This window comes from Variovorax guangxiensis (genome assembly GCF_003952165.1).
Classification (GTDB): domain Bacteria; phylum Pseudomonadota; class Gammaproteobacteria; order Burkholderiales; family Burkholderiaceae_C; genus Variovorax; species Variovorax guangxiensis.
On sequence record NZ_RXFT01000011.1, the window covers coordinates 161,035 to 217,016 of the forward strand.

A 55,982-nucleotide genomic window follows, 5' to 3' on the forward strand; every position below is an offset into this window, starting at 1 on the left:
TGGGGCTGGTGTCGCTCAGCGGCGGGCAGCGCCCTGCGATGCGCATCCAGGCCAACACCCAGGCGCTGGCGGCCAACGGCATCGGGCTGGACACGCTGCGCACCGCGATCTCGGCGGCCAACTCCAACGGCGCCAAGGGCAGCTTCGACGGACCGAAGCGCGCCTACACGATCAATTCGAACGACCAGCTGATGACGGTCGACGACTACAAGAACCTGATCGTCTCGTACAAGAACGGCGCGCCGATCCGCATGGTCGATGTGGCGCAGGTGGTCAGCAGCGCCGAGAACAACCAGCTCGCCGCCTGGGCCGGCAACAAGGCCGACGGCACCAGCAAGCTGTCGCCCGCGATCATCATGAACGTGCAGCGCCAGCCCGGCGCGAACGTGATCGCCACCGTCGACGCCATCAAGAAGCAGCTGCCCGAGCTGCAGGCCGGCCTGCCCGCCGGGCTGAAGATCGAGGTGCTCAGCGACCGCACCGCCGGCATCCGCGCCTCGGTGCAGCACGTCGAGATGGAACTGGTGCTGGCCGTGGTGCTCGTGGTGCTGGTGATCTTCGCCTTCCTGGGCAGCCTGCGCGCCACCGTCATCGCCAGCATCGCGGTGCCGATCTCGCTGATCGGCACCTTCGGGCTGATGTACCTGCTGGGCTACAGCCTGAACAACCTGAGCCTGATGGCGCTGACCATCGCCACCGGCTTCGTGGTGGACGACGCGATCGTGATGATCGAGAACATCGCGCGGTACATCGAGGAGGGCGAGAAGCCGCTGCAGGCCGCGTTCAAGGGCGCCACGCAGATCGGCTTCACCATCATCTCGCTGACGGTGTCGCTCATTGCGGTGCTGATCCCGCTGCTCTTCATGGGCGACGTGGTCGGCCGCCTGTTCCGCGAGTTCGCGGTGACGCTGGCCATCACCATCCTGATTTCCGCGGTCGTCTCCCTCACGCTGGTGCCGATGATGTCGGCGCGCTGGCTCAAGCACGAAGAAAAGAAGCAGGTTTCGGACAAGGGCTTCGGCGCGCGCGCCCAGCGCTTCTTCAGCGGCGTGATGGTGCGCTACGACCGCTCGCTGCACTGGGTGATCGACCACCAGGCGCTCACGCTGCTGGTCGCGCTGCTCACCATGGTGCTGACCGTGGTGCTGTACCTCACTATCCCCAAGGGCCTGTTCCCCACCCAGGACACCGGCCAGCTCCAGGCCCGCGTGCAGGCCGCGCAGGACGTGTCGTTCGACCGCATGTCGCAGCTGCAGCTGCAGGCGGCGCAGGCCATCCTCGAAGACCCGGCGGTCGAGAACCTCAGTTCTTTTGTCGGCGTCGATGCCGCCAACAACACCATGCTGCACACCGGCAGCATGCTCATCAACCTCGCGAAGGACCGCGACAGCCAGCAGGTCGTGATGGACCGCCTGCGCGAGCGCGTGCGGCAGGTGGCGGGCGTCACGCTCTACCTGCAGCCCACGCAGGACCTCACCATCGACGCCGAGACCGGCCCCACCGAGTACCGCATGTCGCTCGAGGGCGTGGACAGCGCCGCCATCACCGACTGGATGAAGAAGCTCGTTGCGAAGCTGCAGGAATCGGACAAGGTGCGCAACGTGAGCAGCGACGCCGGCGCCCAGGGTCTGGCGGCTTTCGTGAACGTGAACCGCGACACGGCTGCGCGGCTGTCGATCACCGCGAGCACCGTGGACGACGCGCTCTACAGCGCCTTCGGCCAGCGCATCGTCTCGACCATCTTCACCGAGACCAACCAGTACCGCGTGATCCTCGAGGCCCAGCCCGGCATGGTGAACACGCCGCAGACGCTGGGGCAGCTGAGCCTGATCGCCGGTTCGGGCACCGCGACGCCGCTGTCGGCCATTGCGCAGATCAGCGAGCAGCAGGCGCCGCTGCAGATCACTCACGTGGCGCAGTATCCGGCGAGCACGCTGAACTTCGACACCGCGCCCGGTGTTTCGCTCGGGGCTTCGGTCGATGCGATTCGCGCGGCGGCGAAGGAAATCGGGCTGCCGAGCAGCGTGACGATGACCTTCCTCGGGGCTTCAGGGGCTTACGAGAAATCGTTGTCTAACCAGCTGTGGCTGATTCTTGCCGCCGTGGTGTGCGTGTACATCGTGCTGGGGGTGCTGTACGAGAGTTACGTGCATCCGCTGACAATCCTGTCCACGCTGCCTTCGGCCGGGGTTGGGGCGCTGCTGGCGCTGATGATCACGGGCAATGACCTGGGGGTGATCGGGATCATCGGGATCATCCTGCTGATCGGCATCGTGAAGAAGAACGCGATCATGATGATCGACTTTGCGATCGATGCGGAGCGGACCCAGGGGAAGTCTCCTCGGGAGGCGATTCACCAGGCTGCCTTGCTGCGGTTCCGGCCTATCTTGATGACTACGTTGGCGGCTTTGTTTGCTGCTGTGCCGTTGATGTTCAGTTTCGGTGATGGGGCTGAGTTGCGGCGGCCGCTGGGGTTGGCGATTTTTGGGGGGTTGATCGTCAGTCAGCTGCTGACCCTGTTCACTACGCCTGTTATTTATCTGGCGTTTGATCGACTGGGTGGGGGGAGTGCTCGTAGGGTTGAGATTGAGGAGGAGGCGGTTTGACTTTGCTTGCCTCTGGTAGTTTTGCTTCCCGAGGCCGGGTCTCGCCCCGGCGGGCGACCTACTTTCTTTTGCTTCGCCAAAAGAAAGTAGGCAAAGAAAAGGCGACCCTGCTGTCTGTGTCCCTTCGCTTCGCTACGGGCAACCTGCGGTGCTCGGCGCAGGAGGGGGTCCGCAGAACTCGCTTCGCTCAAACAGCTGCGGCCCTTATCCCTCCTGCGCCTGCGCTCCTCGGCACAGCCAGAAGGGAGCGATCCGCGCCATCGCTTCGCTCGGCTTTTGAACAGCCTGGACTGGCCTTCGCTTCGCTCGGCCAGGTATCGAGTTCCAGTGGCCTCGCCGAACCCAATGCGCCATTCCAAGCCCAGCAGGCGCAAAGCGCCTGCTGGGCACCCGCAGCCGAGCGCAGCGATGGCCCGCGTGTCCCCAATCCCCTCTGGCTGCGCCGAGGAGCGCAGCGTTTCGCGGATCAGGGCTCGCCCTTGTCTGAGCGAAGCGAGTTTGGGCGAGACCCCGCGAAACGCGAGCACCGCAGGTTGCCCCGTAGCGCAGCGAAGGGGTCGCAGACAGTGGGGTCGCCTTTCTTTTGCCTACTTTTCTTTGGCGAAGCAAAGAAAAGTAGGTCGGCCGCCGGGCCGAGACCCGGCCCCGGGAAAGAAACCCTCAGCACGCTCCCACAAGGAGCAGCGAGATGAATCTATCCCTGCCCTTCGTCCGCCGCCCCATAGGCACAGTGCTACTGACCATAGGCGTAGCCCTGGCCGGCATAGCAGCCTTCTTCGTCCTCCCAGTCTCCCCCCTCCCGCAGGTCGACTACCCCGTCATCTCGGTAAGAGCCTCGATCCCCGGAGCGAGCCCGGAGACGATGGCCACCAGCGTAGCCACCCCGCTGGAGCGCCACCTCGGAACAATCGCAGGCGTCAACGAAATGACGTCGACGAGCTCGGTCGGCTCGACCCGCGTCACGCTGCAGTTCGACCTCAGCCGCAACATCGACGGCGCGGCCCGCGAGGTGCAGGCCGCCATCAACGCGAGCCGCATCGACCTGCCCGCCACGCTGCGCAGCAACCCGACCTACCGCAAGGCCAACCCGGCGGCGTCGCCGGTGATCATCCTGGCGCTCACGTCCAAGACCAAGACACCAGGCCAGATCTATGACGCCGTGTCGAACATCGTCAGCCAGCGCCTGTCGCAGGTGGACGGCGTGGGCGACGTGGAGATCGGCGGGGGCTCGCTGCCCGCCGTACGCATCGAGCTGCTGCCGTTCGCTCTCAACCGCTACGGCATCAGCACCGAGGACGTGCGCGCCGCCATCCAGGCGTCGAACGCCAACCGGCCCAAGGGCATGGTGCAGGGCGACGGGCGCAAGCTGCAGATCTACACGCAGACGCCGGCGCTGCGCGCGAGCGACTACGCGTCGATGGTGATCGCCTGGCGCAACGGCGCGGCGGTGCGGCTGCAGGACGTGGCGGAGGTGGTCGACGGTGTGGAGGACACGCGCACGCTGGGTCTCTTCAACGGCGAGCCGGCGATCATCGTGCTGATCACCCGGCAGCCCTCGGCCAACATCATCGAGACGGTGGACAGTGTGCGGGCGCTGTTGCCCGAGCTGCAGGCCCAGCTGCCGCCCGACGTGACGCTGCAGGTGGCGTCGGACAGCACCAACTCCATCCGCGGCTCGCTGCGCGAGGTGGAGCTCACGCTGGTCATTTCCGTCATCCTGGTGGTGCTGGTGGTGAGCCTGTTCCTGCGCAGCGTGCGGGCGACGATCGTGCCTGCGGTGGCGACGGTGGCGGCGCTGCTGGGCACCTTCGGGGTGATGTACCTGCTGGGCTTCAGCCTCAACAACCTGAGCCTGATGGCGCTCACGGTGGCCACCGGCTTCGTGGTGGACGACGCCATCGTGGTGCTCGAGAACACCAGCCGGCACATCGAGTCGGGCATGACGCGCATGAAGGCGGCGTTGCTGGGCGCGAAGGAGGTGGGCTTCACCGTGCTGTCGATCAGCGTGTCGCTGGTGGCGGTGTTCATCCCGCTGCTGTTCATGGGCGGGCAGGTGGGGCGGCTGTTCCGCGAGTTCGCGGTGACGCTGTCGGCGGCGGTGCTGATCTCGCTGGTGATCTCGCTGACCACCACGCCGATGATGTGCGCCTGGATGCTCAAGCCCGGCGGCGAGCACGACAAAAACAAGCCGCAGGGCAGGCTGGGCCGTATCGCCGCGCGCAGCTACGACTGGATGCTCAAGCGCTACGAGAGCAGCCTCGACTGGGCTCTGGACAGCAAGGCGCTGGTGATGCTGATCCTGGTGGCGGTGGTCGGGCTGAACGTGTACCTGTTCAGCGCGGCGCCCAAGGGCTTCTTCCCGCAGCAGGACAGCGGCCAGCTCAACGGCGGCCTGCGGGCCGACCAGAGCATCTCTTCGCAGGCGCTCGGCGAGAAGCTGCGACAGGTGGTCGACATCATCCGCAAGGACGAGGCGGTCGACACCGTGGTGGGCTTCACCGGCGCGGGCCGGGCAGGGGGCGGCTTCATGTTCGTCAACCTGAAGCCGGCGAACCAGCGCAAGGACAGCGGCCTCGCGGTCATCGCGCGGCTGCGCCCGCAGCTCAACCAGGTGACAGGCCTGCGCGTGTTCCTGGGCACGGTGCAGGACGTGCGCTCGGGCGGCCGGGCAAGCAACTCGACCTACCAGTACACGCTCAAGAGCGACAACGTCGCAGACCTGCGCACCTGGGCCGTGAAGCTGGCCGACGAGCTCAAGCTGCAGCCGGTGCTGACCGACATCGACACCGACCAGGACCAGAACGGCGTGGAAACGGTGGCCAAGGTCGACCCCGACAGCGCGCGGCGCCTGGGCCTGACATCCACGGCCATCGACAACGCGCTCTACAACGCCTTCGGCCAGCGGCAGGTGGCGACCATCTACACCGAGCTGAACCAGTACCACGTGGTGATGGAATGGGCGCAGCGCTACACGCGCAGCCCGAACTCGCTGAGCGACGTTTACGTGCCGGCCACCAGGACGTCGGTGGTGGGCGGGCAGACCGTGACCACGCAGGTGGCGGCGAGCAGCACGTCGACGGGGTCTTCGTCTTCTTCCTCGTCGAGTTCGTCGTCTTCTTCCTCGTCCTCGTCCGCCGCAACCGCGGCCACCGTGCCGGTGTCGGCCAACGCGGCGCTGCGCAACGCATCGACGGGCAACGTGCTGAGCAACACGGCCACCGCGCTCGTGCCGCTGTCGGCGGTCGCGAAGTTCGAGGAGCAGTCGGTGGCCACCTCGGTGAGCCACGAAGACGGCGAGCTGGCCACGACCATCTCGTTCAACCTCGCCGAGGGCGCCAACCTGGGTGACGCGCGCGAGGCCATCGCCAAGGCCGAGGCCAACATCGCCATGCCCACCAACGTGCGCGGCGCGTTTGCGGGCACGGCGGCGAGCGCGCAGCAGTCGCAGGGCCAGCAGGCGATTCTGATCCTGGCGGCGCTGATCGTGATCTACATCGTGCTGGGCATCCTGTACGAGAGCCTGGTGCATCCGATCACGGTGCTGTCGACGCTGCCTTCGGCGGGCGTGGGCGCGGTGCTGGCGCTGCTGATGTTCCGCATGGAGTTTTCCATCATCGCGCTGATCGGCGTGTTCCTGCTGATCGGCATCGTGAAGAAGAACGCCATCCTGATCATCGACTTCGCGCTCGAGGCCGAGCGCTCGCGCGGGCTCACGCCGCTGGAGGCGGTGCGCGAGGCGTGCCTGCTGCGCTTCCGTCCGATCCTGATGACGACCATGGCGGCCGCGCTCGGCGCGCTGCCGCTGGCCATCGGCTTCGGCGAGGGGGCCGAACTGCGCCGTCCGCTGGGCGTGGCCATCATCGGCGGGCTGATCGCGAGCCAGTTGCTGACCCTGCTGACGACGCCGGTGGTCTACCTGCTGCTCGACAAGCTGCGCCGCCGCAGCGCCAACGAACACGCGCTCAGCCGTGTGACGCCCGCCTGAGCGAGAAACGACAACGACATGAACGCACTGTTTTCTTCCACCTCCCGCTTTTCGTTTTCGGCGCTCGCACTGGCCGCCATGCTCGCGGGCTGCGCGGTCGGCCCGCGCTACGAGCAGCCGGCCACCGCCGCGTCGGCCAACTGGAAGGAGCAGAAGGCCGCCGAAGGCTGGCTGCCCGCGGCGCCGGCCGACGCGCTCGACCGCGGCAAATGGTGGAAGCTCTTCGGCGACGCCACGCTCGACGACCTGGCCGGCCGCGTGCAGGTGTCGAACCAGAACATCGCCGCCGCGGTGGCCAACTACACGCAGGCCCAGGCGCTGGTGCGCGGCGAGCGCGCGGCGCTGTTCCCGTCGGTGTCGCTCGATGGCAGCGGCAGGCGCTCGGGCACGGTGGGTGGCAGCAGCACGTCGAGCCCGTCGAACAGCTTCTCGGCATCGTTGGGCGCGAGCTGGACGCCCGACGTCTGGGGCCGGCTGCGCGAGGCGGTGAGCAGCGCGCAGGCCAACGCACAGGCCAGCGAGGCCGACCTGGCCGCGGCGCGGCTCTCGGCCATCGGCGACCTGGCGACCAACTATTTCTCGCTGCGCGAGGCCGATGCGGAGATCGTGCTGCTCGACGAGACCATCCAGGGCTACCAGCGCGCCTTCGACATCACCAGCAATCGCTATGCCGCCGGCATTGCCGCGCAGACCGACGTGCTGCAGGCGCAGACGCAGCTGGTGAATGCCAAGGCCGAGCGCGTGGGCCTGCAGCGCACGCGCGCCACCTACGAGCACGCCATCGCGGCGCTGATCGGCGTGGCGCCGGCCGACTTCAGCCTGCCCGCCGCGCAATGGACGCCCACGGTGCCCGGCGTGCCGCTGGGCGTGCCCTCGACGCTGCTGCAGCGCCGTCCCGACATCGCGGCGGCCGAGCGCTCGGTGGCGGCGGCCAATGCGCAGATCGGCATTGCGCGCGCGGCGTACTTCCCGAACATCAGCCTCACGGCGTCGGTCGGCAGCAGCAACGTCAGCCGCGTGAAGGACCTGTTCAGCTCGTCCAACACGCTGTGGGGGCTGGGGCTGTCGGTTGCGCAGGTGGTGTTCGACGCAGGCGCGATCGCGGCCAATGTCGATTCGGCGAAGGCGGGCTACGAATCCAGCGTGGCGCGATATCGCCAGACCGTGCTCACGGCCTTCCAGGCGGTGGAAGACCAGCTCACCGCGAGTGCGACGCTCGCGCAGCAGGAGGGCCTGCGCCGCGAGGCCTCGGCGGCGGCGGACAAGACCGAGCAGCAGCTGCTCAACCGCTACCGCGCGGGGCAGGTCAGCTACACCGACGTGGTCACGGCACAGGCCGCCGCACTCAGCGCGCGACGCACGCTGGTGCAGCTGCAGGTCAACCGCCAGACCACGGCCATCGCGTTGATCCAGGCGATGGGCGGTGGCTGGCAGGCCGGGTGGATGGACGGCGCCGCGCAGGCGCAGCCCGCCACATCGCCTGCCACGCGGTAAGCGCGGCGAGCGCTGATACCACCTGATCGGCGCGGGCGGTCGTCAATGCGCCGGGCGGTCCATGGTGTGACCCAGGTAGTCCTTGTCGGTCACGAGAACCCACAGCGCCAGCACCAGGATCACCGCGGCCACGAGCACCGCGTTGACCATCGCCGTCTCGGTGCCGCGGAAGCCGAGCACCCAGGGCGATACCGCGAGCCAGGCCGCCAGCGCGACCTCGGTCCATTCTTCCCACTGCCGTGGCACGAAGGTCGCACCCAGGGCCACCGCGCCGAGCACGATGCCGGTCGCCACCATCGTCCACATGGCGGCCGTCATGCCCGAAAAGCCCAGGACCCAGGGCGAGACGATCAGCCAGGCGCCGGCGGCGGCGTTGACGGGGTCTTGCCAATGCTTCACTTGCTTCATGGTCATTACCTCCTGTCGCGACAAGGCGCCGCGACAGTTTTTTGACCCATGGCGCGGCGGAGGGGTTCCTGCTGGAGCTGCGTCGCGCCTAGAGTGGCAACTCCAATGTTTCCCACTTGCGCGGCACGGTCACCTGGCGGCGGAGGTCGTCGGTCGGCGTCGCCTGGGAGCCCCGGACGGGAAGACGCCATGGTTGCCAGCATCCGGATCGCGTTTCTATAATTGAGCACGTACTCAATCAATAAAAGAATCCGACGCGAGCCATGGCCAGACCCAGAAGCGAAGACAAGCGCAACGCGATCCTCGACGCAGCCATTGCCGAGTTCGCCAGCCGGGGCGCGTGGAGCACGCCCACCTCGGCCATTTCGCGCGCGGCAGGCGTGGCCGAGGGCACGCTCTTCACCTACTTCGCGAACAAGGAAGCGCTGGTCAACGATCTCTACCGCCAGCTGAAGACCGAGCTCGCCGAGGTCATGCTCGCCGACTGGCCCGAGGAGGCGGACCCCAAGACAAAGTACCGCCACATCTGGGACCGCTACGTGTACTGGGGCGTCGACAACCCGGAAAAATTCAAGGTGATGTCGCAGCTCAAGGTGTCGGACCAGGTGAGCGATGAAAGCAAGGCGGCGGGCATGGCGCCATTCCTGCGGCTGGAGGTGCTGGCGACGGAGTGCATCCGCAACGGGCTGATACGCGACCAGCCGCTGCCCTTCCTCGGCGCGATGCTGGGCGCGATGGCCGAGACCACGATGGTCTTCGTCGCGCAGACCAAGAGCAGGAAAGGGCGCGCCGGCTACTGCGAAGCCGGCTTCGAGACCTTCTGGCGCGGCATCGTCGCCGGCGCCTGAGTCCCCCGCAGATCCCCACGAGAGAGAACCACACCATGCCCAAGCTCAAGCGCCGCCATTTCGTTCTTGGCACCGTGGGGGCCGTCGGCGCCCTCGTCGTCGGCTGGTCGGCCACGCCGGCCGCGTCGCGGCTCGTGCCGGCCGAGCCCTTGTCGGCCGCCCCAGGGCAGGTCGCGCTCAACGGCTGGGTCAAGGTGGGCAGCGACAACACGGTCACGCTGATGATGTCGCAGTCGGAAATGGGGCAGGGCACGCACACCGGGCTGTCGATGCTTCTCGCCGAAGAAATGGGCGCCTCGCTCGAGCAGATCCGGCTGGAGACGGCCGGCCCCGACGCCATCTACAACAACCAGGCAGCGATCCTCGACGCGCTGCCTTTCCGGCCCGGCGATGAGGGCGCGGTGAAGCGCTCGACGCAGCACGTGGTCGGCAAGCTGCTGCGCTCGATTCCGGGGCTCTCGGGCACGGGCGGCTCATCGAGCATCACCGACCAGTGGATGCCGCTGCGCGAGGCCGGCGCATCGGCGCGCACCATGCTGCTGGGCGCCGCCGCCGCGCTGTGGCAGGTGCCCGTGGCCGAATGCAGCGCCGAAGCCGGGCGCGTTCTGCATGTCAGCGGCAAGAGCGCCACTTTCGGCGAACTGGCCCCGAAGGCCGCGCAGCAGCCGCTGCCGGCGCAGGTGGCTCTGAAGAAGCCTGCCGATTTCAAGCTCATCGGCCAGCCCGCGCGGCGCGTGGACGGCGCGGCCAAGCTCGACGGCTCCGCCACCTTCGGCCTCGACGTGCTTCCTCCGGGCCTGCTGTACGCGAGCATCGCGATGTGCCCGACCACCGGCGGCCGCGTCGCGAGCTTCGACGCCACGGCGGCGCAGAAGCTGCCGGGCGTGCGCAAGGTGATGGCGCTGGAGCCGGTCGGTGCCACGCTCATCGGCACCGGCGCCACGCCGGGCGGCGTGGCCGTGATCGCCGACACGCCGTACCACGCGATGCGCGCCGTGAAGGCGCTCGCCATCGAATGGGACCACGGCCCGGCCGCCAGCCTTTCGAGCGTCGAGATGATCGAGCGGCTCTCGCAGACGCTGCGCACCAGGCCCGGCAACGCGCAACTGAACGACGGCGACGTGGCCGCCGCGTTCCGGTCATCCGCCAAGACCATCGAGGCCGAGTACCGCGTGCCCTTCCTGGCCCACGCGACCATGGAGCCGATGAACTGCACGGTGCAGTTCAAGGACGGCAAGGCGACCGTCTGGGCGCCGACGCAGGCGCCGGGCTTCACGCGCAACGCGGCGGCCAAGGCACTCGGCATCGACGCCGCCAAGGTCGAGCTGCACGTGACCTATCTCGGCGGCGGCTTCGGCCGGCGCTACAGCACCGACTTCGTCACCCAGGCCGCCACGCTGGCGCGCGAGACCGGCGGCGCGCCGGTGCAGCTCTTCTGGTCGCGCGAGGAGGACATGGCGCACGACTTCTACCGGCCGGCCTACGTCGCGCGATGCAAGGCGGGCTTCGATGCGGCTGGCGCGCTGGTTGCCTGGCAGACCACGACGGCCGGCTCGAGCATGGGCGCGCCCTCGTTCATGGACACCACCACCGATGGCGCGTGGAATACGGCCTACGCATTTCCCAATGCGCGTGTCGCCCACGAGCCGGTGGAATCGGCCATGCCCACGGGCGTGTGGCGCTCGGTCGCGCATTCGCAGAACGCCTTCTTCGTCGAGAGCTTCATCGACGAATGCGCCGCCGCAGCGGGCAAGGACCCGGTGGCGTTCCGCGCCGCGCTGCTCGCGAAGGACGAGCGCCACCTGCGCGTGCTCAGGCGCGTGGCCGAGCTGTCGAACTGGGGCCAGCCACCGGAGCCGGGGCCCGACGGCGCGAAGAGGGCGCGCGGGCTGGCGATCCACCGTTCCTTCGGCAGCATCGTCGCGCAGGTGGCGGAGGTGTCGGTCTCGGCGGACCGGCAGGTGCGGGTGCACCGTGTTGTCTGCGTCATCGACTGCGGCGTGGCCGTCAATCCGAACCTGATCCGCCAGCAGATGGAAGGCGCCATCGTCTACGGCCTCTCCGCCGCGCTGCGCGGCGAGATCACGGTCGAGAAGGGGCAGGTGCAGCAGAGCAACTTCCACGACTACGTGCCGCTGCGCATGAACGAGTGCCCGGCCATCGAGGTCGAGATCGCCGCCAGCGGCGAGGCGCCCGGTGGCGTTGGCGAGCCCGGCACCCCGCCCATTGCGCCGGCGGTGGCGAATGCCGTGTTCGCGCTCACCGGGCAGCGGCTGCGCAGCCTGCCGCTGAAGCTCGCCTGAGCGGCAGGACACCGGACAAACAAGCAAGGAAAACGCGATGACCACCACGCTCACCGTCAACGGCAAGGCCGTCACCGTCAATGCCGAACCCGATACCCCCCTGCTGTGGGTGCTGCGCGGCGAGATGCGGCTCGTCGGCACCAAGTTCGGCTGCGGCAAGGCGCTTTGCGGCGCCTGCACCGTGCACCTCGACGGCGAGGCGGTGCGCTCCTGCGTCACCCCGCTGGAGGCGGTGGGCAGCCGGGAAGTGACCACCATCGAGGGACTGAACGGCAAGGAGGCCGACGCCCTGCGGCAGGCCTGGGCCGAAGTCGACGTGGTGCAGTGCGGCTACTGCCAGAGCGGTCAGCTGATGTCGGCCTGCGCGCTGCTGAAAAAGACGCCAAAGCCTGGCGATGACGACATTTCTTCCGCAATGAGCGGAAACATTTGTCGCTGCGGTACCTATCCGCGCATCCGCGCCGCCATTCACATCGCCGCGCAGACAGCCTCACGCTGAGAAGAACTGGCCAGGTTTCGGGCGGCGCAACCGGGCGGGGGCGGGTTAACGCTCGTGGTCAGAAAGCTGTTTACAAAAATTAAGAATTTTTCCGTAATCATCGAAAAAGCCCAGAAATAAAATTTTTACGGAAACAGGGGATATGAAGCTTTTGTACGCCGCCGTACCATCCGCGCGGCCCGCTTCCGGCCGCCCCCAGTTCCCGACTTTCGATGACCCCCCCAGATCCTTCACGGACGCGAGCGTTGTCCGTGGCCGAAACCCTGCGTGACCGCATCTTCGATGGCGAGATCGCGCCCGGTTCCCATTTGATGGAAATTACGCTGGCCAACGAGCTCGGCGTGTCGCGCACGCCTGTTCGCGGCGCCATGGCACGGCTGGCGGACGAGGGGCTGCTGGTCTACCTGCCCAACAAGGGCTTCCAGGTGCGCCGCTTCAACGCCAAGGACGTGCACGACGCCTTCAGCGTGCGCGCCACGCTGGAAGGCATGTGCTGCCGGCTGATCGGCGAGGTCGGGCTCGACGGCGCGGCCCTGTCGAAGCTGACCGCCATGCTCGACGAGCAGCACGAGCTGCTGCATCACACCGGCGAATGGTCCGAAGGCCGCGCCGCCCGCTGGCAGGACCTGGACCTGGCCTTCCACCAGAAACTGCTGGCGCTGGCGGACAACCGCTGGCTCGCCGAGGCGGTGCAGCGCGCCAGCCAGCTGCCGATCATCTTCGACAGCAAGCTGCGTCCCCACAACCGCGACGCCTCGATGCTGCTGCACAGGCACGAGCAGGCCCTGCAGGCGTTCGCGGACCACTGCCGCATCGTCGAGGCGCTGGGCCGGCAGGAAGCCGCCGCCGCCGAGGCCGCCATGCGCGAGCACATCAACTCCAACCGCGATCTGCTGGTGCTCTACCTGAGCCAGAAGAACCCGACCCGCACCCGGTCCCTGGTCTGAAGCAGACTCAGGCCGGCCCCTGGCCGCCGCGCATGGCCGGCGCCGTGAGGTAGGCCCCCGACTCGAAGAGCTGCGCCTCGGCCTGGTCGATGCGCCGGATCACCGGTTTGCCGGCACGGCTGGCCAGCAGCTCGACCAGCGCCTCAGTCACCGCCACCCCGGCCGCGACCGAGGGGAAGAAGGAGGGACTGTTGATCGTGAAGAGCAGCGTCTCCTCCGCCAGCAGCGACAGCGGCGAGGCCACGCTGTCGGTGATGGCGACGATGCGGCAGCCCGCCGCCTTGGCCGCCCGCGTCACCTGCAGCGCCTCGCGCGAATAGGGCGCGAAGCTCGCCACCACCAGCGCGTCGCCCTTGGCGAAGGCGCGCTGCTGCATCTCCAGCGAGCCGCCCTGGCCGTCGACCAGGTGCACGCTGGCGCGGAAGAGCCGGTACACGTACACGAACGAAAAGGCGATCGGAAAGCAGGCCCTGAAGCCGGCGGCGTGCACGGCGGGTGCCTTCTCGATCAGCGCGCAGGCCTTCTGCAGCGCGTAGCCGCTTTGCTGGTGGGTGGCCTCGAGGTTGCGGCGCTGCACTTCGAACATCTCGCCGGTCAGCGTCTGGTCGCTGGCGCGGCCGACGAGCTGCTTGGCGCGGCCGCCGTAGGTCTCGGAGCCCAGGCCCATCCCGGCGGCGAAGGCTTCCTTGAGCTGTGGCCAGCCTTCGTAGCCCATGTGTTGCGCGAAACGCACGAGCGTCGCGGGCGTGCTCTGCGAGCGCATGCCGACGCTGCGCATCGAGCTGGTGACCACCGCGTTCGGGTGGTCGAGTACGTAGCGCGCCACCTGTTGCAGCGCGGGGCTCAGTTCGTTGAAACGCTGGCGGATCTGCTCTTTGGCGTCCATGACGGTGTGTCTCCTTGGCTGAGTTGGAACAAATGTACCGGAGCAGGGAAAACACAGCAGTTGACGGAACAAATGTTCCAAACAATAATTCGCCGGAAACGTTAGTTCCAAACACCGAGCCATGACGCACGTCTTTCACCGCCACCTCCGCCAGACCCCGCCCGTTGCCGTGGGCTCCCACGGCATGTTCATTCGCGACGCCGAGGGCCGCGAGTACCTCGACGCCTCCGGCGGCGCCGCCGTGTCCTCGCTGGGCCACGCGCATCCCGAGGTCATGGCCGCGATGCACGCGCAGATCGACAAGCTGGCCTACGCCCACACCAGCTTCTTCACGAGCGAGGTGGCCGAGCAACTGGCGGACGAGCTGATCGGCTCCGCCCCCGAGGGCATGAGCCACGTCTACCTGGTGAGCGGCGGTTCCGAGGCGGTGGAGTCGGCGCTGAAGATGGCGCGGCAGTACTTCGTGGAAATCGGCCAGCCGCAGCGCACCCACTTCATCGCGCGCCGACAGAGCTACCACGGCAACACGCTGGGCGCGCTGGCCGTGGGCGGCAATGCATGGCGCCGCGAACCCTTCGCGCCCATCCTGGTGCCGGCCACGCATGTCTCGCCCTGCTATCCGTATCGCGAGCAGCGCGCCGACGAGAGCGCCGAGCAGTACGGCCTGCGCCTGGCGGCCGAGCTGGAAGCGGCCATCCTCGCGCAGGGCGCCGACCGCGTGATCGCCTTCGTCGCCGAAACGGTCGGCGGCGCCACGGCCGGCGTGCTCACGCCGGTGCCGGGCTACTTCAAGGCGGTGCGCGCGGTGTGCGACAGGTACGGCGTGCTGCTGATCCTCGACGAGGTGATGTGCGGCATGGGTCGCACCGGTTCGCTGCACGCCTGCGAGCAGGAGGGCGTGGTGCCCGACCTGATGACTGTCGCCAAGGGCCTGGGTGGCGGCTACCAGCCGGTGGGCGCCGTGCTGGCGCAGCGCCGCATCGTCGAGGCGATGTCGAAAGGCAGCGGCTTCTTCCAGCACGGCCACACCTACCTCGGCCACCCGATGGCCTGCGCCGCCGCGCTCGCGGTGCAGCAGGTGATCCGCCGCGACGGCCTGGTCGCCAAGGTGCGCGAGGATGGCGTCGCCTTCGGCCGCATGCTGGCCGACGCGCTGGGCGCGCATCCGCACGTGGGCGACATCCGCGGCCGCGGCTTCTTCTGGGGCATCGAGCTGGTGGCCGACCGCGCGAGCAAGGCGCCGTTCGATCCGGCACTGAAGGTCAATGCCACCGTCAAGAAGGACGCCATGTCGCGCGGCCTGCTGTGCTACCCCTTCGGCGGCACGGTCGATGGCCGCCAGGGCGACCACGTGCTGCTGGCGCCGCCCTTCATCGCCACCCGGCAGGACCTGCAGGAGATCGCCGCGCGGCTCGCGGCCTCCATCGATGCGGTCACGCGTGCCGCGGCAGCGGCTTCGGCGCGCTGAGCGCCACCACTTTCCCGTCCGTTCGTCTTCCCTCCACCATCGCCTCGAGGAGCGTTCCATGCCCAAGCTTCGTCCGCTGTTTTCCTTCGCCGCCGTGCTTGCGGCCGCGCTGATGCCCTTCGCCGCCGCGCAGGCGCAGGAGAACGACACGCTCGCCAAGATCAAGGCCAGCGGCGCCATCACCTTCGGCTACCGGGAGTCGTCCTTCGGCTTCTCTTACCTCGACGGCAACCTCAGGCCGGTGGGCTACAGCCTCGACATCTGCAACCGCATCGTCGAGGCGGTAAAGAGCGAGCTGAAGATGCCGGCCGTCGAGGTCAGGTACCAGGCCGTCACCTCGGCCAACCGCATTCCGCTGGTGCAGAACGGCACGGTCGACATCGAATGCGGCTCCACCACCAACCTCGTCGAGCGGCAGAAGCTGGTGGCCTTCTCGCCGGACATCTTCCGCTACAACGTGCGCATGCTGGTGAAGGCCGATTCGGGTATCAAGGGCATCGCCGACCTGCAGGGCAAGACCGTGGCCACCACCAGCGGCACCACCTCGTTCCGCCTGCTGCGCGAGGCCGACCGGGGCCGCAACCTGGAGGTGACCAATCTCGCGGGCAAGGACCACAGCGACTCCTTCCTGCTGGTGGAAACCGGCCGCGCCCAGGCCTTCGTGCTCGACGACATCCTGCTGGCCGGCCAGATCGCGAACGCGCGCAACCCCAAGGACTTCCTCATCACCGGCGAGAGCCTGCGCACCGAGAACCAGTCGCTGATGTTCCGCAAGGACGACCCGGCCTTCAAGGCGCTGGTCGATCGCGTGGTCTCGGGCATGATGAAGTCGGGCGAGATGGAGAAGCTCTATGCGAAGTGGTTCATGTCGCCGATCCCGCCCAAGGGCATCAACATCAACTACCCGCTGAATGCCGAGACGAAGGACGCCTTCGCCAATCCTTCCTCCAAGGGCATCTGAGCGCCGTCGCCTGAACTCATGACCCGCATCGCCCTGATCCACGCGCTCTCGCACTCCGTCGCGCCCATCAACGAAGCCTTCGCGCGCGACTGGCCCGATGCCGTGCGCATGAACCTGCTCGACGACAGCCTCTCGGCCGACCTGGCGCGCGAGGGCAAGGGGCTCGACGCCGCCATGCACGAGCGCTTCCAGCGCCTCGCGCAGTACGCGGTCGACACCGGCGCGCAGGGCATTCTCTTCACCTGCTCGGCCTTCGGGCCGTGCATCGAGGCGGTGGCGCGGCGGCACGCGGGCATTCCGGTGCTCAAGCCCAACGAGGCCATGATCGACGAGGCAGTGCAGGGGCTGCAGGGCCGGCTCGGCCTCATCGCCACCTTCGCGCCCACGCTGGCGTCGATGCCGCCGGAGTTTCCTTCGGAGGTCGCGCTCGAAACCGCGCTGGCCGAAGGCGCGCTCGATGCATTGAACGCTGGCGATACGCAGCGCCACGATGCGCTCATCGCCGCCCAGGCCGCCGCACTGCGCGAACGGGGCTGCACGCGCATCGCGCTGGCGCAGTTCAGCATGGCACGGGCACGTTATGCCTGCGAGGCGGCCAGCGGGCTGCCGGTGTTCACCACGGTCGACAGTGCGGTGCGCGCGCTGCGCCGCCGCGCCGGCGGCGGCGCTTCAGCGTAGGCGCGAGAACTCGATCACCGAGAACAGCGCGGTCATCGCGATCTGCGCCGCGTCGCTGCGCCCGAGGTTGCGGGCGAGGCCGGTCTCCCGGTCGGTGGCTTCAAGCCCCTGCGACAGGCGGCGGTAGATGTCCGCCGAGGGCATGCTCGCCGAGGTGCCCAGCGCGTCGCAGTAGGTGTCGGCGAGCACGGCCGCGAGCTGCTCGCTCTGCTCGTTCGACAGCTTCATCGGGTCGCCGGTGAAAACCGACGCGATGCAGTGCATCAGGTAGGCCTGTGTTTCGAGCGAGAACGACTGTTGCCGCACGTAGCATTCGACCGCTGCCCAGAAGAGCGGCTCGGAGGTGCGGCGCCAGCTTTCGAGCACCTTGCGCGCCTTGGCCACCAGGTCGGCGTGCGTGTCGCCGGGCTCTGTGGGGCGCAGCGCCAGCCCCTGCAGGGTGAGCGCGGCTTCCGGGCCGGCCGCGCCGAGGATGAAGCTCCAGAACTTCCAGCGCGCATACCACTTCTTGTCGTGCGCGGGGTCCAGCGGTTCGAGCAGCCAGAAATCGATGCTCTGCACCGCGTCGCCGCGCTGTTCGGCCACGTTGCCGTCGCCCAGGTCGAGCGCGGCCATGCCCGACTGCATGCGGTCGGCCTCGATGTGGCCCTGCGCGACGATGCCCGCGCTGGAGCCCGAGAGGTCGATGTCGCGCAGCCGCTGCATCAGCTGCCGCAGTTCGTGGGCCGACGCGCCCGTGGCCTCGGTCACGCGGCGCATCGAGGCGCTCTGCTCGCGTTCCAGGTCGAGGGCGTTCTTGCGGCGGTCTTCGCCGTGATCGTCGAAAGTCGAGGCGTGCTCTTCGAGTCTGTCGCCGGGCGTGAACGTTCGCATTACCAATGGCTCCTTAGGCATCCCATGCCTTCGCACACCCTCGACTGTGTGTCAACGCGCCGTGCCTGAACATCACCGGAACAGGGGAGTCTGAGCCCTGGCTGACCAGCCCCCTCGCGATAATGGCCGCACTTGAAAGGAGTACGCGTGGATATTGTTTTGCTGGCCAAGGCCGCCATCATGGGCATCGTCGAGGGGCTCACCGAATTTCTTCCGATCTCTTCGACGGGCCACCTGATCCTTGCGGGCTCGCTGCTCGGCGGCTTCGGCGACAACCGGGGCAAGGTCTTCGAGATTGCCATCCAGACCGGCGCGATCTTCGCGGTGATCCTGGTGTACTGGCAGAAGATCCGCTCTACCGTCGTCGCGCTGCCGCGCCAACCCAAGGCCCAGCGCCTGGCGCTGAACATCTTCATCGGCTTCCTGCCCGCGGTGGTGCTGGGCCTGCTGTTCGGCAAGGTCATCAAGGAGCACCTGTTCATCCCGACCGTGGTGGCGAGCACCTTCATCATCGGCGGCTTCATCATCCTCTGGGCCGAGAAGCGGCCGCCCGGATCGGTGCGCGTCGAGCATGTCGACGACATGACGCCGTGGGACGCTCTCAAGGTCGGCCTGGTGCAGTGCTTCGCGATGATCCCCGGCACCAGCCGCAGCGGCTCGACCATCATCGGCGGCATGCTGCTGGGCCTCTCGCGCCAAGCAGCGACCGACTTCTCGTTCTTCCTGGCCATTCCCACGCTGATCGGCGCGGGCCTCTACAGCATCTACAAGGAGCGCGCGGCGCTGTCGATGGCCGACGTGCCGCTCTTCGCGGTGGGGCTGGTGTTCTCGTTCATCAGCGCATGGCTTTGCGTGCGCTGGCTGCTGAAGTACATCAGCAGCCACAGCTTCATTCCCTTCGCCTGGTACCGCATCGCCTTCGGCATCCTGGTGCTGGCCACGGCGTGGACCGGCACGGTGGTCTGGGCCGACTGATCCTGGTTTGATTCTTCAGCCCGCGGCGCCCAGCAGGGCGCTCGCGGCCCTTGCTTCCTGCCGCACCGCCGCGGCGATGGGCCCGTCGATCGACGGGTCGAAGCCGCCCGTGGCGCCCAGCGCGGTGATCACGGCGCAGACCCGCCCCGCATAGTCGTACACCGGCGCCGCCACGGCGCTGATGCCACGCAGGTAGGTGTCCTTCACGCTAGCGCAGCGCGCCTGGCGCACCTCGCGGCGCAGTTCCCCGATCGGGTCCTTCGCGTCGAGCTGCGAGCGCATCTCCGGCGTAGCCTCGCCCAGTTCCTGCTCGGCCAGCGCGAGCACGCGCGATTCATCCAGCAGCCCCAGGAAGGCGCGGCCCGTGGCCGACCACAGCATCGACATCACCGAGCCGGCGCGCACGTTCACCGTGACCGGCAGGCCCGGTTCCTCGAAGCGCACGATGGTCGGGCCCTTGTTGCCCATCACCGCCACGAAGCAGGTCACCTCCAGCGATTCGCGCAGGCGGATCAGGCAGGGCTCGGCAGCGCGGATCGGGTCGGCCTGGCGCATGGCGGCCAGGCCGATCTGGATGGCTTCGGTGCCCAGGTAGTAGTGCTGCGACGCGGCGTCCTGCAGCACCAGGCCCGCTTCCATCAGGCTCGCGAGGTAGCGGTGCACCTTGGCCGGGCTCTCGGCGACGTGCGCCGACAGCGCGGTCAGGCTGCTGCGCCCGCCCAGGTGCGCCAGCCCCTTGAGCACGGACATGCCGGTCTCGGCGGACTGCACCCGCTGGCGGCGTTCGCGCGCTGGGGAGGAGAGGGAGGGATCGGATTCCGGAGGCTGCTTCATGACGGCTGGATGTTAGGTGCTCGACCGGCAGAGCCGGGTAAACCCGCGATCCGTGAATTACGCATTGCGTATGATAATTACGCAATACACAAAATCCCTCACGGAGACTCCCTCATGAAGAAGCACTTCGCCCGCTGCCTCGCGGTTCTTTCGCTGGCTGCCGTCGCCGCCAGCGCAGGCGCACAGCAGGCCTTTCCGGCCAAGCCGATCCGCTGGATCGTTCCCTACGCGGCCGGCGGCGGCTCCGACTTCCTGGCGCGCACGGTCGCGCAGACGCTCTCGACCCAGGTCGGGCAGCCGGTGCTGGTGGACAACAAGCCCGGCGGCAACACCGCGCTGGCCGCTTCCGAAACCGTGCGCGCCGCGGCGGACGGCTACACCGTGCTCTCGGCCGACAACGGCACGCTGGTGTTCAACCCCGCGCTCTACAAGTCGCTGAGCTACAACCCCACCAAGGACCTGGCGCCCGTCACGCTGATGGGCAAGTTCCCGATGATCCTGGTCGTCGGCGCCAACTCGGGCTTCAACTCCGCCAAGGACTTCATCGCCCAGGCCCGCGCCAAGCCGGGCGGCATCAACTACGCCTCGGCCGGCGCGGGCAGCCCGCACCACCTGGCGATGGAACTGCTGAAGGTGGAGGCCAAGCTCTTCATGGTCCACGTGCCGTACCGCGGCGCGGCGCCCGCGCTGGCCGACGTGGTGGGCGGACAGCTGCCGGCCATGATGGTCGACCTGGCCGCGGGCTCCGGCTTCATCAAGGGCGGCAAGGTCAAGGCGCTGGCCGTGGCCAACCCCACGCGCCTGCCGCAACTGCCCGACGTGCCCACCTTCGCCGAGCTCGGCTACAAGAACGTCGAGGCCGCCGCGCTGGTCGGCGTGGTGGTGCCCTCGGCCACGCCCGCCGATGTGGTGACCACGCTCAACCGTCAGCTCGTCGCCGCCATCAACGAGCCCTCGGTGCGCACGCGCATGGTCGACTTCGGCGTGGAGCCGGTCGGCAACACGCCCGCGCAGTACGCCGCGCTGCTCAGGAGCGAGACCGAGCGCTGGCACAAGCTGATCCGCGACCTGAAGATCACCCTCGACTGAAGCTGTCCGCCATGCCAGATACCGCCACGTCCTCGCGCACTTCCGGCTGCCCCGTCGCGCACGGCCCGCTGTCGTCCGAGCGAACGCCCACCGGCTGCCCGGTGAGCCAGCGCGCCGCCGGCTTCGACCCCTTCGAGGACGGCTACCAGCAGGATCCGCCCGAGTACGTGCGCTGGGCGCGCGAGCAGGAGCCCATCTTCTACAGCCCGAAGCTGGGCTACTGGGTGCTCACGCGCTACGAGGACATCAAGGCGGTGTTCCGCGACAACATCACCTTCAGCCCCTCCATCGCGCTGGAGAAGATCACGCCCACGGGCGAGGAAGCCAACGCGGTGCTGGCCTCCTACGGCTTCGCGCTCAACCGCACGCTGGTCAACGAGGACGAGCCCGCCCACATGCCGCGCCGCAGAGCGCTGATGGACCCCTTCACGCCCGAGGCGCTGAAGCACCACGAGCCCATGGTGCGCGAGCTGGCGCGCGAGTACGTCGACCGCTTCATCGACGACGGCCGCGCCGACCTCGTCGACCAGATGCTGTGGGAGATCCCGCTCACCGTGGCGCTGCACTTCCTCGGCGTGCCCGAGGAAGACATGGACACGCTGCGCAAGTACTCCATCGCGCACACCGTCAACACCTGGGGCCGCCCGAAGCCCGAGGAGCAGGTGGCGGTGGCGCATGCGGTGGGCAATTTCTGGCAGTACGCCGGCAAGGTGCTGGCCAAGATGCGCCAGGACCCCGACGCGCCCGGCTGGATGCAGTACGGCATCCGCAAGCAGATGCTGCACCCCGAGGTGGTGACCGACTCGTACCTGCACTCGATGATGATGGCCGGCATCGTCGCCGCGCACGAGACCACGGCCAACGCCACCGCCAACGCGGTGAAGCTGCTGCTGCAGCACCCGCAGGTGTGGCGCGAGCTGTGCGAGGACCCGGGGCTCATCCCCAACGCGGTGGAGGAGTGCCTGCGCCACAACGGCTCGGTGGCCGCATGGCGCCGCATGGTCACCAAAGACACGCAGGTCGGCGGCGTCGACCTGCCGGCGGGCTCGCGCCTGCTCATCGTCACCTCGTCGGCCAACCACGACGAGGGGCATTTCTCGGATGCCGACCTGTTCGACATCCGCCGCGACAACGCCAGCGACCATCTCACCTTCGGCTACGGCTCGCACCAGTGCATGGGCAAGAACCTGGCGCGCATGGAGATGCAGATATTCCTGGAGGAGTTCACGCGCCGGCTGCCGCACATGCGGCTTTCCGAGCAGCGCTTCACCTACGTGCCGAACACCTCGTTCCGCGGTCCCGAGCACCTGTGGGTGGAATGGGACCCGGCCGCCAACCCCGAGCGCGCGAACCCTGGCCTGCGCGACGTGCGCGTGCCGGTGCGCATCGGCGAGCCCTCGGCGCATGCGATCGCGCGGCCCGTGGTGGTGCAGGGCGTGACGCCGGTGGCCGAGGGCGTCGTCAGGCTGCGCCTGGTGTCGCCCGATGGCAAGCCGCTGCCGCGCTGGACGGCCGGCTCGCACATCGACGTCGAATGCGGCACGCCCGAACTCTCGCGCCAGTATTCGCTGTGCGGCGACCCCGACGACGCGGGCGCCTTCGAAATCGCCGTGCTGCACGAGCCCGAGGGCCGCGGCGGCTCCGCCTGGGTGCATGCGAACGTGAAGGCCGGCGACCGGCTGCGTATCCGCGGCCCGCGCAACCACTTCAGGCTCGACGAATCGCTGGAGAAGGCGATCTTCATCGCCGGCGGCATCGGCATCACGCCGGTGAGTGCGATGGCGCGGCGCGCCAAGGCGCTGGGCATGGACTACGAGCTGCACTACAGCGGCCGCAGCCGCCGCAGCATGGCCTTCGTCGATGAGCTGGCTGCGCTGCATGGCGAGCGGCTGCACCTGCACGTTGCCGACGAAGGCCGGCGCAACGATTTGCAGGCGCTGCTCACGCAGCCGGTGCCCGGCGCGCAGGTCTACGCCTGCGGCCCGCTGCGCATGCTGCAGGCGCTGGAGGCGTGCTGCGCCGCATGGCCCGAGGGCGCGCTGCGCGTGGAGCATTTCGAATCCACGCTGGCCACGCTCGATCCGTCGAAGGAACAGGCCTTCGAGGTCGAGCTGAAGGATTCGGGCCTCGTCCTCACCGTGCCGCCCGACCAGACCCTGCTGACCGCGCTGCGCGCCGCCAACGTCGACGTGCAGAGCGATTGCGAGGAGGGGCTGTGCGGCTCCTGCGAGGTGCGCGTGCTCTCCGGCAAGGTCGATCACCGCGACGTGGTGCTCACGCGGGTGGAGCGCGACGCCAACACGAAGATGATGGCCTGCTGCTCGCGCGCCTGCGAGGGGCGGCTGGTGCTCGAACTCTGAGGGCTCAGCCGGCGAGCGGCATCCGCAGCGCCACACGGGTCTCGCCGGGGCGCGACTGCAGGTGCAGCTCGGCGCCAAGGCGGCGGGCCCGCGTGCGCAGGCTGCGCAGCCCCGCGCCGGCCGTCCGGTCATCGACCGCAAAGCCGCGCCCGTCGTCGCGCACGCTGAGCTGGAGTTCGGCGCCCGCGCGCGCCACCGTCACGTCCACGCGGCGGCTCGCGCTGTGCTTGAGCACGTTGGTCAGCGCCTCTTGCAGGAAGCGCATCAGGTCCAGGCTCTGCGAGGGCGGCAATTCCAGCGTTTCGATGCCCGACACCTGCCAGCGGCAGTCGATGCCGTTGGCGTCGAGCAGCTCCGTGCTGCGGTGGCGCATCGGCACCAGCAGCTCGCCGAGCGCGCGGGCCCCGTCGTCGCGGCCGGTGGCGTCGATGATCAGCCGCAGGTCGTCGCGCAGGCGCTTGAGCATGGCGAGCAGCTCCGGCGCGCTGAGGTTCTCGGGCTTGCGCTCCAGCGTCGCGATGCTGCCCACCAGCATGCCGCCGAGCCCGTCGTGCAGGTCGCTCACCAGGTTCACGCGCTCGCCGATGCGTGCGTGCGCCAGCTCCAGCGCGTGCTGCTGGGCCAGCGTGGCGGCGAGCTCGGCCTTGGCTGCGTTCACCTCCTCGATCAGCTCGGTGTTGAAGTTCTCGATGCGACGCAGGCTCTGCGCGAAGCGCGCGGCCTGCGTCAGCGCCATGCCCAGCAGCAGCACGTACGACGACATGTTGGTGTAGTAGACGTTGCTGTCGATCACCTGCGTGAACACCAGCAGGTCGTGCGCGCCCGTCACGGCCGAGATCGCCATGAAGGGCGCGATGGAGCGCACCGGGCTGCCGCGATGGCGCCAGCCGTACACCAGGGCGCAGCTGTTCACCACGATGACCGTGAGGCCGCCCACCAGCGTCCAGATGGCCCTGTGCGCCGCCAGCGACGGCTCGGGCGCCAGCCACAGGTCGAGCACGCCGGCCAGCGCCACCAGCGCGGCCGCGCCTTCGAGCCGGGGCAGGCGGCGCCCGCAGTAGCGCAGCACGAACAACAGATAGGAGACGCTGAACACCAGCAGCAGCGAGGTGTTGAGCGCCTGCCAGTGATGGTTGGAGCCGAAAGGCCAGGGGCTGGTCGCGATCTGGTTGTAGGCGAAGAGCAGCCACAGCACCGACATCGCCGCGAACCAGCCATAGGCCGTCTCGCGCCGGCGCAGCCACCACCATGCGGCGAAGAAGGCCGAGACCGCCGCGCTGACCGCGAGGCCCAGTACCTGCAGGTCGTGCCGCACCAGCCGTTCGCGCTCGAAGCGCGACTGCATCGCAGCCGGTTCGCCGATCTCGACCGGCCCCAGCCCCGCCTGGTAGGGCGCCAGCCCCGAGACGCGCACCAGCAGGGTGTTGGTGCCTGGCTTCAGCAGCGGCGGCGCCAGCAGCCAGTAGCGCGGCGTGTTCCAGGCGCGCGTGAGCGGCTCGACCAGGCTTTGGTCGCGCGAGATCGTCGTGCCGTTGAGCGAGACCTCGCCGGCCATGTTCAGGTAGTGCAGCAGCAGGCCGGCTTCACGCGCCTGCTCGGGCTGCTCCCACGTCAGGCGGTACCAGACGACGCCGTCGAAGCCGGGCCAGCGGTTGGCCCAGCTGTCGGGCAGGGCGACGGGCGTCCAGCCTTCGGCGGGCGGGGCGGTGTCGTTCCAGCCGGTGCCGCGCACGGCCTCCACGCGCAGCGCGGGAGCGGCGGTTTCTCCGGCAGCGAAGGCCGGGCAGGCCGCGAGAAGAAGCAGGACGAACGCGCCGCTCAGCGCAGCAAGCCATGCCGTCGCGCTTCGAAGACGGCCTCGGTGCGCGAACTGACGGCCAGCTTGCGGTAGATGTTCTTGGTGTGGCATTCCACGGTCAGTCTGGAGATCGAGAGCGATTCGGCCATGTCGCGGTTGCTCAGGCCCTGCGAGACGAGCTCGAGTATCTTGAGCTCCCGGCGCGTGAGCGCCGCCGGTGCCTCTGCGCAGGCCTGCGCCTGCGCGGGCGCGTCGGCCGGTGGCTGGTGCGATGCGAGCCAGGCGAGGATGTGGCGCGCGATGCTCGGGTCGATGGGCGCGCCGCCCTGTTCGATGCTGCGCAGCGCGATGCCCAGCTCGACGTCGTCGCGCTCCTTCAGCAGGTAGCCGATGGCGCCCGCGCGCAGGGCCGCGAAGATGATCTCCTCGGTGCGCCAGGCCGAGATCACCACCGCCGGTACGCCCGGGTGGTGCGCCTGCAGCCAGCCGATGAGCTCCACCCCGCTGCCGTCGGGCAGGCCGATGTCCACCAGCACCACGCCGTAGCCTCGTTCGCCCAGCAGCTGCCGGGCGCCTGCGACGCTGTCGGTCACCGAGATGCGGCTCTCGTCGCAGCCGAGGGAAGACAGCACATGGCGCAGGCGCTCCTGCGTGGCCGGATCGTCCTCGACGATCAGCGTGGGGCTCAGCGAGACGGGTTCGGCGGCTTCAGCGGGAAGAGAGGACATGCGGCGGAATCTTCGGCCGGCCTGGCGCGGCGGGTGGAACGTATCTGCCTATTTTCCCGTTTGCTGCCGACTACTGCCGAGCCGGCCTGCACATGATCAGGTACGCCGAGTTCGTGACCGGCTCCAGGTGCTCGGCCTCGCCGCGGAAGCCCAGCCGCTCGTAGAAGGCCACGCTGCGCGGCGTGAAGGTTTCCAGGAAGCAGGGCACACCCGCCGCGTCGGCCTCGGCCAGGGTCGGCGCCAGCAGTTGCGCGCCCAGCCCGCGTCCCTGCGCCGAGGGCGAGATGCCGAGGATCGACAGGTACCAGGCATGCGCCGGCACCACGGCCGGCGAGCGCGCGGCCATGAAATCGACGATGCGGCGGTAGTTGCCGTGGCCGCGCGGGCCCAGCGTGGCGGCGAGGTATTCGCCCTTTGCCGCCGACTCGGCCGCGTCGAGCGCATCGGCGCGCGGCAGCAGCCAGGCCGCCGCGCCGAGCCGGGCATCTTCGGCGGCGAGGTAGCGGCCGGTGCGCGCGGCCTCGCCCAGCGAATAGGCGAAGTAGTCGGCGAGCACCGCCTTGCGCGCCGGCATGTCGTCCTCGAAATCGACGGAGATCGCCAGGTAGAACGGATCGACGATCAGGGCGTCGGCCAGCGCGGGCGCTGGCGGGAAGTCGGGCTGCATGCGGAATCGGCTCGGTTCGGGAATGACCCGGGCGATTCTAGGGAGCCCGGTCGGGCCCGGCCTCAGTCCAGCGTGATGCCCCCGCTCAGGTTGAGCACCGCGCCGGTCATCGCGCCGGCGCCTTCCGAGGCCGCGAACAGCGCGGTGGCGGCCATCTGGTCGAGCGAGGGCAGCCGCTCCACCAGCAGCCCGGGCGGCTTGGCCGCGAGCATCTGCTCGACCGTGAGCCCCATGCTTTCCGCCGCCGGGCGGAACACCTCGCGGGCGTGCGAGCCGGCGGTCACCGCCTCGGGAATGGCATGCGAGCGGATGCACACGGTACGGATGTTGAAGGCCGCCATCTCGCCCGCCATGTGGCGCGACAGCGCCTCCACGCCCGCGCAGGCCACCGCATGGCCCAGGTAGCCCGGCCCCGGCATGCGCGAGGCCGGCGTCGACACCGACAGGATCACGCCGCCGCCGCGCTTGGCCATGTGCGGCGCCACGGCCTTCGCCGTGAGGAAGCAGCTCCGGGTGTAGGCCTGCACGGGCAGGAAGAAGTCTTCCAGCGGCAGCTCCGCCAGCGGCGTGCCCTGCACGTGGACGATGCCGATGGCATTGAGCGCGATGTCGATGCCGCCGGCGCGCCCGGCCACTTCGGCGGCGTGGCGGACCATGGCCTGTTCGTCGAGCGCGTCGACCACGGCAGCCTCGGCATGCCCGCCGCCGGCCTCGATGGAGCGCACCGCCGCGTCGAGCCTGGCGCGGTCGCGCCCCGTGATGAACACCCTGGCGCCTTCACGCGCGAAGGCGCGGGCCACCGCCGCACCGATGGCTCCGCTGCCACCATGAACCACCACGCATTTGTCCTTGAATGTCTGCGACATCGTCTTTTCCTTGGTTTGCCGCCCGCGAAATGCGTGCGTTCCAGCCAAGGACGGGCGGCGGGGGCCCGATCCGACAACGCCGGCAGTTTTTTTTACTTCAGACCTGCGGAATGCGCGCAGCAATCACACCTGGGTCGTACCAGGTGATCGGCCTGATCTCGAACACGCCGCCCTCGAAGGCCAGCCGGTGCGCTGCGTGGGTGGCTTCCTCGACCGACTCGCACTCCACGATGTAGATGCCCATGAGCTGCTCCTTCGTCTCGGCGAAGGGCCCGTCGGTGACCAGCGGATGCATGTCGCCCGCGCGGCGCACCGTGGTCGCCACATTGGGCATCAGCCGCAGCACGGTGCCGAGCCGGCCCTGGCCTTGGAGGTCCTCGCGCAGGTCGGTGTGGCGTTCGAGCATTTCCTCTTCGACACCGGGCTCCCAGGCGGCCACCGCGGATTCGGAGCCGTAGATGAGGATGGAATAAAGCATGGTCTTCCTTTTCTTTTCCGTGTTTCGTGGGTGGCGGGCGGGGTGGAATCGGGTCAGCCGGGCCTGCCCAGGCGGTCGAGCATCGCCCGGATGTGCGCGGCCTCCGCGGCGGTACGGGCCATGCCCAGGGCGCGAGCGAAGGCGGCGCGGGCCTCGTCGGGGCGCTGCAACTCCATCAGCAGTGCGCCCCGCAGGCCGTGGAAGTGGAAGTAGCCGTCCAGCGCGCCGGCCAGCGGCTCGGTCAGCGCCAGCGCGACCTGCGGCCCGTGCAGCTTGTGCACTGCCACCGCGCGGTTCAGCGTGACGACGGGAGAGGGCTGCAGTGTTTCGAGCGCTGCGTAGAGGCGGTCGATCTCGGCCCAGTCGGTGTCCCGGGCGCGCGGCGCCTGCGCGTGGGTGGCGGCGATGGCGGCCTGCAACTGGTAGGGGCCGGGCCTGCGCTGCCGCAGTGCGCCTTCGACCAGCGCCAGCCCTTCGTCGATGAGCGCGCGGTTCCAGCGTGCGCGGTCCTGGTCCTCGAGCAGTACGACCATGCCGCCCGCATCGAGACGCGCATCGGCGCGCGCGTGCTGCAGCAGGAGCAGGGCGAGCAGGCCCATCAGCTCGGGCTCGCCGGGGAACAGGCCGAGCAGCAGCCGCGCAAGGCGTATCGCTTCCTCGCACAGTGCGGCGCGCACATGCTCCTCGCCGCCGCTGGCCGAATAGCCTTCGTTGAAGAGCAGGTAGACGGTGGTGCACACGGCCGCCAGCCGCTCGTCGCGCTCGCGCCGGCCCGGCGTGTCGAAGGGAATGCCGGCCGAGGCCACGCGCTTCTTGGCGCGGGTGATGCGCTGCTCCATCGCGGCCTCGCCGACCAGGAAGGCGCGAGCGATCTCGCGCACCGACAGGCCCGAGACGACGCGCAGCGCCAGTGCGATCTGCTGCGTCAGCGGCAGCTCGGGGTGGCAGCAGACGAAGAGCAGGCGCAGCACGTCGTCGCGGTAGTGCGCCTGGTCGAGCTGTTCGACGAGGGCGGCCTCGGTGTCGTCCAGGTCTGAAACGAGCGAGTCGTCCTCCGGCAGCGGCTCGTGCTGGCCGCGCCGGCGCACTTCGTCGAGCGCCGCGTTGCGCCCGACGAAGATCAGCCAGGCCAGCGGGTCGCGCGGCGGGCCGCTTTCGGGCCAATGGCGCAGGGCGCGCAGGCTGGCTTCCTGGAAGGCTTCCTCGGCCATGTCGAGCTCGCGGAAGTAGCGCAGCAGCGCGGCCACCGCGCGCGGGCGCGAGGCGGTCAGCGTGGTGGCGATCCAGGCGGTGTCGGCGTCGGTCATGCGGTCGCTTGTTTGTCCTTCGTTCCTGCTCACCCAAGGACGCGCCAGTATGCGTCGCGCCGACACGCTCGGCAAAATCGGACGCACTTTCCTCGATGAACAAGAAATGGAGCAATGCGAATGACGCTGGCAATGAGCTGGAGCGAATGGGCCGACCACGACGGAGTCGGCCTGGCCGAACGGGTCCGCAAGGGTGACGTGACGGCGGCGGAGCTGGCCGCGCAGGCGGCCGCCGGCATCGCGAGGCTCGATCCGCGGCTCGACGCGGTCGTCGAAGTCTTCGACGACGTGGTGGCCGATCCGCTGAAGGACGGCATGAACCCCGAGGGCGTCTTCGCGGGCCTGCCCTATCTGATGAAGGACCTGGGCCCCACGTTGAAGGGCCGCCTGCAGGAGTTCGGCTCGATGATGATGCAGGGCCACCGCCCGGCGGCCGACAGCTTCCTCACGCAGCAGCTGCGCAAGGCGGGCCTCAACATCATGGGCCGCAGCACCACGCCGGAGTTCGGCGTGTGCAGCTCGGCGGAGAACGCCTTCCACGTCACGCGCAACCCCTGGGACCTCGAATACACCACCTGCGGCTCGTCGGCCGGCACGGCGGCGATCGTGGCCGCAGGCGTGCTGCCGCTGTCGCACGCCACCGACGGCGGCGGCTCCATCCGCATTCCGGCGGGCGTGAACGGCAACATCGGCCTGAAGGTGTCGCGCGGCGTGTTCTCGCTGGCGCCGGGGCTGTCGGATCTTTCGGGGCTGGTGTCGATCCAGGGCTGCCACAGCCGCACCGTGCGCGACACGGCCGCCTTCGTCGATCATTGCCGTGGCGGCGCGCCCGGCGAGTTCATGCCCTTCTGGTCACCGGCCGAGCCGTACAGCGAGCTCATCCAGCGCGATCCGGGGCGGCTGCGCATCGCGCTGTCGCACGAGTGGGGCGATTTCAGGGCCACGCCGCATTTCGTGGCCGAGCTGGAGCGGGTGGGCAAGTTCCTCGAGGGGCTGGGCCATCACGTCGAATGGGTGCTGCCCGAGATCGACTTCAAGGCCGCCTTCGACGCCCAGACCACCTGCTACATCAGCAACTTCGCGCAGGTCATCGACGGCCACCTGCGCCGGCTGGGCCTGGAGCGTCCGCCGGCCGAGCTGCTGGAGCCGATCAACATCAAGATCTGGGAAGCAGGGCTGCACACCTCTTACACCGAGCGCGCGAAGATGCAGGCGGTGTTCAACACCACCTCGCGCGCCTTCGGCGAATTCTTCCAGCGCTGGGACATCATCCTCACGCCCATCACCGCGCTGCCCACGCCCAAGGTGGGCACCAGCGAGTACCTGACGACCAGCACGAACCCGTCGGTATACGACTGGTTCGCCAACCTCTGGCAGAACTTCGCGTACACACCGCTGGCCAACCTGTGCGGCATGCCGGGCATCTCGCTGCCGATGGCGGCGCAGGAAAACGGCCTGCCGCTGGGCATCCAGGCGCAGGCGGCTCAGGCCAACGACGGGCTGCTGCTGCAGCTGGCCGCGCAGATCGAGCGGGCGCTGGGCGGCAAGTGGAATGCGGGGCGCCGGCCGGGAGTGCACGTCACGCAGGCGTGACGGGGCCGCCGGCTGGCGGCTCAGAGCAGGTTGCGCAGCGCGGCCTCGATGGCGGCCGCGGTGGCCAGCGGCTTTTCCATCGGGAAGAGGTGCGTGCCGTCCAGCATGGCGATGCGGCCGCGGGTGACCTTCTGCGTCATCGCCATGCCCACGCGCTTCATCTCGGCCGACTGGCGCCCGCCGATGAAGGCCGCCTTGCACTTGAGCGGGTGCGCGCGCAGCAGCGCGCCCAGGTTGTGGGGCAGGGTGTTGTAGATGGCGGTCTCGACGTCGCGGTCGAAGCTCAGCGCGCGTGCGTCATCCGCGTCGAAGGTGCCGTGGTCGATGTAGTCGTGCAGCACCTGCTCGTCCCACTTCGCGAAGGCCTTCTTGCTGCGGAAGTGCTCGAACACCGCCCCGCGGTGCTCCCAGCTGTTCTTGCGCTTGCGGCTGATGGCGCCGGGCGACACGCTCTTCATGAGCGGCGTGCGCTTGACCACGTTGAGCGTGTTCGCGCGCCAGCCGCCGAGGATGGGCGAGTCGATCAGCAGCACGCCGCACGCCAGCTCGGGGTGCTGGGCGGCGCACATCAGGCTCAGGAAGCCGCCGAGCGAATGGCCGATCAGGAACACCGGGCCGCCCGCGCGGTCGGCGCGCGCCTTGGCGAAGTCGGCCAGCTGCTGCACCAGGTGCGGCCAGTTGTCGGTGACGGGGTACTTCGGGTCGTGCCCGAATTTCTCGATGGCGTCGACCTCGAAGCCGCGGTTGCGCAGGCTGTCGAGGACGACGCGGTAGGTGCTCGCGGGAAAGCTGTTGCCGTGCGAGAAGACGACGGGGGGCATCACGGCCGTCGCCGGGCCGCCCCAAGGCGGCCGAGCCTCCCCCTCGGGGGGGGGAGAAGCACACGAAGTGGCAAGCCGGGGGGCATCATTTCAGATGAGCTTTTCGTCGGGGGTCGAGATCTTGCGCAGCGGGCTGTGGCGCGTCGCGGGCATCTTCAGCGGGTGCTCGGTATGGCTGTCGTCCCACACCGGGTCCTCGATGCTGTCGAACACCTCGCGCAGCTTCTGGCCCCAGCTGTTGTGCACCATGCGGTAGTAGGGGTTGTCGGCGTCGATGCAGATCACGCGGTCGGTCTCGAGCTTGTTGGCCTCGTAGACCACCATGTCCAGCGGCAGGCCGACCGACAGGTTCGACTTCATGGTCGAGTCCATCGACACCAGCGCGCACTTGGCGGCCTCGTCCAGCGGCGTCTCGGGCGTGAGCACGCGGTCGAGCACGGGCTTGCCGTATTTCGACTCGCCGACCTGGAAGTAGGGCGTCTCGGTGGTGGCCTCGATGAAGTTGCCGGCCGCGTAGACCAGGAAGAGGCGCATGCCCTCGCCCTTGACCTGCCCGCCGAAGATGAAGGACACGTTGAAGTCGAGCCCCGCGTGCTTCAGCGCCTCGGCGTCGCGGTCGTACACATGGCGCACCGCCGAGCCCAGCACGCGTGCGGCATCGAACATGCTCCTGGCGTTCCAGATGGTGATGGGGGCGCCCTGGCTGCCGTCCTCGCGGGTTTCGCGCAGTTCCTCGATCTGGAGGATCTCGCGCACCGACTGCGAGATGCTCAGGTTGCCCGACGACAGCAGGACCATGACGCGGTCGCCCGGCTGCTCGTAGACGATCATCTTGCGGAATGTGCTGATGTGGTCCACGCCCGCGTTGGTGCGGGAGTCGGAGAGAAACACCAGGCCGGCGTTGAGTTTGATGCCTACGCAGTAAGTCATGGGTTCAGGTTCATCTGGCATGAACTGTGCCGGGTCATGCGGCGCCGAGTTCACGTTTGTTCAGTTTCTGAAGGGCATACAAGGCATCGAGGGCCTCGCGCGGGCTCATCGTGTCGGGGTCGAGCGCGGCCAGCGCGGATTCTACGGCGCTGGCCATGGGTGTTTCGGCCACCGGAGGCGGCGCGAACAGGTCGACCTGTGCACGAGTTTGCGCATGCTGCGATTCAAGTGCCTCCAGCGCCTGCCGCGCGTGGTTGACCACCGCCGCGGGCATGCCCGCCAGCCGCGCCACCTGGATGCCGTAGCTCTTGCTGGCCGGGCCGGGCTGCATTTCGTGCAGGAACACGATGTCGCGGCCTGCCTCGGTGGCGCTCACGTGCATGTTCACCGCGCCGTGGTGCGTGGCCGGGAACTCGGTCAGCTCGAAATAGTGCGTGGCGAACAGCGTGAAGGCCTTGCTGCGGTCGTGCAGCTGGGCCGCGATGCCGGCGGCCAGCGCCAGCCCGTCGAAAGTGCTGGTGCCGCGGCCGATCTCGTCCATGAGCACCAGCGACTGGGCGGTGGCGCTGTGCAATATCTGCGCGGCCTCGGTCATCTCCAGCATGAAGGTCGACTGCGCGTTTGCCAGGTCGTCCGCCGCGCCGATGCGGGTGTGGATGGCGTCGATGGGCCCGAGCCGGCAGGCGGCCGCCGGCACGTGCGAGCCGATGGAGGCCAGCAGCACGATGATCGCCACCTGCCGCATGTACGTCGACTTGCCGCCCATGTTGGGGCCGGTGATGACCTGCATGCGCTGCTGCGGCCCCAGTTGCGTGTCGTTGGCGATGAAGCCGCCCGACGACTTCTCGGCCAGCCGTGCTTCCACCACCGGGTGGCGGCCCTGCTGGATCTCGATGCACGGGTGCGACACGAAGCTGGGCGCGCGCCAGTGCAGCGTGTGCGAGCGCTCGGCCAGCGCGCACAGCGCGTCGAGCGTGGCGAGGCCGCCCGCCAGCTGCGTGAGCGCGGGCACCGAGGGCTGCAGCGCGTCGAGCAGTTGCTCGTAGAGCCACTTCTCGCGGGCCAGCGCGCGGTCCTGCGCGCTCAGGGCCTTGTCCTCGAAGGCCTTCAGCTCGGGCGTGATGAAGCGCTCGGCGTTCTTCAGCGTCTGGCGGCGGCGGTAGTTGTCGGGCACCTTGGAGAGCGCGCTCTGTGTCACCTCGATGTAGAAGCCGTGCACGCGGTTGAACTGCACCCGCAGGTTGCCGATGCCGGTGCGCTCGCGCTCGCTGATCTCGAGCTTGAGCAGGAAGTCGTCGCAGTTCTCGCTGATGGCGCGCAGCTCGTCGAGCTCGGCGTCGTGGCCAGTGGCGATCACGCCGCCGTCGCGCACCAGCGCGGATGGGTCGGGCTTGATGGCGCTGGTCAGCAAGGCGGCGCAGCCCGGCGGCGGGGCGAGCCGTTCGGCGATCTGGCCGAGCAGGGCGGACGCCGCGGGCAGCATCGGTGCGAGCTGCTCCGCCTTCGCGAGCGCCAGCTGCAGCGCCAGCAGTTCGCGCGGGCGCACCTGGCGCAGCGCGATGCGCGCGGCGATGCGTTCCACGTCGCTGGTGTTCTTGAGCTGCTCGCGCAGCGTGCGCCAGGGGGCGGCCGTGGCACCGGGGGCCGTGGCCTGCAGCGCGCCGATGGCTTCGAGGCGGCCTTGCGCCTCGGAGCGGTCGCGCCGGGGCGAAAGCAGCCAGCGCTTGAGCAGGCGGCTGCCCATGCCGGTCATGCAGGTGTCGAGCAGCGAGAACATGGTGGGCGAATCTTCGCCGCGCAGTGTCTGCACCAGTTCGAGGTTGCGCCGCGTGGTGGGCGGCAGCTCGATCAGGTCGCCGTCGCGCTCCACCGACAGGCGCTGCACGTGCGAGAGCGCGCGGCCCTGCGTGTGCTCGGCGTAGCCCAGCAGCGCGGCCGCCGCGGCGTGCGCGTTGGCGAGCGATTCGGCGTTCCAGGCCGCGAGGCTGTTGCTGCCCATCTGCTCGGCCAGCTTGCGCTCGCCGAGGCCGCCGTCGAACTGCCACGCCGGGCGCAGCGAAAGCGTGAAGGGCGTGGCGGCGCGCGCGGCCTTCAGGCGCTGCTCGAAGGCGGGCGTGACTTCGGCGCTGTAGAGCAGCTCGCTGGGGCCGATGCGCGCGATCCAGGCTTCGAGCGCGTCGGCCGGGCACTCGGCCAGCCGCAGCTCGGCGCCGGTCACGCTGAGCCAGGCCAGGCCGCAGAAGTTGCGCGCGCCCGCATGCACGGCCAGGAGCAGCGAGTCGGCCTTGTCGTTGAGAAGCTCGGAGTCGGTCAGCGTGCCGGGCGTGACCACGCGCACCACCTTGCGCTCGACCGGCCCCTTGGCGGCGCCCACTTCGCCCACCTGCTCGCAGATGGCGACCGATTCGCCCAGCTTGATGAGGCGGGCCAGGTAGGTGTCGACCGAGTGGAAGGGCACGCCGCACATCACCACCGGCTGGCCGGCGGACTGGCCGCGCTGGGTGAGCGTGATGTCGAGCAGGCGCGCGGCCTTCTCGGCGTCGGCCCAGAAGAGTTCGTAGAAATCGCCCATCCGGTAGAACAGCAGGGTGTCCGGATGGTCGGCTTTCAGGCCCAGGTACTGGGCCATCATCGGCGTGTGCCCAGAGAGGTCTGTCTTGGTCATTTCAATCAGTTGCTTGCGATCCATGCCGCCGGCGCGCGGGGCATGGGGGGCAGGTGGGGGACGTTCCTAGGCATTTTCCGCGCGGCGCTCCGTTCAGCCGGCCCGGTGGCCGCCCTCGAGCGGCCACTGCCTGGTCTTGAGCATGAACAGCTCGAAGAGGCCCGGCGCCATCGAGCGGTCGCCGGCCTCCCACTGCTGCCATCCGCGCAGCGAGGCCTGGACCGTCTGCGCGGCCTCGGTCTGCGTGAGGCCCGCGGCAATGCGGGCGTCGCGGACGGCGGCGGGCGAGGGGCTGGAGTGCTTGTTCGGGGAGGGCATGGGAGGCATGGCGCATGACGCCTGCGCGCACGGGTGAAAGTGCCGCGGGCATTCTACGTTCAATGCGCGTATTGCCGGCCTGCGCGCGGCGCCGGGTTCGCCGCCGGCCTGAAGCGGAATTCGTCGCGCGGTGATCCGTCGCGCCCGGCCTTGCGTACCACGGGTCCAACCACTGCCGACGTCCCGCCATGCCCCGAGCCTCCAGCGCATCCGCCGCCATCCACTGGGTCGAACAGGGTCTGGTGCCCGACGGCGCCGTCCGCATCGGCGTGCGGCGGCTGCTGCGACAGCGCCTGGCCGAACTGGACAGCGGCAACCCCGAGGCCGTCGCGCGGCACTCGCAGGCATTCTTCGACGAACTGCGAAACGCCCCGCTGGCCCTGCTGCCCGAGAAGGCCAACGAGCAGCACTACGAACTGCCCGCCGACTTCTTCGCCGCCGTGCTGGGGCCTCACCGCAAGTACAGCTGCTGCTGGTGGCCCGAAGGGGTCGACACGCTGGAGCAGGCCGAGGCGGCCGCGCTGGCCGAGACCTGCGCGCGTGCGGGCCTTGCAGACGGGCAGCGCATCCTCGAACTAGGCTGCGGCTGGGGTTCGCTGAGCCTGTGGATGGCCGAGCGCTTTCCGGGCTCGCGCATCACGGCGGTGTCCAACTCGCATTCGCAACGGATGTTCATCACCGCCGAGGCCGCGGCCCGCGGCCTGGGCAACCTCGAGGTGATCACCTGCGACTTCAACGACTTCGAGACGGCCGCGCGCTTCGACCGCGTGGTGTCGGTGGAAATGTTCGAGCACCTGCGCAACTGGCCGCGCGCCTTCTCGAACGTCGCGCGCTGGCTGAATCCGCAGGGGCGCTTCTTCATGCACGTGTTCGTGCACCGCGAGGCGCCATATCCCTTCGAGGTGCGCGACGCGAGCGACTGGATGAGCCGCTACTTCTTCTCGGGCGGCATGATGCCCGGCGACGACCTCGCCCTGCGCTGCCAGGACGACCTGCGCCTGCTGAGCCAATGGCGCTGGAACGGTCGCCACTATGCGAAGACCTCTGCCGCCTGGCTGGCGCGCATGGACGCCCGGCGCGACGAGCTCATGCCGCTCTTGGTTTCCGTCTACGGCGAGAGCGAGGCGCCCATCTGGTGGACGCGCTGGCGCCTTTTCTTCATCTCGGTGGAAGAGTTGTTCGGCTACGCCGAAGGCGGCCAGTGGTGGGTCGCCCACTACCTGTTCGAGAAGCGCTGATGCCGGCGCGCGCCCTGGCTCTCGCCCTGGCGATGGCCGCCTGCATGGCCTTCACGGCCTCGGCGCAGGAAGGCGCGATCGAGGAGGGCGAGTGGAACTTCACCGCCACGCTCGACGGCAAGCCCATCGGCACGCATCGCTTCGTGGTCGGCGGCAGCGCGGCGGCGCGCAGCGTCGACAGCCGCGCCGACTTCGTCGTGCGCATGCTCGGCGTGCCCGTCTACCGCTATCGCCATCACGCCGGGGAGCGCTGGGCCGGCGACTGCCTGCGCGAACTGCGCGCCGACACCGACGACGACGGCACGCGGCAGCAGGTCGCGCGCCGCTTCGAGGACGACTGCGTGATGACTTTCGCCTACTGGAACCCCCGCCTGCCGAAGCAGCAGCGCCTGGTCGATCCGCAGACCGGCAAGCTGGAGCCGGTGCGCTTCGAGCCGCTGCCCGACACCAACATCGAGGTCCGCGGCCAGCCCGTGCGGGCGCGGGGCTGGCGCCTGCAGGCCGCGCAGCAGCGCATCCGCATCTGGTATGCCGCCGACAGCGGGCGCTGGATCGGGCTGGACGCCCAGACCAAGGGCGACCGGCAGCTGAGTTACCGATTGACTTCTCCTACTGGCGCACCATGAAACCTTCCGCCCGCACCTTGTCCATCGCCTACCTGTGGGCGCTCGTGAGTTTTCTCGTGCTGGACGCCGTATGGCTGTCGCTCATGGGCCCGCGCCTGTACAAGCCGGCGCTCGGCGACCTGATGGCGTCCGACGTCGACTGGCTCGCGGCGGTGCTCTTCTATGCCATCTACCTGGCGGGCCTGCTGGTCTTCGCCATCTCGCCGGCGCTGGCCGAAGGAACCGCGGGCGCGGCGCTGCGGCGGGGCGCCTTCTTCGGGCTGGTGGCCTACGCCACCTACGACCTCACCAACCAGGCGACGCTGCGCGACTGGCCCTGGGCCATCACCATCGCGGACCTGGTGTGGGGCAGCTTCGTGAGCGGCGTGGCGGCCTGGGTGTCTGCCCGCCTCACATCCCGACGAGCGAACCCAGCACGCGCGCGATAGCGCTTTCGAAGCGCAGCCGGCCGTCCAGGGAGGCGAGGCAGATGCATTCGCTGCCGTCCTGGACCACGGGCTGGTGGTGGATTTCTCCATCCGCCGCGTCGAAATCCCCGGGGCCGAACAGGGCCCGCCCGTCGTGGAAGCGGCCGTGCAGCACCTGGGTCAGCTCCAGCCCCTGGTGCGTGTGCTGCGGCAGGTACTTGCCGGCCGCGATGCGCAGCAGGAAGACGTTCGCATCCGGCGCCTCGGGCACGCTCACGCGGCTCCAGCGCATGCCGGGACCGATCCAGCGCCATGGCGTGGCGCTGCAGTGGGCGAGGGCGCGTGGCCAGCGCGCGCCGGGCGGCAGCGGCGGCGGCGCGCTCACCCGCACGGTCCCGGCAGGCGCGCTCTCGAGCGCGTCGATCGCTGCCCAGGTGCGCGCCAGCGCATCGTCGGCCATCGGCACGGGCTCCAGTTCGTCGAGCAGGATGCCGCCCAGGGCATCGAGCGTGCGCGCGCGCTCGCGGCACAGCGGGCACAGTTCGAGGTGGCTGGCCAGTACCAGCCGCGTTCCTGCCGGCAACTGGCCGGAGGCCCGGGCCAGCAGCAGGTCGTCGTCGGGGTGGTGTCGGATATCCATCATCAGCGTTCCAGCAGGCGGCGCAGCTGAGCGACCGCCAGGCGCACGCGCGACTTCACCGTGCCCAGCGGAATGCTCAGCTGGGCCGCGATGCGGGCATGCGGTTCGTCTTCGAAATAGGAAAGGTGCAGCACCTGCTGCTGCTCGGGCGGCAGCTGCCGAAAGGCGCTGCGCAGGCGTTCGTTCAGGCGCGAGGCGTGCAGTCCATCGTCGAGCGAGGCGCCGTCCGCCTGGAGCAGGTCGAAATCGAACTCTTCCTCGGCCGACTCCACGCCCTGGCGCCGCCGCAGCGCGTCCACGCGCAGGTTGCGCGCGATGGTGAAGATCCAGGTCGAGACGGCGGCCTGCGCCGGGTCGAACAGCGCGGCCTTGCGCCACACGCTCACCAGCGCTTCCTGGGCCAGTTCCTCGGCCTGCAGTTCCGGGCAGCCGATGTGCATCAGGTAGTGCTTGACGCGCGGCGCGAAGTGCGAGAAAAGCCGCGCGAACGCCTCCCTGTCCTGCCGTTCGGCCACGGCCGCCAGGGCCTGCGCCCAGAGGTCGTCGGAGCGGCGCGGCTGCTTGAAATCGGTCACAACAACAGTCAAGTTGGGCGCTCGGCGGCCGCGGGGCACCGGAATGCCCGCAGGTTGGGTGGATGGGTCGGGAACGGCGGCCATGCTAACCCTTACGCAATCCGGCCGCGATCGGATCATCGCCGCAATGCGCCATGGTCCAAATGGTGGTTTCCTGCGTACAAGCTCCAACACTTGGATACGCACCATGCCGCCCTTCGACCCCCAGTCCGCCCAGCCCACCGTCCTCGTGACACCTACCTCGCCGGGGCAGGGCCAGCGCATCGCCGTCGTCGGCACCGGCATCTCGGGGCTTTCCTGCGCCTGGCTCCTGTCCCAGCGGCACGAAGTGACGGTGTTCGAGAGCGAATCGCGCCTCGGCGGGCACAGCAACACGGTGGACGCGCCCGGCCCCGAAGGCACGGTGCCGGTGGATACCGGCTTCATCGTCTACAACGAGCCCGCCTATCCGAACCTGAGCGCCTTGTTCCGGCACCTGGGCGTGCCGACCACGGCCTCCGACATGTCCTTCGCCGTCAGCCTCGATGCCGGCCGCCTCGAATACGCAGGAACCGACCTGCGCGGCCTGTTCGCGCAGAAGCGAAACCTGGCGAGCCCGAGGTTCTGGTCGATGCTGCGTGAGTTGCTGCGGTTCTACCGCGAGGCGCCGCGCGATGCCCAGGCCGCCGGCGACCAGGCGCTGGACGACTACCTGGACGCCCGCGGCTACGGCCGCGCGTTTCGCGACGACCATCTCTATCCCATGGCGGCCGCCATCTGGTCGGCGCCCGCCGCGCGGGTGGGGCGCTATCCGGTGGCGGCCTTCGTGCGCTTCTGCGAGAACCACGGCCTGCTGCAGATCAGCGACCGGCCGGTCTGGCGCACCGTGGCAGGCGGCAGCCGCGAGTACGTGCAGCGCCTGAGCCGGCCTTTTGCCGACCGGGTCCACCTCGACGAGGCCGTGCTCGAACTGCATCGCGAGCCCGACGGCGTGCGCATCCGCACCACCGGCGGCTGGTGGCCCGAGCGCTTCGATCACGTCGTGCTGGCGACCCACGCCGACCGGTCGCTGGCGCTGCTGCCCGACGCCTCCAGTGCCGAGCGAGCCTTGCTGGGCGCATTTCCCTACAGCCGCAACCTGGCCGTGCTGCACCGCGACCCGGCACTGATGCCGGCGCGCCGCGCCGTGTGGTCGAGCTGGAACTACCTCGGAACGCGCGGCAGCGGCGCCGCCCCGACGGTGACCTACTGGATGAACCGGCTGCAACCCCACCTGCCGCAGGGCCCGCGGGCCGAGCCGATCTTCCTGACGCTGAACCCGGTCGCCGGCCCGCGGCCCGAACACCTGATCCGCACGGAGGTCTACGACCATCCGCTGTTCGATGCCGCCGCCATGGCCGCGCAGCGCCATCTCTGGAACCTGCAGGGCCAGCGCCGCACGTGGTTCTGCGGCGCGTACTTCGGCTCCGGCTTCCACGAGGACGGCCTGCAGTCCGGCCTGGCGGTCGCCGAGGCGCTGGGTGGCGTCCGCAGGCCCTGGAGCGTGCCTCGGGAGTCCGGGCGCATCCACCTGCCCCAGGCGATGCAGGCAATGCAGGCAGTACAGGCCGTTTCGTCATGAGCGGGCAGGGCGGCTCGGCGCTCTATGTCGGGCGCGTCATGCACCAGCGGCTGCGGCCCAGGCGGCACCGGCTCGCCTACCGCGTCTACAGCGTTCTGGTCGACATCGACGAGCTGCCGCAGCTGAACGCCCGGCTGCGCCTGTTCTCGGTGGACCGCTTCAACCTGTTCAGCTTCCACGCCGCCGACTACGGCGATGGCTCGGGCCGCGACCTGCGCGCCCAGGTCGAGGCGCGGCTGCGCGAGGCCGGCCTGCCCACGGGCGGGGCGATCCGGCTGCTGACCATGCCCAGGCTGCTCGGCCACGTCTTCAATCCGCTCAGCGTGTGGTTCTGCCACGTCCCGGGGGGTGAGCTGCAGGCGATGGTCTACGAGGTCAACAACACCTTCGGGCAGCGGCACAGCTACCTGATCCCGGTGGCCGACGCCGCCGCCCCGGTCATCGACCAGCGCTGCGACAAGCAGATGTACGTCTCGCCCTTCAACGGCATGGACCTGCGCTACCGCTTCCGCATCGCGCCGCCGGGCGAGTCGGTGTCGATCGGCGTGAGCGTGCACGATGCCGACGGCGCCGTGCTCAACGCGCGCCAGGACGGCCAGCGCACCGCGCTGAGCGACCTCGCGCTGCTGCGCGTCTTCCTGACCCATCCGCTGCTGACCCTCAAGGTCGTCGCGGCCATCCACTGGCAGGCACTGCGCCTGTGGATCAAGCGCGTGCCACTGCATCCGCGTCCGGCAGCCCCGGAGCGCGACATCACCATCGTTTCCACGAGCGAGACTCCATGAGCCTGACCACGCCCTCCGCCCCCGTTCTCGACGCCGTGCCGTCCTTCTCGCCGCTGCGGCGCCTGCTCGCGCGCACGCGCTTCGGCCGGCTGGCGCTGACGCTGCCCGGCGGGCGCAGCATCGAAGTGGCCGGCCGCGAGCCCGGCCCGCATGCCAGCCTGCGCCTTTCGAGCTGGCGGCCGATCGTGCGGCTGCTCATGCAGGGCGACCTCGGCCTGGCCCTGAGCTTCCGCGACGGCGAATGGGACAGCCCCGACCTGCTGGCCCTCTTCGAGTTCGGCCTGGCCAACGAAGCCGCCTGGGGCTCGCTGCTCAAGGGCCGCGGCCCTTCGCGCTGGCTGGCCCGGCTGCTGCACCTGGCGCGCAGGAACAGCCGCAGCGGCAGCCGGCACAACATCTCCTTCCACTACGACCTGGGCAACGAGTTCTACCGGCACTGGCTCGACGACAGCATGCTGTATTCGAGCGCGATCTTCAGCGACGAGCCCGACGACACTCTCGAGGCCGCCCAGGCGCGCCGCCTCGATGCCATCCACCGCATGCTCGATACCCCCCAAGGCGCGAACGTGCTCGAAATCGGCTGCGGCTGGGGAACGCTGGCGGCGAGCCTGGCCCGCCGGCACGAGGCGCGCGTGACGGGGCTCACGCTGTCGGCCGAGCAACTGGCCTTCGCGCGCGAGCGCGGCCAGGCATGGGGCGTGGCCGAGCGGCTCGACCTGAGGCTGCAGGACTACCGCGACGTGCAGGGCCGGTTCGACCGCATCGTGTCCATCGAGATGATCGAAGCCGTCGGCGAGACCTACTGGCCCGCCTACTTCGCGACCCTGCGCGACCGCCTCGAGCCCGGCGGTGTCGTGGTGCTGCAGGCGATCACCATCGCCGACGAGCACTTCGACAGCTACCGCCAGGGCGCCGACTTCATCCAGCACTGCATCTTCCCGGGCGGCATGCTGCCCAGCCCGAGCGTGCTGCAAGAGCAGGCACGGCGCGCGGGGTTCGTCATCGAGACTTCGCACTGCTTCGGAATGGACTATGCGCGAACGCTCGCCGAGTGGCGCCGGCGGTTCCTGGCGGCCTGGCCGCAGATCGAGCCGCTGGGCTTCGACGCCGCGTTCAAGCGGCTGTGGACCTACTACCTGTCGTACTGCGAGGCCGGCTTTCGCTCCGGGCGCATCGATGTGGGGCTGTACCGGCTGCGTGCGGCCGATGCCTGAGGAGGGCGCCGGCGGCAGACGGCCGAGCGCGGTGTCAGGGTGCGTAGCCGCCCGCCTTTTCGAGCGCGTCGCGAAGTGCGGCTGCCTGCGCCCTGATCGCGTCGGCCTGCTGCTCGGACAGCCGCGAGAGGTTGCGCACCTGCGCGCCGATGCGCTGGTGCTTCGCGAAGCGCTCGCGGTGCTTGAGCAGGAAGTCCCAGTACAGCGTCGTGAAGGGGCAGGCTTCCGGACCCTGGCTGACGCCGGGCCGGTAGCGGCACTGGGCGCAATATTGCCCACCGCTCATGCGCTCGATGTACTTGCCGCTGGCGATGTAGGGCTTGCTCGTCATCACGCCGCCGTCGGCGTACTGGCTCATGCCTGCGGTGTTGGGCAGCTCCACCCATTCCACCGCATCGACGTAGATGGCGAGATACCACTCGTGGACCTCGCGGGGCCGCACGCCGAGCAGCAGCGCGAACAGGCCAGTGATCATCAGGCGCTGGATGTGGTGGGCGTAGCCCAGGCGCAGCGTCTGCAGGATCGCGTCCGACAGGCAGGCCATCGGCGTATCGCCGGTCCAGTAGAAGGCCGGCAGCGGCGCCCGCGCATCCAGCGCGTTCGACTCCACGAGGCCGGGCATGGAAGTCCAGTAGACGCCGCGCACATATTCGCGCCAGCCCAGCACCTGGCGGATGAACCCTTCGGCGCTCGGCAGCGGAATGCGGCCCTCCTGCCAGGCGCGTTCCACCCGCGCGACCACTTCGCGCGGCTCGATCAGCTTGAGGTTCATCGCGGCCGAGAGGTGGGCGTGCCACAGCCAGGGCTGGCCGGGCCAGATCGCGTCCTGCCAGGGGCCGAAGCCGGGCAGCCGCTCGTCGACGAAGCGCTCCAGCGCCAGCAGCGCCTGCTCCCGCGTCACCGGCCAGGCGAAGCCATCGAGCTCGCCCGGATGGCGTTCGAACTCCCGGGCCACCAGCGCCAGCACCTCCTGCGTGATCGCGTCGGGCTCGAAGCGGGCGGGCTCGGGCACGATGCCCGGACCCTCGGCGCCGAAGGGCTGGCGGTTGTCGGCATCGAAATTCCAGCGCCCTCCAGCGGGCCCGTAGCCTGGCGTTCCTTCTTCGCCCTCCATCAGCACGCGGTGCTGGCGGCGCATCTGCCGGTAGAAGTTTTCCATGCGCAGGGTGCGGCGGCCGCGGGCATGGTCGGCGAACTCGCGCACGGTGCAGAAGAAGTGGCGGTCGTCGCGCAACTCCAGCGCGAGTCCGGCCTCGGCGGCGGCGCGGCGCAGCGCGCGCAGCACGCGCCAGTCGCCCGGCGCGGTCATCACCAGCCGTCCGGGCCGCAGCAGCCGGATCGTACGCGCCAGTTCGCCGGCCAGGCTGCCGGTGTTCGCGGGATCGTCCAGGCGCACGTAGTGCAGCGGCCAGCCGCGCTCGCGCAGCAGCCGCGCATGGTGGCGCATGGCGGACAGGAACAGGGCGATCCGGATTCGGCTGGAGGCGACGTGCGTGGACTCCTCGCGCACCTCGGCCATCCAGATGCCGTCGCGCGCGGGGTCGAAGCCGTCGAAGGCCGAGGCCCGGCCGTCCAGCTGGTCGCCCAGCACCAGCACCAATTGGCGGATCGGCGGCGTCATGAACGGCTCTCCCGCATCGGGGCGGGCGTGATCGAAGCTGGCATCGTGACTCCCGGAAATGCGGCGGCCCGGGCCGAACGTCGCCGGCCCCGCAACTTCCCTACGCCGCAGGGCCGTGCCCGGATCACCGCCGCAGCTTTCGCCGCACAGGCCCGGTCCGCATGAAGACACTGACGCGCCAGTACGGCCCCACCGTTCTCAACCTCGTGGTCTTCCAGGCCGCCTGGTTCGCGTGCGTGCTGGGCGCCGCGCGCGGCGCGCCCGGCTGGGGCGTGGCGGCCTGCATCGGCGCCGTGCTGCTGAACCTGTGGCTCAGCGATGCGCGCCGCGACGAACTGCTGCTGGCGCTGTGCGCGGTGCTGCTGGGCCTGGCATGGGACACCGGCATGGCGCGCGGCGGCGTGCTGGTCTATGCCTCGCCGGGGCCCTGGCCGGGCGTGGCGCCCGCGTGGATCCTGGGGCTGTGGGCGCTCTTCTCGATCACGCTGCGCGGGCCGCTGCGCTGGCTGCACGGGCGCTGGCTGCTCTCGGCCGTGATCGGCGGCGTAGGGGGTGCCTTGTCTTACGCGGCCGCGGTGCGGATGGGGGCCGGCCACTTTCCCGACCCCAGCCGGGCGATGCTGGTGCTGGGTGCCGGCTGGGCCGTGATGACGCCGCTGCTCGTTGAGCTGGCGCGCTGGCTGGGGCAGCGCGCCACCCGCCGCATGCTGCGCTGATTCCGCCGGGCCCGTCTGCTTCAGAGCCGCATGAGGCTCAGCCCGCCACCCATTCCTCCTGGCTGACCCAGCAGTTGCGTCCACCCTGCTTGGCCTTGTAGAGCGCGGCGTCCGCCGCCTCGACGAGCCGCTGCTCCGGCGCGTGCGACTGCGGGTCCTGCAGGGTCGCCACGCCGATGCTGACGGTGACCTGCCCATGCGGGCTCTCGCTGTGGGTGATGCCGAGCGCGCGCACCTGTTCGAGCATGAGTTCCGCGACCTTGCGGGCGCCCTGCAGGCCGGTGCTGGGCAGCACGATCGCCAGCTCCTCTCCGCCGTAGCGCGCGACCAGGTCGCCCGGGCGCCTGACGCTGCGCCTGAGCGCCATCGCGACGGCCCTCAGGCACTGGTCGCCGGCGACGTGGCCATAGGCATCGTTGAAGCTCTTGAAGTAGTCCAGGTCCAGCAGCAGCAGCGACAGGGCCGTGCCTTCCCTGGCCGCGCGGCGGGATTCCTGCGCCAGCACTTCGTCGAAGCTGCGGCGGTTGGCCAGGCCGGTGAGCGGGTCCTGCGTCGCCAAAATCTCCAGCCGGCGGTTGGCCTGCAGCAGGTCCTCGCGCGCGGCCATCAGCGAAGCCTCGGCCCTGATCCGCCGCCCGATGTTGATGATCAGCTTCCAGCCCACCGCCGCCACCGCGGTCAGCAGGGCGCCGACGACGGCGAGCGTCAGCAGCGCCTGGTGCCTCCAGGCCTGCAGCGCCTGGTCGCGGCCCACCGCCACGGTGGTCAGCACCGGGTAGCGGTCGCTCTTGCGGAAGGCGTAGAGCCGCTTCGTTCCATCCACGCTGGAGCGGAACGATGCTGTACCCGAAGTGCCCGAGAAGTGGCGCTGGAAATTGACCGACTTCGAGAAGTCGAGGCCGACGTACTTCTCGCGGTAGGGGTAGAGCACCAGCATCTGCCCCGTGTTGGTGCTCAGGCCGATGGTGCCGGTGTCGGGCAGGGCGATGGTTCCGAATGCGCGCAGGAAGTTCTGCAGGCCCAGGCCGATGACGACGACGCCTGCGAACTGGCCCTTGTCGTCTTCGAGGCGTCGGCTGACCGTGATACCCCATTCGCCGGTGAACGGGTTGCGAAGCGGCGGGCTGATGAGGACATCGTTGGAGCGCGTGTCGCGGTGATGCACGAAGTAGGGCCGATGTGCGCTGTTGGTGCCCGGCGGAACCTGTCCCTTGGAGTAGATCAGCCAGTCGCCCCTGGCATCGAGGACGGCGACGCCGTCGAGCGGGTCGAGCAGGCGCTTCTGCCGCTCGACCAGCGACTGCACGCGCTGCAGGTGCGCGTGCGGGTGACCGTCGGCCTTCAGCGTCTCGGTCACGCCCTGCAGCAGCATGTCGCTCTGGGTGAAGATGCCTTCGGCGTAGATGTTCAGCGCCTGGGCGAGATTGAGGTTGTTGGTGTCGGCTGCGGCCAGCGTCTGTTCGCGCGATGTCCAGAGCTGCCAGCCGGTGGCTGCCGACACCGAGACCATGACGGCCGCGAGCAGGGTCTTCGCAAGGCGAACGTCCCGCTTCACTTGAGCGACTCCTCGAACAAGCTTTTTCTCATCGACTTCCTCCCTTTTCCCCATCTTGTGCGTTGCGGCGTCTGTGCTGCGCCGCTGGACTGCGTTCACCGGTCTCGCGCCGGCCGGACCATGGCGAACTCTAGCCGAGCCGGCCGAAGCCCCGGCGACAGCCCCACCGGCGGCAGCGGGAGGCCCGTGGCACCATCGAAGGCTTCCACCACGTGAACTGCGAGGGCATCGATGCTGATCAACTGCGTCGCCTACGAAAACGGCTCCAAGCTCGCCGACATATCGGTCGAGGACATCAGCGAATACATCGGCCGGCCCGGCTGCTTCGTCTGGGTGGCGCTGAGCGATGCCTCCGACGAGGAACTGCGCGAGATGCAGAAGGAGTTCGGCCTGCATCCTCTCGCGGTGGAAGACGCCCACCACGGCCACCAGCGCCCGAAGATGGAGGAATACGGCAACTCGCTCTTCGTCGTCATGCACCTGGTGGAGCCCTCGGAGGAGGGCGAGCACTGCATGAACGTGGGCGAGGTCGACGTGTTCGTCGGCGCCAACTACGTGCTGTCGGTGCGCAATCGCAGCAAGCAGGGCTTCCTGGGCGTGCGCGAGCGCTGCGAGCGCGAGCCGGAGTTGCTGCGCCACGGCGCCGGCTTCGTGCTGTACGCGCTGATGGACGCGGTGGTCGACCGCTACTTCCCGGTGATCGACGCGCTGGAAGTGGAGCTCGAGTCCATCGAGCAGCAGATCTTCGGCCAGGGCGGCGCGGCGCGCGACAAGATCAAGCAGCTCTACGACCTGAAGCGGCGCAGCATGGTGCTCAAGCGCGCGGTGGCGCCGCTGGTGGAGGCGGCCGGCAAGATGCACGGCGGGCGCGTGCCGCAGATCTGCATGAGCTCGCAGGAATACTTCCGCGACGTGGGCGACCACCTGGCGCGCATCAACGCGTCGATCGACGCGATGCGCGACACCATCGCCACGGCGATCCAGGTGAACCTGTCGATGGTCACCATCGAGGAGGGCGAGGTCACCAAGCGCCTCGCGGCCTGGGCCAGCATCTTCGCGGTGTGCACCGCCTTCGCCGGCATCTGGGGCATGAACTTCGAGAACATGCCGGAGCTGAAATTCCGCTACGGCTATGGCATCGCGCTGGGGCTCATCGTGAGCACCTGTGGCTATCTCTACTACCGGTTCAGGCGCGCAGGTTGGCTCTAGAGACTCCCAAGAGCCTCGGACGCGCTCGTTGCTAATGCTCAACTAATAAACATGTAGACAATCAAGTCCCTTATGAAAAGGGACTTCACGCAGCGCTTCGGCTTCCTCGTCAAGAGCGTGGGCAAGCTCTACAGCGAGGAGTTCGACCGCCTCGCGCGCGAGCGCATCGGGCTCACCAGCGCGCAGTGCCGGCTGCTGGGCGCGCTGGCGATGCACGGCGACGAAGAAGAGCCGCTCTCGCAGGCCGAACTGGCGCAGCGGCTCGACCTCACCCCCATGGCCGTGGCCGGCCTGTGCGACCGCATGGCCGCCGCCGGCTGGATACGCCGCGAGCCCAGCCCCACCGACCGCCGCGTCAACAGGATCCATCTGGAGCCCAGCGCAGAGAAGGCGCTCGACAGCGCCCTGAGCATCAGCGACGGGCTCAACGCCCGCGTGATGTCGGTGCTGTCGCAGGCCGAGCGCGCCCAGCTGCTGGTCCTGCTCGCCCGGGTGCATGGCAGCCTCGTGGAGATCGCTTCACCGGCCGGCCGCAAGTCGTCATGAGCGTCGCGCCCGGAACCACCGTGCCGCACCGCGGCATGATCACCATCTCGATCATGCTGGCGACCATCATGCAGGCGCTGGACACCACCATCGCCAACGTGGCGCTGCCGCACATGCAGGGCAGCCTGCAGGCCTCGCAGGACCAGATCACCTGGGTGCTCACCTCGTACATCGTGGCCTCGGCCATCGCGCTGCCGCTCACCGGCTGGCTGTGCGGCCACTGGGGGCGCAGGCGCGTTTTCATCATCTCGGTGATCGGCTTCACCGTGGCCTCGGCGCTGTGCGGGCTGGCGACCTCGCTGGTGGGCATCGTGGCGGCGCGGCTGCTGCAGGGCGTCTTCGGCGCGGCGCTGGTGCCGCTCTCGCAGGCGGTGCTGCTGGACATCAATCCGCGCGAGAAGGTCGGGCAGGCCATGGCCATCTGGGGCGCGGGCATCATGGTCGGCCCCATCCTCGGGCCGCTGCTGGGCGGCTGGCTCACCGAGAACTTCGACTGGCGCTGGGTGTTCTTCATCAACTTGCCGGTGGGCATCTTCGCCTTCTGGGGCATCGCGCGCTACCTGCCCGAGAGCCGGCCGCAGGGCGAGCGGCTCGACATCTTCGGCTTCGTCACGCTGAGCATCGCCATCGGCATGCTGCAGCTCTTCCTCGATCGCGGCGAGCAGCTCGACTGGTTCGAGTCGTGGGAGATCAAGCTCGAGGCCGCGGCCGCGCTGGTGGCCTTCTGCTTCTTCGTGGTCCATACCTGGACGGTGCAGGGCGTCTCCTTCTTCGACCGCGACCTGCTGAAGGACCGCAACTTCGTCACCGGCCTGCTGTTCGCGTTCATCGTCGGCATGATCCTGTTCGCGACCATGGCCTTGCTGCCCAACTTCCTGCAGGGGCTGATGGGCTACCCGGTGATCTACACCGGCGAGGTGACCGCGCCGCGCGGCGTGGGAACGATGATCGCGATGATCATCGTCGGGCGGCTGGTGCAGCGCATCGACGTGCGCGCGATCATGGCGCTGGGCTTCGGCCTCACGGCCTTCTCGCTCTACCAGATGACGCGGCTCACGCTGCAGATGGACAGCACGCTCATCGTGGTCTCGGGCTTCATCCAGGGGCTGGGCATCGGCTTCACCTTCGTGCCGCTTTCCACCGCCACCTTCGCCACGCTGGCGCCGAGGCTGCGCAACCAGGGCACGCCCATCTTCAGCCTGCTGCGCAACATCGGCAGCAGCGTGGGCATCTCGATCGTGCAGGCGCTGCTGACCGAAGGCTCGAGCAGGGCGCATGCGCAGATCGCCTCGACCGTGGCGCCGGGCAACGCGGCGCTCGCGACCCTGCCGCAGACGATGTCGCCCGACACCGCCACGGGGCTTGCGTTGCTCAATGCCGAGGTGACGCGGCAGGGTGCGCTGATCGGCTACCTCGACGACTTCGCCATCATGATGATCATCACGGTGCTGGCGATTCCACTGCTGTTGCTGATACGCAGCCCGAGGCGCAGCGCGGCGGCTTCAGGCCCGGCTGAAGTGCCGCACTGACCCCGACATTTCTCCCTCCCCCAACGCGGGGAAGGAGCAAGCCCACTCACTCGTCGTGCGAATCGTGCGTGGCCACCGCACCGCGGCGCCAGTAGCCCGAGGCCCGCGTCCATTTCGGGTTCGCGCCGCGCTCGCCCACCAGGTGCGCGCGCAGCGCCTTGGCGATGGCCGATTCGCAGCCCACCCACGCGTGGAAGTCGCCGGCAGGCAGCTGCATGGCCTTCAGCGTGTCGACAAGCACGGGGCTCAGGCCGGGCTCGGTGCCTCGGCGGTGCGCCCATTTCAGGGTGAGCTCGGCCTGCGTGTCGAACGCGATCTCGTCGGCTTCGCTGTCGACTTCCGCCAGCACCACCGCGCGCGAGCCGGCGGGCAGTTCGGCCAGGCGCCGCGAGATCGCGGGCAGGGCGGTGTCGTCGCCGATCAGCAGGTGCCAGTCGAATTCGGTCGGCAAGATGAACGAACCGCGCGGGCCGCCCACGCCGAGGATGTCGCCGGGCTTCGCCTGCTCGGCCCATTGCGTGGCCGGACCGGCCTCGTGCAGCGCGAAGTCGATCTCGAGCGTGCCGGCCTTCGCGTCGTGGTTGCGCGGCGTGTAGTCGCGCATGGTGGGGCGGCCTTCGGGCCACACCGGGCCTTCGGGGCCCATGGTGGGCAGGCTCAGCTTGCCGGTGGCGGCGTCGGGAAAGAACAGCTTCACGTGGTCGTCGAAGCCCGGGCTGTAGAAGCCCGCGAGGTCGTCGCCGGCGAGCGTGACGCGGATCAGGTGCGGCGTCACGCGCCGCGCCGTCTTCACCGCGAGCTTGCGGAAGCGCAGCTCGTGGCGCACCCGGCGGGGCGTGCGGTCCGGCCCGATGGGTGCCGTGGACGCTGGTGATGTACTGAAGTCAGTCATTGCGGAAATCCTGTTGCGAGACAGGGTTGGTTGGGATTCGGGTTGCCCTCGGCCCTTCAGATCCTTTCGATCTGCTGGGCCGCGGCGTCGAGCACCGCGGCAAATTCGTGCGCCTGTTGATCGGTCAGTGGCGCGCCCGTCAGGCGCATGCGCATCGCGAGCTTGAGGTTCTCGATGGCGCGCGTGACCTGCGGCGGGCGTCCGCCGCGCGGGCCGGCGCCGTCGACGCCGCCGCTCATGCGGGCCATCATGGCGTCGGCCATCTCGCGGTTGGCCGCGAGGAATTCGCGGCCGCTGCCGGTGATGCTGTAGCTCTTGCGGCCGCTGCCGTCGGCGGTGTCTACGCTGAGATAGCCCATCTCCTCGAGCAGCGTGAGCGTGGGGTAGACCACGCCGGGGCTGGGCGCGTAGCTGCCGCCGAGGCGCTCTTCGATGGCCTTGATGAGTTCGTAGCCGTGCGAAGGCTTGTCGGCGATGAGTTGCAGCAGCACGAAGCGCAGGCCGCCATGGCCGAACACGCGTCCGCCGCCGCCACGTCCGCCGCGATGACCGCGGCCGCCGGAAAGACCGTCTTCATGCTCGCCGCGGGCGGCGCTGCAGTGGTGATGGCCATGGCCGAAGTGGAAATGTCTCATGGTGGGGATCCTTCTTGAGGTATGTCTGAATTATTTTAGATATATCTAAAATTTAGTCAAATCGATACCCGGAACGAAGGGCGTGCCTCTTCCTGGCCACGGCCCGAATTCATCGGATGTCCGGACGTCCGTTCTGGTTAACATCTGCCCTTCCTCGGGGCTGCGGCGTGCCTGCCACGCCAATCCGGCGCCAGTTCGCCGCGCGTGCGGCCCCACCATTTGTCAACCTGCCTGGCATCCGCCGGATGCATGGGCGCTTCGAACACAGGGAGTTTCAATGGGGATGATGGACACGCTCGGCCACGCGATGATGGACAACGACAAGCTTCACTTCGACGCGGCTGAGGCGCTCTCGGGCCAGGAGCAATGGCTGGTCACGCTCAGCGCGCCCTTGTCTGCCTTCAACGGCGACTTCGTGAACGCGGTGGCCACCGGCAAGGACAACGACGTGCTGCGCGAAGGCATCGCCGACGTGTGGAGCGTGCACGACCGCGCCAGCTTCGAGCAGACCGCCCGATGGCTCGTCGAGGAAGGGCAGCGATCGGCCTACCGGTCCCTGTGGAACGCCGTTGCCGCGATCGACACGGCAACGCGGGAAACGCCAGCGGTCCTGCGCATGGCGATGGACGCCTTCTTCCCCTCGTTCTTCCAGATCAAGGCGCGCAAGAGCCTGGACTACCGCGAGCTCTCGGCGCAGAGCGGCAAGCCGATGGCGGACCTGGCCCAGTTGATGGCGGGCAGCCGCAGCTGGGTGGACGAGTTGCGCAAGCACTTCAAGGCCTCGCCCGCCGACATATCCAGCCTGGTCGCGTGGGACGCCGTGCGCCTGGCCAGCCTGTCGCGCTGGGCGGTGCAGCTCGGCTACATCGAGCGCGCGGAGTTCGCGGGCTTTGCCGGCGGGCTCGCTAGGCAGGTGCGCGAGGCGTACGGCAGCTGGCCGCAGGTGAGCGCTGCCTACATCGCAGGCGGCCTGATCTGGAAGTATTCCGATGCGCGCGAGGAGCATCTGCTGCGCACCAACCGCCTGCTGCTGAGCGACGCGCGCAGTCCCTATCGCAGCGTGCTGTTTGCCGGCTGAAGCGGCGGCCGGCCCGTTTCCCGCCCGGGCTCGCCCGGCGTCGTCGATGCCGCCGGGACCGGCAGGCGCAGCAGCAGGCTGGTTTCGCCGGGCTGCGAGCGCACGGTGAGCGTGCCTCCCAGTGCAGCGGCGCGCGTGCGCATGTTCGCGAGGCCCTTGCCGGCGAACGCCGCTTGCGTGTCGAAGCCGCGGCCGTTGTCCTGCAGCTCGATCTCGATGGCGCGTTCCCCGGAGCCTTCCAGCAGCCTCGCGCCAAGGCCGGCCTGCGTCGCCTGCGCATGCGCCATCAGGTTTCCGAAGGCTTCGAACAGCAGCATCTGCAGCTGGTGCGATTCGCGTGCGGTCCAGCCCGTCATCGTGGGCAGGGAACCGACGTCCCATCGCAGCTCGATGCCGGCAGCCTGCAGGCGAGGGCCGAGGCGGTAGCGCACGCTGCCGAGCGCGGAGGCCACATCGCCTTCGCAGCCGTGCATGGCGTCCACCGTGAGCTTGAGCTGGTCGACCGCGTCGCGCAGGTGCAGCGCCACGTCGTTCATGGCGGCGCCGGGCTGCTGGGCCATCTGCAGCAGGCCGACCAGCTGGCCGCCGAGGCCGTCGTGCAGGTCCTGCGTGAGGCGCTGGCGTTCTTCCAGCGCGCCGCGTGCCTTCTCGCCTTCGCGTTCGCGCGCGAAGACGGCTTCGAGCGCCGCGTTGCGCTCGGCCAGCTCGGCCTCGAGCGATGCGTTCATCTGCGCCACGGCGCGCACGTCCTTGCGCATGCGCTCGGCGATCACCCAGGCCAGCGAGATGGCGAAGCCCACCCACGCGAAGCGGATCCAGGGCACCACCGCATAGGCCTCGGGCGAGGTGCGCATCACCCAGTTGTCGCGCGCGGCGCTCAGCACCACCAGCACCACCGCCACGCCCAGCACGCGGTGCTCCAGCACCGGGCTGCGCACCGCCACCCGCAGCACGACCACCACCATCGCCAGGCCGGACAGGAAGAAGAGGATCTGCCACGCCGGCATCAGCCACAGCAGCGGCACCGTGATGCCCAGCGTGGCCGTCACCGGAGACAGCAGCGCCAGCAGGCCGAGAAAGCGCGCGAGCCGCGAGTCGCCCTTGCCCACCACCGACAGCGCGAAGCGGCACAGCAGCGGCACCGCCGCCTGGAAGGCCGCCAGCGGCACCACGCCCCACCAGGGCCACGGCAGCGGCGCATGGGTGAAGAGCACCCGCGCCGTCTGCACCGACCAGAGCAGCTCGCCCAGGCCGTAGTAGAGATACAGCGACTCGCGTTGCCGCAGCCACACCAGCAGCGACAGCGCCCCGAGCACGCCGCTCACGATGGCGATGAAGCGCCCGCCGCTGATCTGCCAGAAGAGCGCGTCTTCATACAGCGGCCGGATCTCCGCCTCGGTGCCCGCCACCACTGGCGAGAGCCCGCCCTGGCGTGCGGCCTGCGCGGCGACGACGATCTCCACGCGCCGCACCGGGGCCGATGAATCCGGCAGCGCGAAGTACTGCGGCGTGAACGAGGCATCGTCGTACGGCCCCGGCGGAAAGGTGCCGAATCGCGCCAACTCCCGTCCATCGACCAGCACCCTGAAGCTGTTGCCGATGCGCGGCACGAACAGCGCGTGCGGCACGCTCGGATCGTTGACGGGAACGTCGAACGCGAAAGCCGCCTCGCCATCGACCGCGCCCTGCCGCTGGTCCCAGTTGTAGGGCAGCTGCACCGCGTGCGGCTGCGGCGGCTGGTCCGTGGGGTGTTTGCCATGCAGCGTCAGCGTGAGCTGAGCCTGTTCGACGAGCGTGACGGCCCTGGCGGGGAAGCTCCAGCCGGTGCCCAGCAAGAGGAGCACCAGCAGCGCCAGCAGGCGCAGTCCAAGCATTTCTTGTTGTTGTCGTCGCATGACGCGTACGACTTTAGCAATCTTTTTTAACAATTCGGGGCAGGAATTGCCCGTCATCGCGAGAAACCAACGCCTCAGGTCTTTGCCGTGATTCCTGCCGCGATGATCGGGTCGAGCTTGGCCCGCAGCCGCCTCACCGCCGTCTCGTGCTTCAGCGTCTGCGGTCCGCGGCCGTAGGTCGCGGCCTTGCGGATCAGCCGCAGCTGCTCGCGCTGCAGGTGCGTCTTCAGGCGTCTTGCGCGCCAGCCGTAGGTCCAGCCCATTTCGCGGCGCACCCTGTAGCGCTGCATGGGCGCGCCCAGCCGCACCCATTCGTCGTCCTGGATCAGGTCGCGCTCGGGCACGAACCAGGCCGCCAGCGCATGCAGGTAGGTGCCGTTCTCGCGCGCGGCAACATGCCAGAAGAGGGCCGCGACGATGATCGCGGGCAGGCCCTTGATGACCAGCATCACCGCCATCTCTCCATAGCCGCCGTCGAACAGGTCTTCGAGGAAGGGCGAATTCCAGATGAAGTGCATCGCCCACGCGAGCACGAAGCACAGCACCGCGACCGCGATGCGCGCCACCATCGGCCGCTGCGGATGCAGCAGGAACCACGCGACGCCGAAAGACGCGATCGCCGTGTAGGCCGCGTGGCTCCACAGCCCGCTCAGCAGCCCGCGCGTGAACAGGTTCAGAAGCACCGGATAGACCTGGTTCTCCAGCGGAAAGTGCACCGCCGACTTGACCGTGTAGCTCAGGTTCTCGACCACCTGGAAGCCCAGCCCCACCATCGCGCCGACGATCAGCACCGACAGATATGTCTGGAACTGGTTGCGCGCCACCAGCACCAGCAGGACGACGCCCGCGAGCTTCAAAAACTCTTCCGTCACCGGCCCCGCAATGGCCGGCCCCCAGGTGGCGACGAACTCCGGCGAAATCAGCTTGGCGCACAGGCTCTGGATGGCGACGTTGGCCGGCGCCGCGAAGTACACGGCGCCCATGCCGCCCCATGCGAAGGCCAGCACGTAGGCCTCCGTCGGGTGCTGCTCCAGCAGGTCGAGCGTGCGGAAGGCCTGCACGAAGAGCATCGTGTAGATGCCCCACACCGTCAGCCCCAGGAAGGCGGTAACGGGCACCACCCGCACCCCCAGCGAGAACATGTAGACCGTGTAGAACAGCCCGTTCAATATCAGCGCCGCCAGCACCCAGAAGGCCACGCGCCGGGGCTGGAAGAAGGAGTCGGTGCCGACGGGCCAGCCGGCCACCTCGGTCACCTGCTGGCTGCCCTGGCCGCTTTGGTCGCCCTGGTCGAACACCGGCATGTTCATTGCGGAGCCTCCAGGTCCATCGAGTCGAGCATCGAGCGCGCCTCCTGCAGCGCGTCGTCCATGCCGTCGCTGGAACCCCAGAAGTCGATCTGCACCAGCGACTTGCGCCGCACGTCGACCACCTGCCAGAACCGGCCCGCCAGCTTCGAGCCGTAGTACGCGAAAGTCTTGCCCTGCAGGCCCCAGGAGGTGATGAAGTCCGACACGTCGCCGTCGATCTGCAGGCGCTGGCCGCGCTCCATCAGCCGCTGCTGGCGCACGAGAGGGCCATCGGGCCCGCCCGCCCACGGGAAGGTCGTCACCAGGAACTTGTGGCCGCCCTTGAAGAGCATCAGCGACTGGCCCGCCTTGGAGCGCGAAACGTCCATCTCCCAACCCTCGGCCGGCACGAACCTGGCCTGGCCCGCCTCGACCGTTTCGCCTGGCTGCAGCGGCCGGTTGCCCGGCGTGTGGCGGTCCCACCAAGTGAGGCCGCCCACGTAGGCGGCAATCGCGAGGAGCACCGCCAGCGCCCCAGGCCAGGTGC

48 protein-coding genes (2 of these 48 only partly in view) are annotated in these 55,982 nt (G+C 69.1%); 25 read left to right on the plus strand and 23 right to left on the minus strand.

Going from position 1 to position 55,982, the window contains the following annotated elements; all coding sequences use genetic code 11:
• The 3 genes from EJP67_RS23980 to EJP67_RS23990 form a co-directional block, all read left to right on the plus strand.
• Window positions 1-2,606, plus strand: the 3' portion of a protein-coding gene (locus EJP67_RS23980) for an efflux RND transporter permease subunit (RefSeq protein ID WP_126024222.1). 514 nt of this gene lie to the left of the window's left edge; the window shows 2,606 of its 3,120 coding nt (coding positions 515-3,120); its start codon lies beyond the left edge, outside the window; it ends in the stop codon at window positions 2,604-2,606.
• A 688-nt stretch (window positions 2,607-3,294) separates the two neighbouring features.
• Entirely contained in the window at window positions 3,295-6,591 is a 3,297-nt protein-coding gene (locus EJP67_RS23985; protein WP_126024223.1) for an efflux RND transporter permease subunit, read from the plus strand.
• A gap of 18 nt (window positions 6,592-6,609) precedes the next feature.
• Window positions 6,610-8,085: an efflux transporter outer membrane subunit gene (locus EJP67_RS23990; RefSeq protein ID WP_126024224.1), complete on the plus strand. Its 1,476-nt coding sequence runs from the start codon at window positions 6,610-6,612 to the stop codon at window positions 8,083-8,085.
• Between the two features lie 42 nt (window positions 8,086-8,127).
• Here EJP67_RS23990 and EJP67_RS23995 read toward each other — a convergent pair whose 3' ends face one another.
• Window positions 8,128-8,493, minus strand: a complete 366-nt coding sequence (locus EJP67_RS23995; RefSeq protein WP_126024225.1) for an SPW repeat protein — start codon at window positions 8,491-8,493, stop codon at window positions 8,128-8,130.
• 263 nt (window positions 8,494-8,756) lie between these two features.
• Here EJP67_RS23995 and EJP67_RS24000 point away from each other — a divergent pair, with 263 nt between their 5' ends.
• The 4 genes from EJP67_RS24000 (at window position 8,757) to EJP67_RS24015 (ending at window position 13,090) form a co-directional block, all read left to right on the plus strand.
• On the plus strand, window positions 8,757-9,341 hold the full coding sequence (locus tag EJP67_RS24000) for a TetR/AcrR family transcriptional regulator (RefSeq protein WP_126024226.1): 585 nt from the start codon (window positions 8,757-8,759) through the stop codon (window positions 9,339-9,341).
• 35 nt (window positions 9,342-9,376) lie between these two features.
• Window positions 9,377-11,644, plus strand: a complete 2,268-nt coding sequence (locus EJP67_RS24005) for a xanthine dehydrogenase family protein molybdopterin-binding subunit (RefSeq protein WP_126024227.1) — start codon at window positions 9,377-9,379, stop codon at window positions 11,642-11,644.
• A 37-nt stretch (window positions 11,645-11,681) separates the two neighbouring features.
• A complete protein-coding gene (locus EJP67_RS24010) occupies window positions 11,682-12,143 on the plus strand; it encodes a (2Fe-2S)-binding protein (protein WP_126024228.1) in 462 nt (153 codons plus the stop codon).
• A gap of 251 nt (window positions 12,144-12,394) precedes the next feature.
• Window positions 12,395-13,090, plus strand: coding sequence for a GntR family transcriptional regulator (locus EJP67_RS24015; RefSeq protein ID WP_165909686.1), 696 nt, complete (start codon window positions 12,395-12,397; stop codon window positions 13,088-13,090).
• Window positions 13,091-13,097: 7 nt separating this feature from the next.
• On the opposite strand, the gene EJP67_RS24020 is transcribed toward EJP67_RS24015, so the two are convergent.
• Window positions 13,098-13,976, minus strand: a complete 879-nt coding sequence (locus EJP67_RS24020; protein ID WP_126024230.1) for a MurR/RpiR family transcriptional regulator — start codon at window positions 13,974-13,976, stop codon at window positions 13,098-13,100.
• 121 nt (window positions 13,977-14,097) lie between these two features.
• On the opposite strand from EJP67_RS24020, the gene EJP67_RS24025 reads away from it, so the two are divergent.
• Genes EJP67_RS24025 through EJP67_RS24035 form a run of 3 tightly spaced genes read left to right on the plus strand, consistent with a single transcriptional unit; the run spans window position 14,098 to window position 17,083 of the window.
• On the plus strand, window positions 14,098-15,444 hold the full coding sequence (locus EJP67_RS24025) for an aspartate aminotransferase family protein (protein WP_126024231.1): 1,347 nt from the start codon (window positions 14,098-14,100) through the stop codon (window positions 15,442-15,444).
• A 58-nt stretch (window positions 15,445-15,502) separates the two neighbouring features.
• On the plus strand, window positions 15,503-16,405 hold the full coding sequence (locus EJP67_RS24030) for an amino acid ABC transporter substrate-binding protein (protein WP_126024232.1): 903 nt from the start codon (window positions 15,503-15,505) through the stop codon (window positions 16,403-16,405).
• An 18-nt stretch (window positions 16,406-16,423) separates the two neighbouring features.
• The gene (locus tag EJP67_RS24035; protein WP_126024233.1) at window positions 16,424-17,083 is read left to right on the plus strand and encodes an aspartate/glutamate racemase family protein; all 660 of its coding nucleotides are present in this window, start codon (window positions 16,424-16,426) and stop codon (window positions 17,081-17,083) included.
• On the opposite strand, the gene EJP67_RS24040 is transcribed toward EJP67_RS24035, so the two are convergent.
• Complete coding sequence (locus tag EJP67_RS24040; RefSeq protein ID WP_126024234.1) at window positions 17,075-17,956, minus strand: hypothetical protein; 882 nt, start codon at window positions 17,954-17,956, stop codon at window positions 17,075-17,077. The genes EJP67_RS24035 and EJP67_RS24040 overlap by 9 nt on opposite strands.
• 147 nt (window positions 17,957-18,103) lie before the next feature.
• On the opposite strand from EJP67_RS24040, the gene EJP67_RS24045 reads away from it, so the two are divergent.
• Window positions 18,104-18,931, plus strand: a complete 828-nt coding sequence (locus EJP67_RS24045) for an undecaprenyl-diphosphate phosphatase (protein WP_126024235.1) — start codon at window positions 18,104-18,106, stop codon at window positions 18,929-18,931.
• A 15-nt stretch (window positions 18,932-18,946) separates the two neighbouring features.
• Here the strand turns inward: EJP67_RS24045 and EJP67_RS24050 are convergent, their stop codons facing one another.
• Window positions 18,947-19,765: an IclR family transcriptional regulator gene (locus EJP67_RS24050; RefSeq protein ID WP_126024236.1), complete on the minus strand. Its 819-nt coding sequence runs from the start codon at window positions 19,763-19,765 to the stop codon at window positions 18,947-18,949.
• A 114-nt stretch (window positions 19,766-19,879) separates the two neighbouring features.
• Here EJP67_RS24050 and EJP67_RS24055 point away from each other — a divergent pair, with 114 nt between their 5' ends.
• Together EJP67_RS24055 and EJP67_RS24060 are read left to right on the plus strand one after the other, a co-directional pair.
• On the plus strand, window positions 19,880-20,854 hold the full coding sequence (locus EJP67_RS24055) for a Bug family tripartite tricarboxylate transporter substrate binding protein (protein ID WP_126024237.1): 975 nt from the start codon (window positions 19,880-19,882) through the stop codon (window positions 20,852-20,854).
• A gap of 11 nt (window positions 20,855-20,865) precedes the next feature.
• Entirely contained in the window at window positions 20,866-23,214 is a 2,349-nt protein-coding gene (locus tag EJP67_RS24060; RefSeq protein ID WP_126024238.1) for a cytochrome P450/oxidoreductase, read from the plus strand.
• Window positions 23,215-23,218: 4 nt separating this feature from the next.
• Here EJP67_RS24060 and EJP67_RS24065 read toward each other — a convergent pair whose 3' ends face one another.
• From EJP67_RS24065 to EJP67_RS24090, 6 genes are all read right to left on the minus strand, one after another.
• Entirely contained in the window at window positions 23,219-25,123 is a 1,905-nt protein-coding gene (locus EJP67_RS24065) for a sensor histidine kinase (RefSeq protein ID WP_126024239.1), read from the minus strand.
• Window positions 25,033-25,740 (minus strand): response regulator transcription factor, encoded by a 708-nt coding sequence (locus EJP67_RS24070; RefSeq protein WP_126024240.1) that lies wholly within the window; start codon window positions 25,738-25,740, stop codon window positions 25,033-25,035. The genes EJP67_RS24065 and EJP67_RS24070 overlap by 91 nt, the downstream gene beginning before the upstream one ends.
• Before the next feature lie 70 nt (window positions 25,741-25,810).
• Window positions 25,811-26,407, minus strand: coding sequence for a GNAT family N-acetyltransferase (locus EJP67_RS24075; protein ID WP_126024241.1), 597 nt, complete (start codon window positions 26,405-26,407; stop codon window positions 25,811-25,813).
• A gap of 62 nt (window positions 26,408-26,469) precedes the next feature.
• A complete protein-coding gene (locus EJP67_RS24080; RefSeq protein ID WP_126024242.1) occupies window positions 26,470-27,273 on the minus strand; it encodes an SDR family NAD(P)-dependent oxidoreductase in 804 nt (267 codons plus the stop codon).
• 97 nt (window positions 27,274-27,370) lie between these two features.
• Window positions 27,371-27,751 (minus strand): YciI family protein, encoded by a 381-nt coding sequence (locus EJP67_RS24085; protein ID WP_126024243.1) that lies wholly within the window; start codon window positions 27,749-27,751, stop codon window positions 27,371-27,373.
• A 53-nt stretch (window positions 27,752-27,804) separates the two neighbouring features.
• A complete protein-coding gene (locus EJP67_RS24090) occupies window positions 27,805-29,058 on the minus strand; it encodes an RNA polymerase sigma factor (RefSeq protein ID WP_126024244.1) in 1,254 nt (417 codons plus the stop codon).
• Between the two features lie 120 nt (window positions 29,059-29,178).
• On the opposite strand from EJP67_RS24090, the gene EJP67_RS24095 reads away from it, so the two are divergent.
• A complete protein-coding gene (locus tag EJP67_RS24095) occupies window positions 29,179-30,651 on the plus strand; it encodes an amidase (protein WP_126024245.1) in 1,473 nt (490 codons plus the stop codon).
• Between the two features lie 20 nt (window positions 30,652-30,671).
• On the opposite strand, the gene EJP67_RS24100 is transcribed toward EJP67_RS24095, so the two are convergent.
• The 4 genes from EJP67_RS24100 to EJP67_RS24115 form a co-directional block, all read right to left on the minus strand.
• Complete coding sequence (locus tag EJP67_RS24100) at window positions 30,672-31,472, minus strand: alpha/beta fold hydrolase (RefSeq protein WP_126024246.1); 801 nt, start codon at window positions 31,470-31,472, stop codon at window positions 30,672-30,674.
• A gap of 90 nt (window positions 31,473-31,562) precedes the next feature.
• A complete protein-coding gene (locus tag EJP67_RS24105; protein WP_126024247.1) occupies window positions 31,563-32,402 on the minus strand; it encodes a proteasome-type protease in 840 nt (279 codons plus the stop codon).
• 34 nt (window positions 32,403-32,436) lie between these two features.
• Window positions 32,437-35,067 carry a DNA mismatch repair protein MutS gene (gene mutS, locus EJP67_RS24110; RefSeq protein WP_206169546.1) on the minus strand — a complete coding sequence of 877 codons (2,631 nt, stop codon included), beginning with the start codon at window positions 35,065-35,067 and terminating at the stop codon, window positions 32,437-32,439.
• Window positions 35,068-35,160: 93 nt separating this feature from the next.
• Window positions 35,161-35,385, minus strand: coding sequence for an XRE family transcriptional regulator (locus EJP67_RS24115; protein WP_126024249.1), 225 nt, complete (start codon window positions 35,383-35,385; stop codon window positions 35,161-35,163).
• A gap of 188 nt (window positions 35,386-35,573) precedes the next feature.
• Here EJP67_RS24115 and EJP67_RS24120 point away from each other — a divergent pair, with 188 nt between their 5' ends.
• From EJP67_RS24120 to EJP67_RS24130, 3 genes are read left to right on the plus strand one after another with little or no spacing between them, the layout of a single operon-like run.
• Window positions 35,574-36,623: an SAM-dependent methyltransferase gene (locus tag EJP67_RS24120; protein ID WP_126024250.1), complete on the plus strand. Its 1,050-nt coding sequence runs from the start codon at window positions 35,574-35,576 to the stop codon at window positions 36,621-36,623.
• Window positions 36,623-37,249 carry a DUF6134 family protein gene (locus tag EJP67_RS24125; RefSeq protein ID WP_126024251.1) on the plus strand — a complete coding sequence of 209 codons (627 nt, stop codon included), beginning with the start codon at window positions 36,623-36,625 and terminating at the stop codon, window positions 37,247-37,249. Before EJP67_RS24120 ends, EJP67_RS24125 begins: the two co-directional genes overlap by 1 nt.
• Window positions 37,246-37,677 carry a DUF2177 family protein gene (locus tag EJP67_RS24130; RefSeq protein ID WP_126024252.1) on the plus strand — a complete coding sequence of 144 codons (432 nt, stop codon included), beginning with the start codon at window positions 37,246-37,248 and terminating at the stop codon, window positions 37,675-37,677. The genes EJP67_RS24125 and EJP67_RS24130 overlap by 4 nt, the downstream gene beginning before the upstream one ends.
• On the opposite strand, the gene EJP67_RS24135 is transcribed toward EJP67_RS24130, so the two are convergent.
• Window positions 37,640-38,299, minus strand: a complete 660-nt coding sequence (locus EJP67_RS24135; protein WP_240650760.1) for a ChrR family anti-sigma-E factor — start codon at window positions 38,297-38,299, stop codon at window positions 37,640-37,642. The two genes, EJP67_RS24130 and EJP67_RS24135, sit on opposite strands and share 38 nt — an antisense overlap.
• Window positions 38,299-38,871 (minus strand): sigma-70 family RNA polymerase sigma factor, encoded by a 573-nt coding sequence (locus EJP67_RS24140; protein ID WP_240650761.1) that lies wholly within the window; start codon window positions 38,869-38,871, stop codon window positions 38,299-38,301. Before EJP67_RS24140 ends, EJP67_RS24135 begins: the two co-directional genes overlap by 1 nt.
• A gap of 187 nt (window positions 38,872-39,058) precedes the next feature.
• Here EJP67_RS24140 and EJP67_RS24145 point away from each other — a divergent pair, with 187 nt between their 5' ends.
• The 3 genes from EJP67_RS24145 to EJP67_RS24155 are packed head-to-tail and all read left to right on the plus strand — an operon-like array spanning window position 39,059 to window position 42,470.
• Entirely contained in the window at window positions 39,059-40,471 is a 1,413-nt protein-coding gene (locus tag EJP67_RS24145; protein ID WP_206169547.1) for an NAD(P)/FAD-dependent oxidoreductase, read from the plus strand.
• A complete protein-coding gene (locus EJP67_RS24150; protein ID WP_126024255.1) occupies window positions 40,468-41,256 on the plus strand; it encodes a DUF1365 domain-containing protein in 789 nt (262 codons plus the stop codon). The genes EJP67_RS24145 and EJP67_RS24150 overlap by 4 nt, the downstream gene beginning before the upstream one ends.
• Entirely contained in the window at window positions 41,253-42,470 is a 1,218-nt protein-coding gene (locus EJP67_RS24155; protein WP_126024256.1) for an SAM-dependent methyltransferase, read from the plus strand. The genes EJP67_RS24150 and EJP67_RS24155 overlap by 4 nt, the downstream gene beginning before the upstream one ends.
• Window positions 42,471-42,504: 34 nt before the next feature.
• Here the strand turns inward: EJP67_RS24155 and EJP67_RS24160 are convergent, their stop codons facing one another.
• The gene (locus EJP67_RS24160; protein ID WP_126024257.1) at window positions 42,505-44,091 is read right to left on the minus strand and encodes a cryptochrome/photolyase family protein; all 1,587 of its coding nucleotides are present in this window, start codon (window positions 44,089-44,091) and stop codon (window positions 42,505-42,507) included.
• Window positions 44,092-44,252: 161 nt separating this feature from the next.
• Here EJP67_RS24160 and EJP67_RS24165 point away from each other — a divergent pair, with 161 nt between their 5' ends.
• Window positions 44,253-44,807: a DUF2878 domain-containing protein gene (locus EJP67_RS24165; RefSeq protein WP_126024258.1), complete on the plus strand. Its 555-nt coding sequence runs from the start codon at window positions 44,253-44,255 to the stop codon at window positions 44,805-44,807.
• Window positions 44,808-44,844: 37 nt separating this feature from the next.
• On the opposite strand, the gene EJP67_RS24170 is transcribed toward EJP67_RS24165, so the two are convergent.
• On the minus strand, window positions 44,845-46,362 hold the full coding sequence (locus tag EJP67_RS24170; RefSeq protein ID WP_126024259.1) for a sensor domain-containing diguanylate cyclase: 1,518 nt from the start codon (window positions 46,360-46,362) through the stop codon (window positions 44,845-44,847).
• A gap of 231 nt (window positions 46,363-46,593) precedes the next feature.
• Between EJP67_RS24170 and EJP67_RS24175 the strand changes: the two genes are divergently transcribed.
• The 3 genes from EJP67_RS24175 (at window position 46,594) to EJP67_RS24185 (ending at window position 49,646) form a co-directional block, all read left to right on the plus strand.
• Window positions 46,594-47,571, plus strand: a complete 978-nt coding sequence (locus tag EJP67_RS24175; RefSeq protein ID WP_126024260.1) for a magnesium and cobalt transport protein CorA — start codon at window positions 46,594-46,596, stop codon at window positions 47,569-47,571.
• Window positions 47,572-47,643: 72 nt separating this feature from the next.
• On the plus strand, window positions 47,644-48,117 hold the full coding sequence (locus tag EJP67_RS24180; protein WP_126024261.1) for a MarR family winged helix-turn-helix transcriptional regulator: 474 nt from the start codon (window positions 47,644-47,646) through the stop codon (window positions 48,115-48,117).
• A complete protein-coding gene (locus tag EJP67_RS24185) occupies window positions 48,114-49,646 on the plus strand; it encodes a DHA2 family efflux MFS transporter permease subunit (protein WP_126024262.1) in 1,533 nt (510 codons plus the stop codon). Before EJP67_RS24180 ends, EJP67_RS24185 begins: the two co-directional genes overlap by 4 nt.
• 46 nt (window positions 49,647-49,692) lie before the next feature.
• Here the strand turns inward: EJP67_RS24185 and EJP67_RS24190 are convergent, their stop codons facing one another.
• Together EJP67_RS24190 and EJP67_RS24195 are read right to left on the minus strand one after the other, a co-directional pair.
• Window positions 49,693-50,538 carry a siderophore-interacting protein gene (locus EJP67_RS24190; RefSeq protein WP_126024263.1) on the minus strand — a complete coding sequence of 282 codons (846 nt, stop codon included), beginning with the start codon at window positions 50,536-50,538 and terminating at the stop codon, window positions 49,693-49,695.
• Between the two features lie 56 nt (window positions 50,539-50,594).
• Window positions 50,595-51,173, minus strand: a complete 579-nt coding sequence (locus tag EJP67_RS24195; protein WP_126024264.1) for a PadR family transcriptional regulator — start codon at window positions 51,171-51,173, stop codon at window positions 50,595-50,597.
• Between the two features lie 277 nt (window positions 51,174-51,450).
• Between EJP67_RS24195 and EJP67_RS24200 the strand changes: the two genes are divergently transcribed.
• Complete coding sequence (locus EJP67_RS24200) at window positions 51,451-52,251, plus strand: DUF1266 domain-containing protein (protein WP_126024265.1); 801 nt, start codon at window positions 51,451-51,453, stop codon at window positions 52,249-52,251.
• Here EJP67_RS24200 and EJP67_RS24205 read toward each other — a convergent pair.
• The 3 genes from EJP67_RS24205 to EJP67_RS24215 all read right to left on the minus strand — a co-directional run.
• Window positions 52,224-54,125 carry a sensor histidine kinase gene (locus EJP67_RS24205; RefSeq protein ID WP_126024266.1) on the minus strand — a complete coding sequence of 634 codons (1,902 nt, stop codon included), beginning with the start codon at window positions 54,123-54,125 and terminating at the stop codon, window positions 52,224-52,226. The two genes, EJP67_RS24200 and EJP67_RS24205, sit on opposite strands and share 28 nt — an antisense overlap.
• A 95-nt stretch (window positions 54,126-54,220) precedes the next feature.
• On the minus strand, window positions 54,221-55,456 hold the full coding sequence (locus EJP67_RS24210) for a PrsW family intramembrane metalloprotease (RefSeq protein ID WP_126024267.1): 1,236 nt from the start codon (window positions 55,454-55,456) through the stop codon (window positions 54,221-54,223).
• A protein-coding gene (locus tag EJP67_RS24215) for a hypothetical protein (protein ID WP_126024268.1) crosses the window boundary here: on the minus strand, window positions 55,453-55,982 show its 3' portion. 31 nt of this gene lie beyond the right edge of the window; the window shows 530 of its 561 coding nt (coding positions 32-561); the start codon falls outside the window, past its right edge — the gene reads right to left on this strand; its stop codon occupies window positions 55,453-55,455. The genes EJP67_RS24210 and EJP67_RS24215 overlap by 4 nt, the downstream gene beginning before the upstream one ends.

Excerpts from the sequence above, each read along its gene's own strand:
- EJP67_RS23985 (WP_126024223.1), top strand. The coding sequence starts at position 3,295 with ATGAATCTATCCCTGCCCTTCGTCCGCCGCCCCATAGGCACAGTGCTA.
- EJP67_RS23990 (WP_126024224.1), top strand. The coding sequence starts at position 6,610 with ATGAACGCACTGTTTTCTTCCACCTCCCGCTTTTCGTTTTCGGCGCTC.
- EJP67_RS23995 (WP_126024225.1), bottom strand. The coding sequence starts at position 8,493 with ATGAAGCAAGTGAAGCATTGGCAAGACCCCGTCAACGCCGCCGCCGGC.
- EJP67_RS24000 (WP_126024226.1), top strand. The coding sequence starts at position 8,757 with ATGGCCAGACCCAGAAGCGAAGACAAGCGCAACGCGATCCTCGACGCA.
- EJP67_RS24005 (WP_126024227.1), top strand. The coding sequence starts at position 9,377 with ATGCCCAAGCTCAAGCGCCGCCATTTCGTTCTTGGCACCGTGGGGGCC.
- EJP67_RS24010 (WP_126024228.1), top strand. The coding sequence starts at position 11,682 with ATGACCACCACGCTCACCGTCAACGGCAAGGCCGTCACCGTCAATGCC.
- EJP67_RS24020 (WP_126024230.1), bottom strand. The coding sequence starts at position 13,976 with ATGGACGCCAAAGAGCAGATCCGCCAGCGTTTCAACGAACTGAGCCCC.
- EJP67_RS24025 (WP_126024231.1), top strand. The coding sequence starts at position 14,098 with ATGACGCACGTCTTTCACCGCCACCTCCGCCAGACCCCGCCCGTTGCC.
- EJP67_RS24030 (WP_126024232.1), top strand. The coding sequence starts at position 15,503 with ATGCCCAAGCTTCGTCCGCTGTTTTCCTTCGCCGCCGTGCTTGCGGCC.
- EJP67_RS24035 (WP_126024233.1), top strand. The coding sequence starts at position 16,424 with ATGACCCGCATCGCCCTGATCCACGCGCTCTCGCACTCCGTCGCGCCC.
- EJP67_RS24040 (WP_126024234.1), bottom strand. The coding sequence starts at position 17,956 with ATGCGAACGTTCACGCCCGGCGACAGACTCGAAGAGCACGCCTCGACT.
- EJP67_RS24050 (WP_126024236.1), bottom strand. The coding sequence starts at position 19,765 with ATGAAGCAGCCTCCGGAATCCGATCCCTCCCTCTCCTCCCCAGCGCGC.
- EJP67_RS24055 (WP_126024237.1), top strand. The coding sequence starts at position 19,880 with ATGAAGAAGCACTTCGCCCGCTGCCTCGCGGTTCTTTCGCTGGCTGCC.
- EJP67_RS24060 (WP_126024238.1), top strand. The coding sequence starts at position 20,866 with ATGCCAGATACCGCCACGTCCTCGCGCACTTCCGGCTGCCCCGTCGCG.
- EJP67_RS24065 (WP_126024239.1), bottom strand. The coding sequence starts at position 25,123 with ATGCCACACCAAGAACATCTACCGCAAGCTGGCCGTCAGTTCGCGCAC.
- EJP67_RS24070 (WP_126024240.1), bottom strand. The coding sequence starts at position 25,740 with ATGTCCTCTCTTCCCGCTGAAGCCGCCGAACCCGTCTCGCTGAGCCCC.
- EJP67_RS24075 (WP_126024241.1), bottom strand. The coding sequence starts at position 26,407 with ATGCAGCCCGACTTCCCGCCAGCGCCCGCGCTGGCCGACGCCCTGATC.
- EJP67_RS24080 (WP_126024242.1), bottom strand. The coding sequence starts at position 27,273 with ATGTCGCAGACATTCAAGGACAAATGCGTGGTGGTTCATGGTGGCAGC.
- EJP67_RS24085 (WP_126024243.1), bottom strand. The coding sequence starts at position 27,751 with ATGCTTTATTCCATCCTCATCTACGGCTCCGAATCCGCGGTGGCCGCC.
- EJP67_RS24090 (WP_126024244.1), bottom strand. The coding sequence starts at position 29,058 with ATGACCGACGCCGACACCGCCTGGATCGCCACCACGCTGACCGCCTCG.
- EJP67_RS24095 (WP_126024245.1), top strand. The coding sequence starts at position 29,179 with ATGACGCTGGCAATGAGCTGGAGCGAATGGGCCGACCACGACGGAGTC.
- EJP67_RS24100 (WP_126024246.1), bottom strand. The coding sequence starts at position 31,472 with ATGCCCCCCGTCGTCTTCTCGCACGGCAACAGCTTTCCCGCGAGCACC.
- EJP67_RS24105 (WP_126024247.1), bottom strand. The coding sequence starts at position 32,402 with ATGACTTACTGCGTAGGCATCAAACTCAACGCCGGCCTGGTGTTTCTC.
- mutS (WP_206169546.1), bottom strand. The coding sequence starts at position 35,067 with ATGACCAAGACAGACCTCTCTGGGCACACGCCGATGATGGCCCAGTAC.
- EJP67_RS24115 (WP_126024249.1), bottom strand. The coding sequence starts at position 35,385 with ATGCCCTCCCCGAACAAGCACTCCAGCCCCTCGCCCGCCGCCGTCCGC.
- EJP67_RS24120 (WP_126024250.1), top strand. The coding sequence starts at position 35,574 with ATGCCCCGAGCCTCCAGCGCATCCGCCGCCATCCACTGGGTCGAACAG.
- EJP67_RS24125 (WP_126024251.1), top strand. The coding sequence starts at position 36,623 with ATGCCGGCGCGCGCCCTGGCTCTCGCCCTGGCGATGGCCGCCTGCATG.
- EJP67_RS24130 (WP_126024252.1), top strand. The coding sequence starts at position 37,246 with ATGAAACCTTCCGCCCGCACCTTGTCCATCGCCTACCTGTGGGCGCTC.
- EJP67_RS24135 (WP_240650760.1), bottom strand. The coding sequence starts at position 38,299 with ATGATGGATATCCGACACCACCCCGACGACGACCTGCTGCTGGCCCGG.
- EJP67_RS24145 (WP_206169547.1), top strand. The coding sequence starts at position 39,059 with ATGCCGCCCTTCGACCCCCAGTCCGCCCAGCCCACCGTCCTCGTGACA.
- EJP67_RS24150 (WP_126024255.1), top strand. The coding sequence starts at position 40,468 with ATGAGCGGGCAGGGCGGCTCGGCGCTCTATGTCGGGCGCGTCATGCAC.
- EJP67_RS24155 (WP_126024256.1), top strand. The coding sequence starts at position 41,253 with ATGAGCCTGACCACGCCCTCCGCCCCCGTTCTCGACGCCGTGCCGTCC.
- EJP67_RS24160 (WP_126024257.1), bottom strand. The coding sequence starts at position 44,091 with ATGACGCCGCCGATCCGCCAATTGGTGCTGGTGCTGGGCGACCAGCTG.
- EJP67_RS24165 (WP_126024258.1), top strand. The coding sequence starts at position 44,253 with ATGAAGACACTGACGCGCCAGTACGGCCCCACCGTTCTCAACCTCGTG.
- EJP67_RS24175 (WP_126024260.1), top strand. The coding sequence starts at position 46,594 with ATGCTGATCAACTGCGTCGCCTACGAAAACGGCTCCAAGCTCGCCGAC.
- EJP67_RS24180 (WP_126024261.1), top strand. The coding sequence starts at position 47,644 with ATGAAAAGGGACTTCACGCAGCGCTTCGGCTTCCTCGTCAAGAGCGTG.
- EJP67_RS24185 (WP_126024262.1), top strand. The coding sequence starts at position 48,114 with ATGAGCGTCGCGCCCGGAACCACCGTGCCGCACCGCGGCATGATCACC.
- EJP67_RS24190 (WP_126024263.1), bottom strand. The coding sequence starts at position 50,538 with ATGACTGACTTCAGTACATCACCAGCGTCCACGGCACCCATCGGGCCG.
- EJP67_RS24195 (WP_126024264.1), bottom strand. The coding sequence starts at position 51,173 with ATGAGACATTTCCACTTCGGCCATGGCCATCACCACTGCAGCGCCGCC.
- EJP67_RS24200 (WP_126024265.1), top strand. The coding sequence starts at position 51,451 with ATGGGGATGATGGACACGCTCGGCCACGCGATGATGGACAACGACAAG.
- EJP67_RS24205 (WP_126024266.1), bottom strand. The coding sequence starts at position 54,125 with ATGCTTGGACTGCGCCTGCTGGCGCTGCTGGTGCTCCTCTTGCTGGGC.
- EJP67_RS24210 (WP_126024267.1), bottom strand. The coding sequence starts at position 55,456 with ATGAACATGCCGGTGTTCGACCAGGGCGACCAAAGCGGCCAGGGCAGC.